The sequence below is a fragment of the Amycolatopsis sp. NPDC051372 genome, from assembly GCF_040682095.1.
In the GTDB taxonomy this organism is placed as follows: Bacteria; Actinomycetota; Actinomycetes; order Mycobacteriales; family Pseudonocardiaceae; genus Amycolatopsis.
Window position 1 is genome coordinate 57,672 of record NZ_JBFBAF010000007.1, and the last position, 46,965, is coordinate 104,636.

The window sequence follows — 46,965 nt, forward strand, 5'->3', positions numbered from 1 at the left end:
TCGGCCACCTCGAGGTCGACGGCCACGACGCGGAGAAGCGCGCCGCGGCGTCGGTGAAGGACAACGAGGGCCTGAGCTACCACCAGTGGGCCAAGCGGGTACACCGTTACTTGACCGTGCTGGAGAACCTGATCTGGCCGGATCTGTTCATCGTCGGCGGCGGCGTGAGCAAGAAGGCGGAGAAGTGGGTGCCGCTGCTGGACGTCCGGACCCCGGTGATCGTGGCTTCGTTGCAGAACAACGCGGGCATCGTCGGCGCCGCCGCGGCTGCGGTCGAGGGCATCGCGCACTGACCCGGACCCGCCCGTGAACGGCCGTGAAACCTACGCGCGGGTCACGGGAAGGTCACGTGCGGGTACCGTGCGGCAGGCCGGAGGGTGATCGCTTCGCGACGCACTGCCCGGCCGTCGTTACAATGGAAGGCGGCCCACGGCTGCGGGAGTGAAAACCGCAGGCCGAGGCGTGTTCCCCGAATGTGAGGCAGCCGAGGTGGCGATACCTCGGCTCGTCATGATCGACCGCTGCGAAAGGGCGTAAGTGGCAGCCGCAAGAACCGCAACCCGAAGCGGGACGAAGACAGCGACCGCAGCCGGCGAGCCGGCCGACGAGGCAGCCACCGGCGCGGCGAAACCCAAGACCGCCACCAGGTCTGCCGGCGCGAAGAAGGCTCCGGCCAAAAAGGCGCCGGCCAAGAAGGCCACCACCAAGGGGTCCAAGACCGAAGACGGCGACCCGGACGGCCCGGCCGACCTCGACGAGGCCGAACTCGACAGCCCGGACCTGTCCGACCTGGAAGAGGTCGAGGTCGACGTCGTCGACGAGACGGTCAACGACGAGGTCGCCGAAGACGACTCCGACGACTCGGAAGAAGAAGCCGAGGAGACGGAGACGCCCGCCGCGCGCCGCCGTAGCAACGCAGCCGCCGAGAAGGGGCCGAAGTCCGCCTCGGACAACCCCGACTTCGTCTGGGACGAGGAGGAGTCCGAGGCGCTGCGCCAGGCGCGCAAGGACGCCGAGCTCACCGCTTCGGCCGACTCGGTGCGCGCCTACCTCAAGCAGATCGGCAAGGTCGCGCTGCTCAACGCCGAGGAGGAGGTGGAGCTCGCCAAGCGCATCGAGGCGGGGCTCTACGCCGCCGAGCGCGTGCGCACCGCCGAGGAGGAGGGCGAGAAGCTCGTCACCCAGATGCGCCGCGATCTCAAGTGGATCGTGCGCGACGGCGAGCGCGCCAAGAACCACCTGCTCGAGGCGAACCTCCGGCTGGTGGTCTCCCTGGCCAAGCGCTACACGGGCCGCGGCATGGCGTTCCTGGACCTCATCCAGGAAGGCAACCTCGGCCTGATCCGCGCGGTGGAGAAGTTCGACTACACCAAGGGCTACAAGTTCTCGACGTACGCCACGTGGTGGATCCGCCAGGCGATCACCCGCGCGATGGCCGACCAGGCCCGCACCATCCGCATCCCGGTGCACATGGTCGAGGTCATCAACAAGCTCGGCCGTATACAGCGCGAACTCCTGCAGGACCTCGGCCGCGAGCCGACGCCCGAGGAGCTCGCCAAGGAGATGGACATCTCGCCGGAGAAGGTCCTGGAGATCCAGCAGTACGCGCGTGAGCCGATCTCGCTGGACCAGACCATCGGCGACGAGGGCGACTCGCAGCTCGGTGACTTCATCGAAGACTCCGAAGCGGTCGTCGCGGTCGACGCGGTGTCGTTCACGCTGCTGCAGGACCAGCTCCAGTCGGTGCTGCAGACGCTGTCCGAGCGCGAGGCGGGCGTGGTCCGGCTGCGCTTCGGCCTCACCGACGGCCAGCCCCGCACGCTCGACGAGATCGGTCAGGTCTACGGCGTCACGCGTGAGCGTATCCGCCAGATCGAGTCGAAGACGATGTCGAAGCTGCGGCACCCGTCGCGGTCCCAGGTCCTCCGGGACTACCTGGACTGATCGCTCGGTCTCGACGAGGAACCCCGTCACCGGAATCCGGTGACGGGGTTCTTTGCTGTGCGCGAAGATCCGCTGGGCACTGATCAACCGGGAACTGATCGATCGGGCATGCTCCGATCAAGCGCTGGCTCGACCGGCCACTGTGGACGAAGAAGGGCCGAAGCAGAGGACTGGACCTCTGTCGGCGGGTCGCCGGCAGGCACAGAGGTCCAAACCATGACCGGTATGTCCGTTTCCGGCGTTCCGCAGCCGTTCGCAGCATTTCCGTCCGCCCTCGGAAACATTTCCGGAACGTGATCCGCGGTATTCGCCCACACACCCACCGCGACGAGCCGCAGGTAGTGAATACCTCGCTGGCCCCGCCCACCGCAACAGCCGAAAGTCGGTCCTTCACGTGCCTGCGGCGGAAATCGTGATTATTTGGTTGCCTGGGAACGAAGATCGGAGGGCCTTCTCCGGATTATGCTGCGCCGACAACGAGCGTCAGCAGCATTCGGAAGGCAGCACCGGCTAGTGTTTTCGACGAAAACTCAATCGGGCGAGAGTCAGGCGTGGCCGTCGGTACGGAGTGGAACCTCCGTTCCCGGTGAATCGAGGAAATCGTGATCGGCTTCCTCCTCCGCCGCCTCGTCAACTACGTGGCATTGTGCCTGGTCGCCACCTTCGCAGCCTTTTCCTTGGCGTCGCTGGCTTTCAGCCCGCTCGACGCGCTGAAGCTGCGGAACCCACCGGCTCCGCAGTCCACTATCGACGCCAAGGCGGCCGAGCTCTACCTGAACCAGCCCATCCCCGAGCGCTTCTTCACCTGGCTCGGCGGAGTGCTGCAGGGGAACTTCGGTCGCACGGTCGCCGACCAGCCGATCACCGACGAGCTCTTCCGCCGTGCCGGCGTGAGCCTTCGGCTGTTCTTGCTGGGCATCACGATCGGCATCATCATCGGCGTGCTCGTCGGTGTGGTGAGCGCGATCCGGCAGTACAAGGTGAGCGACTACGTGGCCACCACGTTCTCGTTCGTCGTGCTGTCCACCCCGGTCTTCGTGATCGCCACGATCCTCAAGGCGGGCGCCCAGTCGGTGAACGACAACCTGCTCGGCGGGTACCAGTTCTTCATCGTGCAGGGCGAGACGAGCGGCATCGACGGCAGTTTCGGCGACGTGCTGCTAGACCGGTTGCAGCACATCATCGTGCCGACACTGGCGATCGTGCTGACGCAGGTCGCGTACTACAGCCGCTACCAGCGTTCGGCAATGCTCGACGTGCTCGGCTCCGACTTCCTGCGCACTGCACAGGCGAAGGGCCTCACCCGCCGGCGCGCGCTGTTCAAGCACGGCCTGCGCACGGCGCTGATCCCGATGGCGACGCTGTTCGCGTTCGGCTTCGGCCTGCTCATCACGGGCGGCATCTTCACCGAGCGGATCTTCGGCTGGTACGGCATGGGCGACTGGCTGGTGACCGGGATCCAGAAGCAGGACACCAACATCGTCGCGACCGTGACGCTGTTCATCGCGATCTGCGTGCTGCTGGCCGGGTGGCTGGCCGACGTGCTCTACGCCGCGCTCGACCCGAGGGTGAGGATCTGATGGCCGCTCCCGTGAACGAGGCCGACATCGCCGACTCCGCCGTGCTGGCGGTCGACCCGCGCAGCGATGCCGAAAGCAGGTCCTCCAGCCGCGGCAAGCTCGTGCTGCGCCGCTTCCTGCGCAACAAGCTCGCGGTCATCTCGCTGGCCGTGATCGTGCTGTTCTACGTGCTGGCCTTCACCTACACCTGGTACTCGCCGTGGTCGTACGACGAGCTCGACCCGCTGTCGAACCTGCTGCCGCCGGACGGGAACCACTGGTTCGGCACGAACCAGATCGGCGGCGACATGTTCGCGCAGACCATGCGCGGGCTGCAGAAGTCGCTCACGATCGGCCTGCTGGCCGCGCTGTTCTCCACCGGCGTCGCCTCGATCGTCGGCGCGGCCGCCGGTTACTTCGGCGGCTGGACCGACCGCATCGCCATGTGGGTCGTGGACCTGCTGCTGATCCTGCCGCCGTTCCTGATCATCTCGATCCTCTCGCCCGCCTTCCGCGGCAAGACGTGGCTGATCCTGGTCGGCCTGATCGCACTGTTCCAGTGGATGATCACCGCCCGCATCGTGCGCGGTATGACGCTGACGTTGCGCGAACGCGAGTTCGTGAAGGCCGCGAGGTTCATGGGCCAGCCGTCGTGGCGGATCATCGCCAAGCACATCGTGCCGAACATGGCCTCGCTGCTGATCATCGACGCGACGATCAACGTCGGCGTCGCGATCATCACCGAGACCTCGCTGTCGTTCTTCGGGTTCGGCGTGCAGTCGCCCGACGTCTCGCTCGGCACGCTCATCGCGAGCGGTACCGACGCGGTGCGCACCTTCCCCTGGCTGTTCTACATCCCGGCGGGCTTCCTCGTGGTCACCGTGCTCGCGGTGAACTACGCGGGTGACGGCCTGCGCGACGCGCTCGATCCTTCTTCGTCGCGGTCGCGGCGCAAGGAGCGCAAGCGCATCGCCGAAAAAACGAAGTCCCCCAGCACCACAGGAGCCACAGCATGACCGCCTCGCTCGCACTGGGCGCGGAGACCGAGAAGCCCACCGGCACGGTCCTGGAGGTCTCCGACCTCGACGTGTCGTTCCCGTCCGAATCCGGCCGCGTGCACGCGGTCCGCGGGCTCTCCTACCAGGTCGCGGCCGGCGAGGTGCTGGGCATCGTCGGCGAGTCCGGTTCCGGCAAGTCGGTGTCGTCACTCGCGGTCATGGGCCTGCTCCCGCCGCAGGCGCGCATCTCCGGCTCCATCCGGTTCCAGGGCAGCGAGCTCATCGGCAAGTCCGACACCGAGCTGTCCAAGCTGCGCGGCAAGAAGATCTCGATGGTCTTCCAGGACCCGCTCTCGGCGCTGACACCCGTGTACACCGTGGGCGCGCAGATCGCCGAAGCACTGCTGGTGCACGCCAAGGGCTCGATGTCCAAGCAGCAGGCCAACAACCGGGCAGTGGAGCTGCTCGACCTCGTCGGCATCCCGAACGCCGCCGCGCGCGCCAAGGCGTTCCCGCACGAGTTCTCCGGCGGCATGCGCCAGCGCGCGGTGATCGCGATCGCGATCGCCAACGACCCGGACCTGATCATCGCCGACGAGCCGACCACCGCGCTCGACGTCACCGTGCAGGCCCAGGTGCTGGAAGTGCTGAAGACCGCGCAGGAGGTGACCGGCGCCGGCATCGTGATCATCACCCACGACCTCGGCGTGGTCGCCGGGTTCGCCGACCGCCTGATGGTCATGTACGCCGGGCGCGCCGTGGAGCAGGGCCCGGTCGAGACCATCTACGCCCAGCCGCGGATGCCGTACACGCTGGGCCTGCTGGGCTCGATCCCCCGCGTCGACGCGCACGAGAAGCAGCCGCTGGTGCCGATCGAGGGCCAGCCACCCTCGCTGGTGAACCTGCCCTCGGGCTGCCCGTTCGCGCCGCGCTGCCCGCTGGCGATCGACGCGTGCCACCAGGCCGAGCCCGAACTGTTCACGATCACGCCGGGCAACCCGAACGCTCCGGTCGACACCACGCACCGAGCCGCCTGCATCCGCACCGAGGAGCTGGCCGGCCCCAAGGCCGACGCGGCCGAGGTCTACGGCGCCGAGGTGATCGAGGAGGCGGCGGTCGCGAAGCTGCCGCGCACGCAGCGCACCACCGTGCTCGACGTGCAGGACCTGCGGAAGCACTACCAGATCACCAAGGGCGCGGTGCTCAAGCGCAAGGCCGGTGTGGTCAAGGCGGTCGACGGCGTCAGCTTCGACATCGTCGAGGGCGAGACACTGGGCCTGGTCGGCGAGTCCGGCTGTGGCAAGTCGACCACGCTGATGGAGATCCTCGAGTTGGCCGCCCCCCAGAACGGGTCGGTGGCGGTGCTCGGCCGGGACGTCGCGAAGCTGAACGGCAAGGGGCGCAAGGAGATCCGGCGCGACCTGCAGGTGGTGTTCCAGGACCCGATGGCCGCGCTCGACCCGCGGCTGCCGATCGGCGACATCATCGCCGAGCCGATGGTGACCCACGGCTACGGCAAGGCGCACATCGCCAAACGCGTGCCTGAGCTGCTCGGGCTCGTGGGGCTGCGCGCGGAGCACGCCGACCGGTACCCGGCGGAGTTCTCCGGCGGGCAGCGCCAGCGCATCGGCATCGCCCGGGCGCTCGCGCTCGAGCCGAAGCTGATCGTGCTCGACGAACCGGTGTCCGCGCTGGACGTGTCGATCCAGGCCGGCGTGATCAACCTGCTCGACGAGCTGAAGGCGAAGCTCGGCCTGTCGTACTTGTTCGTGGCCCACGACCTCTCGGTGATCCGGCACATCGCCGACCGCGTGGCCGTGATGTACCTCGGCAAGATCGTCGAGATCGGCGACGTGGAGACGGTCTTCGACGCGCCGCAGCACCCGTACACGCAGGCGCTGCTGTCCGCGATCCCGATCCCGGACCCGATCAAGGAACGCGAGCGGACCCGGATCATCCTCACCGGCGACCTGCCCAGCCCGGCGAACCCGCCGTCGGGCTGCCGGTTCCGCACGCGCTGTTTCGTGTTCTCGCAACTGTCCGAACAGGACAAGCAGAAGTGCATCGACGTCGAGCCGCCGCGCGAGTCGCGCGCGGACGACCACGACGTCGCCTGCCACTACGCCAAGACCCGCGAAGTCGTGTAGCCACGCATCCGTTGGCACACAGGGAAAGAAAGGCAAATATGATGCGACGGAGAATGGCCGCACTCGTGGCTCCCGTTGCCGCTCTGGGGCTCCTGCTCGCCGCTTGCGGCGGCGGCTCCTCCAGCAGTGGTAACAGCGGACTGCAGGACGCCGGCACCCAGCAGGTCAAGTCCGCGGACATCAACGCGATGCCGCTCGACCAGCTCAAGGACGGCGGCGACTTCAAGTGGCCGGTCGACCAGCTGCCGGACAACTGGAACTACGACGAGGTCGACGGCACGGTCGCCGACGGCGCCTGGATGTTCGGCGCCATCATCCCTTACCCGTTCCCGCAGAACGCGGACGCGACGGTGGGCGTGGACCCGAGCTACCTCACCTCGGCCGAGGTCATCAGCACCGACCCGCAGGTGGTCGAGCTGAAGATCAACCCGAAGGCCAAGTGGAGCAACGGCCGGCAGTTCTCGTGGGAGGACTACGCCGCGCAGGCCAACGTGCTCAACGGCAAGAACCCCGCCTACCAGGTGTCGGGCACGACCGGCTACGAGGACATCGCCAAGGTCGAGAAGGGCACCGACGACCAGGACGTGAAGATCACCTTCGCGAAGAAGTTCGCGGAGTGGAAGTCGCTGTTCAGCCCGCTGTACCCGAAGGAGCTGAACGCCGACCCGGACACCTTCAACAAGTCCTGGGCCCAGAAGCCGGCGATCACCGCGGGCCCGTTCAAGGTCAAGAGCATCGACCAGACCGGCAAGACCGCGGTTTTCGAGCGTGACCCGAACTGGTGGGGCCCGAAGCCGAAGCTGGACACCGTGACCTACAAGGTCGTGGAGCGCGCCGCGCTGCCGGACGCCTTCGCCAACGGCCAGATCGACTTCTACAACCTGAACAACGACATCAACGCGTTCAAGCGTGCGCAGTCGGACCCGAACACGGTCATCCGCCAGTCCAACAACCCGGACTACACGCACGTGACGTTCAACGGCGCGCCGAGCTCGATCCTGGCCGACAAGGATCTGCGCGTGGCGATCATGAAGGGCATCGACACGGTCTCGATCAGCAAGGCGATCCTCGGCCAGATGCAGAAGGACACCACGCCGATCGGCAACCACCTGTACCTCAAGGGCTCCAAGACCTACGAGGACAACTCGGCGCCCTACAAGTTCGACGCGACCGCCGCGAAGGCCGAGCTCGACAAGCTGGGCTGGAAGCAGTCCGGTGACCTGCGCGCCAAGGACGGCAAGCAGCTCAAGCTGCGTCTGGTGATCCCCTCGGCAACGCCGATCAGCCAGCAGACCGGCCAGATCATGCAGTCGGAGCTGAAGGCGATCGGTGTCGGGCTGGACATCCAGGCCGTGCCGAGCACCGAGTTCTTCAAGAACTACGTCAACGTCGGCAACTTCGACCTGACGCTGTTCCGCTGGCTGTCGAACTCGTTCCCGATCGGCGGCAGCAAGGGCATTTACTACCTCGACCCGAAGAACATCAACCAGAACTACGGCCGCATCGGTGACGACAAACTGAACCAGCTGCTCGACACCGCGGCGCAGGAACTGGACGACACGAAGCGGGCCGCGGACATCAACGCCGCCGACAAGGAGATCTGGGCCCTGGGCCACCAGCTCCCGATCTTCCAGTCGCCGGGTGCGTTCGCCGTGCGCAAGACGCTGGCGAACTTCGGTTCGCCGGGCTACGCGAACAACCCGTACGACTACACCAAGATCGGCTTCGTGAAGTAACGCTGTACCCCCGGGAGAGCGGCGCGGGCCCCGGCCCGCGCCGCTCTTTCCTTTGTAGACACCTAAGGTGGCACTCATGCGGAGTTTCCTGCGGTTGCGCCCGGTGCGCCACGTCCTCGTGACGAGCGGCGTGGTGCTGCTCGTGTGCGCGGCCGTGTTCGTGTTGCAGCTGCTGGAGTTCTCCCACGCGCAGGCCGACGTCCGGGGCATCACGGCGCAGGCCACGGGCACGGTGGTGCGCGGCGGCGAAGGCTCGGCGACCGTGCGCTTCCCGGTGGCCGGCGGGTCTCTCACCACGGCCGATGTCGCGCTGGACAGCTCGGCGCCGAAAACCGGCACGAGCGTGCCCGTGCTGTACGACCCCGCGCAGCCGTCCCGCGCGCTGATCCGCGACGCGACCCCGATCGTGACCGCCGACCGCGCGACAACCTACGCCACCGTGACCGTGGTCGCGGCCGCGGCGGTGCTGGCGGTCGATCTTTTGCTGCTCTTCACACGCTTCATCCGGCCCGCGCGAGCCGCGGCGTCGACGGCACCGATCCCGGTGCGACGGGTGAAGGTGCAACGCGGTCTGCTCACGCGGTCCTGGCTCGAAACCGAGACGGCGTCACCGCGCTGGATCCCGGTGTACTTCTCCCCCACCCTGATCGGCCTGCCCGCGCCGACGAAGGTCGTGGTGCGCGGCGACGTGCGCCGCGACCGGCTTGTCGCCGTCGAGGTGGGCGACGAGCTGCTGTACTCGGCCGGCTCCGTGCGGGCCACCGAGCCGCGCGGCCGCCGCACCGACAACCCCGTCGAGCCCGACGAAGAACGCGCGCTCGCCGCGGCGCGCCCGGTGTCGCTGGCCCGCCAGTTCCGCGCCGACCTCCCGGTGCTGGCCGTCGCCCCCGTCGTCGGCGCGTTCTGGGCTTTCGTCGACGGCAGCGGCTTCAGCGGGTGGCTCGTGGTCACCGTGCTCGTCGCCGCGTTCGGGTTCTGGTGGGCCGCGCTGCGCGGCTCCGACCCGTCAGTCTGAGCCCAGCTCTGCGAGGACGGCGGCCAACTCGTCGTAGGAGTCCGCGAGCTTGTCCGCCTGGTCGAGGCGGTGGCGCTCCAGCCGCAGCGCGCCGAGGTGGCGGGCGCGGTAGTAGAGCATCCGCCGCCGGGCCTCGGGTGAGGTGTCGAGCGGGCCGTAGGCCTCCCAGAACGTGTCCCGCTCCGTGCCGGGTTTGGCCAGCGCCATGCGGATCGGCCAGTCGGCCGCCGGGTCGCCCCACCAGCTGCGGTCGTGGTCGTAGACGCCGGTGACGCGGAGGTCGTCGGCGAGCATCACGTTCACCGTCCACAGGTCACCGTGGAGCAGGCGCGGTTCGGTGACCTCGTCGAGCAGCGCCGAGTCGCGGGCGGCGAGCTTGCCGATCTCCCGCACGTCGGCGGCGTCGAGGCCGAGGTCCTCCAAGTCGAGCGCGTTGTCGGCGAAGAAGGCGACCAGCGCTTCGCTCCACGTGGCGAAGTGCGGCCCCGCGACCGGGCCGAAGCCGGGCCCGCGCACGTCGTGCACGAGGCGCGTCAGGCGGCCCAGCTCGCGGAAGAACGGCCCGCGCTCGGCGGGTGGGTGGCTCGGCAGGACGTCGGGCCCGGCGCGGCCGGCGAGCACGGCCTGCACCACGTAGTCGCGCGGGACCACCTCGTGGGTGAAGTCGGCCGCGATCGTGCGCGGCAGCAGGTGCGCGATGGGCGCGAAGTAGGGCGCGGCGATGTACTCGTTGCGCATGAACTGCCACTCGGTCCGCGCCTGGCGCGCAGGCTCGGGGGCCACGCGCAGGATCACCGGCCCGTCGGCGAGCTCCACGCGGTAGGTCGTGTTGTAGCCGCCCCAGCCCAGCTCGATCGCGGCGCGGACCACGGTGGCGGGCCCGAACACGCGCTCGCACACCGCTTCGATCTGCTCGGGGCCGAGCTGCTGCTGGAACGCCCCGATGGGGCGGTCGAGGGGGCGGAAGTCCATGGGCTCATCCTGGCAGCCCCGTCAGCGGCACCTGATCACGAGCCGCACCCCTTCCGCTCAGGGCACCGCCAGGCCCTCGCGCCTCAGCAACTCCTCGATGCGCAGCCGTTCGAGATCGCGGTCGATGCCCTCGGGCAGCGACTCGAGCCGGTGCTCGACGTCGACCGCGCGGCAGGCCGTCTGCAGCAGCTCGTCGTAGGCCTGGCGGGTGCCGATGCGGCGGGCCGCCGGAGTGCCGGGCGGGTACGACGCGAGCACGCGGTGCACCCGTCGCAGGTCCGCGGAGAGGCGCTCGACGGGCGGGCCAGCCGGCTGGAGCTGTTCGCGGCGGCGGTCATGCAGCCAGCGGTAGAGGGTGGGCACGCGCAGCGCGCACCAGAAGAGCGCCGAGGGGGCGATGCTGACCACGGCGAAGAGGACGAGAGGCCCGGCCACGCTGCCGGTCGCGTCGGCCACGCGTCCAGTGTAAGCCGCGTCACAGGTGATCGCGCCGGCGTTTGCGAGCCTGTCCGGCGAACAGGACGGCCGCTCCCACCGCGAGCAGCACTGCGCTGGCCGCGATGTGCAGCTGCGGGGGCAGCAGGTGCAGCTGCACGAACCAGCTCGGGTTCGTGGAGCCGGCGAGCCGGTTGATGAGCCCGCCGGCCCCCTGGATCACGAGCAGGAGACCGAGGAGCTCGATCACGAGGTCACCTTCTGCTTGCTCGCCTCGTCCTTCTTGCCGAACAGCTCGGTCCACAGCGGGCCGGCAAAGAGCCAGATGCCCACGAGACCGCCGAGGCGCGGCAGCCACTCCCACAGCGGCCCGACCTGGCCCGGGCGGCCGATCAGGAAGATCGCGGCGAGCAGCAGCACCGCGGCGATCACACAGGCCAGCACGCACTTGTACCACTCACGCCACTCGTGGCGGACCTTCGCCTTGCCCCGCAGCTTCGGCGCGAGCGGCGGGCCGCCGGCGAAACGGTGGGCGAAGCGCACGTCGGCCCAGCGGACCATGCTCGGGCCGAACACGATGCTGAAGCCCAGGTACACGGCGGCGAGGCCGTGCGAGAGGTTCGGGGTGGTGCCGCGCGCGAGGTCGACGACGGTGGCGACGAGCACCACCAGGTCGATCACGGGCACGGCGGCCAGCAGCACAGTGCTGACCTTCTTCAGCTTCAGCGGGTAGCGCGCCACCAGGCCGCCCACGAGGACGACCCAGAAGGCCACTTCACCACCGACGATGAACAAGGTCGCCGGGTTGTCGACGAGGTAGTTCCCGATACCGTGCATGCCCCTAATGTCTCGCGATCTTGCCTGGGAAGAATCGGTGAAGAGCACGATCGGGGGGTCATCACTTAGTAGGACGACCGCCAGTGGCCCTTGTGCTTCCATGGGGTCGTGCCGCTGCGAGGAACCCGCGCGCCGGCCCTGTTCAAGCCCCGGGAGCTGCCCCCGTGGCAGCAGGACGGCCTCATCGGCCTGTTCGTCTTCGTCGTGGGCCTCGCGCTGTACCTCACCGACGTCTACCGCCTGATCCCCGGCCCCGACCACTTCGGGCTGTGGGTGCGGCTGGTGGAGCTCGCGGCGCTTTGCGGCCTGTCGTTCCTGCGCCGCTGGGTGCCGGGCGGCCTGCTGCTGGCCACGGGTGTGCTCGCGGTCGACCTGGTGCTGGGCCCGTCCCTGCCGGTCGTGGCCGTGTACACCGACTTCCTGTACGCGGCAACGCTCTACGGGTCGCGCCGCATGAGCCGGGTGATGATCGGCGTGGCGGCCACGGCCGCGCTGGCCGTGCTGGTCGCCGCGCTGGCCGTGTCCGCGCAGTGGCGCGTGGCCGTGATCGGCGCGCTCGGGATCCTGCCGTTCCTGCTGGTGCCGGTGTGGTGGGCGGCGAACGTGCGCCAGCAGCGCGACATCGCCACCACCGAACGCGCCAACGCCGAGCAGCTGGCGAAGATCGCCGAGCTCGACCGGCGCGCCGCCGTGGCCGCCGAGCGGGCCCGGATGGCGCGCGATCTGCACGACGTGATCGCGGGCCACCTCTCGGCCATCGCGATCCAGTCCGAGGCCGCGCTGTCGATGGCCGAAGACCCGAAGATGTCCGGCGCGGTGCTCGAGGCCGTGCGCGAGAACAGCGTGAGCGCGCTCGATGAGATGCGCACGATGATCGGCCTGCTGCGCGCCGCGTCGGAAACGGGCGACGACGAGTACGAGACCACCGCCCCCGCGCGGCTCGCCGAGCTGTCGCGGCTCGTGGAATCCGCGCGCGCCACGGGATTGGAGGTCGTCGTCGAATCCACAGTGGACTCCTCCGCCGGCTTGCCCGCCGCGGTCGACCTCACCGCGTACCGGATCGCGCAGGAAGCGCTCACCAACGCGGTGAAGCACGCGCCGGGTGGGCGGGTGGTGGTGGACCTGCACTGCGACGGCGGCATACTCACCGTCGAGATCGGCAACGAGCTGCGCTCGGCGGCCGCGCGCACCGGTGGCACGGGCCACGGGCTGCTGAGCATGCGCGAACGCGCGAGTGCCGTGGGAGGGAAGCTGAGCGCGGGCCCGTCGGGCTCGGACTGGGTGGTCCGCGCCGAACTGCCGCTGGTGGAGGGACACGCGTGACGGTCAAGGTGGTGGTGGCCGACGACCACGGGGCGATCCGGGCGGGCCTCGGGCTGATCCTCGGCAACGCCGAGGGCATCGAGGTGGTCGGCGAAGCCGCCGACGGGGCCACCGCGGTCCGGCAGGCGCGAGCGCTGCGGCCCGACGTCGTACTGATGGACGTGCGCATGCCCGGCACCGACGGCATCACCGCCACGCGCGAATTCGTCGCCGAAGGGCTGGCGCAGGTCCTCGTGCTCACGACGTTCGACCTCGACGAGTACGTGGACGCCGCCCTGCGCGCCGGTGCCGCGGGTTTCCTGCTCAAGTCTGTCGAAGCGCCGCGGCTGATCGAGGCCGTGAAGCTCGTCGCCGCGGGCGAGGGGGTGCTGGCCCCACAGGTGACGCGCAAGCTCATCACGGCGTTCGCGCAGTCGGCCGGAAAACTTGTCACCACGCCCTCGGGTCTGGACGACCTCACCGACCGCGAACGCGAGGTGCTCGGCTGCCTCGGCGCCGGCCTGTCCAACGCCGAGATCGGCACCCGCCTGCACATCGGCGAGACCACGGTGAAGACGCATGTGTCGCGCGTACTCACGAAACTCGACCTGCGCTCACGCCGCGATCCTCGCGCAGGAAGCCGGGCTCGCACTGGACTGAAGTCCGCGCCGAGCAGCCGATCTGCGGGCCGGCCCGTGAGCTTCTAACGTTCTTCCATGGGTGTGCGGAGAACGTTGGACGTGGACGAGGTCCTGAAGCGCCAGGACTCGGGCGAGCTGAAGCGGCGGCTCAGGGGACGCGACCTGGTGGGGTTCGGCGTCGGCATCATCATCGGGACCGGGATCTTCACGCTCGCCGGCGTCGAGGCCAAGACCCACGCCGGCCCGGCGGTCACGCTGTCGTTCGTGATCGGCGCGATCGTGGCCGGGCTCGCGGCGCTCTGCTACGCCGAACTGGCGTCGAGCGTGCCGACGGCCGGCAGTGCCTACACCTACGCGTTCGCCACGCTCGGCGAGGTGTTCGCGTGGATCATCGGCTGGGACCTGCTGCTGGAGTTCGCGCTCGGCGCCGCCGTGGTGTCGCGCGGGTGGTCCGGGTACCTGGCGAACCTGCTCGGGTTGTCGCCCACGTGGTTCGGCGAGGACGCGAAGGTCAACATCGGCGCGGTGATCATCATCGCCGTGCTGACGGTGGTGGCCGTGTTGGGGATCAAGGAATCCGCGTGGCTCACCAACCTGCTGGTGTGCGTGAAGGTCGCGGTGTGCGTGCTGATCGTCGTGGTGGGCGTGTTCTTCGTCAAGGGCGCCAACCTCACGCCGTTCATCCCGCCGGCGCAGCCGCCCTCGGGGGGCTCGGGCGTACTGGAACAGCCGGTGGTGCAGGCCGCGCTCGGCCTCGAGCAATCCGTGTACGGCATCGCGGGTGTCGTGACCGCGGCGGCTGTGGTGTTCTTCGCTTACACCGGTTTCGAGGCGCTGGCCAACCTCGGCGAAGAGACCATCAACCCGCGCAAGGACCTGCGCGTGGGCATCCTCGGCGCGCTGGCCGTGTGCGCCGTGCTCTACATCGCCGTCTCGATCGTGCTCACGGGCATGATCCCGTTCACCGACATCGACACCGGCGCCCCGCTCGCGGCCGCGTTCGACAGCGTCGGCCAGCACTGGGTCGGCGCGCTGATCTCGCTCGGCGCGGTGACCGGCCTGACGTCGGTGATGATGGTCGAGCTGGTGACCATCGGCCGCATCGGCTTCGCGATGGGCCGCGACGGCCTGCTGCCCAAGGCCATCGGCACCACCCACCCGCGCTGGGGCACCCCGCACCGCATGACCATCCTGGGCGCCATCCTCATCGCGGCGCTCGCCGCGTTCGTGCCGATCTCCGCGCTGTCGGACATGGTCAGCATCGGCGCCCTCTCGGCGATGATCATCGTCGCGCTGGCCGTGCCGGTGCTGCGCAAGCGCCGCCCGGACCTGAAGCGCCCGTTCAGCGTGCCGTTCTCCCCCGTGGTGCCGATCATCGCCGCCGTGGCGTGCTTCTACCTCATGCTGAACCTCGACGTGCTCACCTGGATCCGCTTCGCCGCGTGGCTCGTGCTGGGCCTGCTGATCTACTTCTTCTACGGCCGCAAGCACTCCCGCCTCGCGCCGGGCAACCGGGCCGGGTCGACCACTTAGGCGAAGCCGGGCCGCAGGCCCGCGCCGGCGACCGCTTCGGCGAGCTCGCCGGCGTGGGCCGCGTCCGCGACGAGCAGCAGCACTCCCGAGGCGGCCAGCGCCGCCGTGACCCATTCCGCCGGCTGGTCGTGGATCCCGTTGTCCCCCAGCACGGCGTAGGTGTCCACAACGGACAGCAGCGTGCCTTCGGCGCCGATCCGCACGCCGGCCACCAGTACGTGGTGGTGGCCCGGCGGGCGCCACCGGTTCGTCCACAAGGGAGGTACGCCGGTGTGGAGGTAGTCGAGCAACGCGCGTTCCGGGGTGTCGGGCGAGCCCAGTTCGGCCGGGTCCAGCCGCGCGAGCACCGCCACTCGCGGCAGGTCCCACAGCGCCACGAGCAGGTCGACCAAGGCTTGCGGGGACCACTCCCCTGTCGCCGGGACGACCCGCAACCGCTTGCCCGACAACGCTTCCACGGCGGCGGCCAGCGCTTGCGGCTCAGTACCCGCTGTGGCGGCGTCGCACGGGACGGGAAGCCGGAAGACGTCCCGGTTCTTCGCCCCGGCCGGCGGTTCGCCCGGCGCGCGCACGGTGCCGGCCGCCACCGCGACCTCGTCCTGGTCGGTCACGGCGCAGCCGGCCGCCCGCAGCACGGCCAGCGCCGCGAAGGCCGCCGAGAGCCCGTCCTTCTGAGGCAGCTCGGCGCGCGCTTCGGCGATGAGGCGCGCGGCTCCGGGCAGCCAGTGCACGGCGGAGAGCTCCGCGTCGGCCACGCGGTCAGTACCGCCAAGCGTGGGCCGCGACGATCTCCTCCGGCGTGCGGTCCGCGGCCCACGCCGCGTCCGATGCGCGGACCGCGCGGAACGCGCCCAGCAGCTCGTCGCCGAGAACGCCGGCCACGCGGGGGGACGCGAGGAGCGCCGCGTCCTGTTCGGCAGGGTTCGCGGGCAGCGGCAGCACGCCGCGGGTCTCGCGCTCGCCCGCCGTCCAGCCGCCCGGGTCTTCGGCGATCGGCTCGGGCAGCGGGGCGCCGTCCTCGATGCCGGCCATCCCGGCGGCCAGCACGACCGCCAGCGCGAGGTACGGGTTGGCCGACGCGTCGGAAGCCTTGAGCTCGACGTTCGCGTGGTCCGGGCCGAGCAGGGCCGAGCCCGGCACGTACCGCAAGGGCGCTTCGCGGTTCTCCACGCCCCAGAACGCGTACGCGCCGGCGAAGTAGCCCGGGCGCAGCCGCAGCGTGGAGGGCACGCTCGGGGCCGTGACGGCCGTCAGGGCGGGCAGGTCGCGCAGCAGGCCGCCGAGGTAGGCGGCGCCTTCGCCGGCGAGATCGCCGGGGCGGCCCTCACCCGCGAGCAGGTTGCGGCCGCGGCGCCGCACGGAGGTGTGCAGGTGCCAGCCGTTGCCGGCCGCCGCGAGGCTGACCAGCGGCGCGAAGCTCACGGCGAGGCCGTGGGCGAGCGCGGCGGCGTGGATGGTCTGGCGGGCAAGGAGCTGGTCGTCCGCGGCCGACACGGGGTCGGTGGCCGCCAGCGACAGCTCCAGCTGCGCCACGCCGTACTCGGCGTGCAGCTGACCGATCTCCAGGCCGTTGGCGGCGAAGTCGTGCAGCAGCGCGGCGACGAACGCGTCGAGGCGGACGAGCGCGTGCGGGCTGTAGGCGGGGCCGGGGTGCCCGGGAGCCGTGACGACGTCGGTGCTGCCGGCGGGCGTCACGGCGAACTCGAGCTCGTAGCCCGCGCGGAACTCCAGCCCGCGCCGGCCGGCCTCGGCGACCTGGCGTTCCAGCACCGAGCGCTGGCAGTAGGGCCACGGCGAGCCGTCGGCGGCGACCTGCCGTGCGGGCGCCCAGGCGAGCGCGGGCTGGCCGGCGAGGCGGCGCAGGCGTTCGAGCACCGGCACGAGCCGGATGTCGCCGGACGGCGTCGCCAGGCCCGCGTGGCCGTAGGTGATGGCGTCGTGGCTGTCGAACACGGCGAACAGCGAGGTCGCGCCCACGCCGCGGGCGGCGGCGCCCGCGAGGCCGTGGATGGGCACGATGCGCGAGCGCGGGATGCCGTTGTTGTCGGCCCAGGACAGGTGCACCCCGCCCACCCCGGACAAGGCCAGGTCCTTCGCGACCGCCGACGCCGCCTTGGTCATCGCCACCTCCGGGGTTCGGGTCAGTATCGCGGCTCCGGCGAGACATCGTCGAACGCGGGCTCGTCCCTGCGGCGCAGCGCGACCCCGGCGACCACCGCGAGGGTGCCCAGCGCCTCCGGCAGGCTCGGCACCTGCGCGAGCAGCGCGTACCCCGTTACGCCGACCGTGACCGGGAGCAGCGCCAGCAGCACCGCGAAGCCGGCCCGGCCCACGCGCCGCAGCACGAACTGGTCGAGCACGTAGGGCACCACCGTCGACAGCACGCCCACGCCGATGCCGAACAGCAGCATACGTGGCGAAGACCACACCTCACGGGTGCCGAGCGCCAGGGGCGAGAGCACGACCGTGGCCACGGCGAATCCCACCGCGAGGCTGTCCACGCCGTCGCCGGCCACCGCGACGCGCTTGCCGAGCCCGATGTACCCGGCCCACGCGGCCGCCGCGACCAGAGCGAACACGACGCCCGACGCGCTGCCCTCCAGCCGCACGTCGGCGATCGCGACGACGCCGACGGCCACCAGCGCCAGCGCGCCGAGGTCGCGGCGCGTGCGCGACCCCACGGCCGCCACGACCACGGGCCCGGCGAACTCCAGCGCCACGACCGTGCCGAGCGGAAGGCGGGCGATGGCCTCGTAGAAGGCCACGTTCATGACGGCGGTGACCACGCCGAACGCGGCGGCGAGCAGGAACCGCCGGCCCCGCCACGCAGCGCGGGCAGGCCGGCGCCACGCGAGCAGCACCACGGCGGCGCCCAGGCAGCGCAGCCAGGCCACCCCCGAGGGGGAGGCGTGCCCGAAAAGCCCGACCGCGATGGCCGCCCCGGCATACATCGAAATTCCGCTGAGAACGAACAAGACCGGGGCCGGAATGGCCGTCGCACGTTTTCCGGATAGCACAGAACCCACTCGCGCATGGTGCCTGACCTCGGAAAACGACTACGCAGAGGCACCCTTGTCCTAAGGGGCGGGATGGGACTACGGCAACTGGGGTAATTCGGCGTGACACAGGTCCCACCGGTGCGGGAACACTTGCGGGCCGCGAAACGTCTGGAACAGTGGAAGCACGAACACCGCGGAGCCGGAGGCGATCCCGCCGAGGGCATCACTTCCGAAGTGGGCGTAGCTGGATCGAGGTACTGGGTAACCAGTACCGGGACGGAGGGAGACCCCCATGACATCACCCACGCTCACCCGCCCCGAATTGACCGCCGCCGACCGATGCGACCGGTGCGGGGCTGCGGCTCAGGTACGCGCCGTCCTCAGCTCCGGAGGTGAGCTGCTCTTCTGCGGGCACCACGCCCGTGAGCACGAGGCCAAGCTCAAGGAACTGGCCGCGGAGATCCAGAAGTAGGGGTCTCGAAAGACCACGCCGAGACGAACGACTCGGCCCGAAGGCGGCGGGTGCCCGATGCACCTGCCGCCTTCGGCGTATCGAGACCCATTCGCGGTGAAACCGAGACCCCGGCGACTTCGCCACTTGCAACTTCACGTTTTGCACCGGGTGCTGAATTGACAATTCCTGTCCGGTCCGAAACCGCACCGAAACCGAATACCAGGCACTTCAGTGGCAAACGCCACACCCGGCAATTCCCAGTGGGCGATCGCCGGGAAGTCCGTGAAGGGCACCTTGCGGGACTCGGAGTCCGGCAAGGTGCCCTTCACGAAACTGCCTAGACCGTGTCGAGGACGACCTCGAACGCAACCTCGGCGGCGCCCAGCAGCTTCACGTCCGCGCCCAGCGCCGAGCTCACGATCCGCGTCCCGCCGACGGCCCGGCTCACCAGGCTGCGCCGGCGGACCTCGGCGGCCACGGCGCGGATGACCGAGTCCGGCAGCACCGTGAGCAGGTCGCCCAGCACGACGAGCTGCGGGCCCAGCAGGTTGACCACGTTGACGAGCCCGAGCGTGAGCCACTCGGCGAACTCCTCGAGCCGGGAGAGCGCCGCCTCGGGGTCACGGGCCAGCTCCCGCAGCTCGAACAGGATCGCGCCCCGCGCGGTGTCCTCCGGCAGTCCCAGGGCCCGGCACAGGGCCGCCTCGCCGATCTCGGTCTCCCAGCAGCCACTGCTGCCGCAGTAGCAGGCGCGTCCGCCCGGGCGGACGACCATGTGGCCGATCTCCCCGACGTAGCCCGCGCCGCCCCGCAGCGACGAGCCCTGGGCGATGACGCCGCCGCCGACACCGACGTCGGCGGACACGAACACGGCGTCGGACGATCCACGGGCCGCGCCGCGCAGGTGCTCGGCGACGGCGCCGAGTTCGGCGTCGTTGCCGACCAGCACGGGGATGCGCAGCACGCTGGACAGGCGCTCGCCGAGGGCGACGTCGGTCCAGCGCAGGTTCGGCGCCTCGTGCACGTGGCCGTCGGCGCGCCGCACGACCCCGGGCACCGACACCCCGACGGCCACGGGCGTTACCCCGAGGTCGCCGGCCAGCACGGCGGCCGACTCGATCACGTGTGTAATCACTTCGTCGGCCTCGCGCATCCGGCCGCGCAGGTTCCAGCTGTTGCGGCCGAGGATCTGGCCGCCCAGCCCCACGAGCGCGATCGCCACGTGCTCGACCTGAAGGTCGACCGCGAGCACGACCGCCGCGTGCGGCTGGGGCAGGACCAGGAGCGAGGGGCGGCCCGCCCCTCGTCCCGGCCTCGGCACCTTCTCCTCGACGACGCCCGCTTCCGCGAGCCCGTCGACGAGGGTCTTGATCGTGCTCCGGTTGAGCCCCAGCTCCGCGGCCAGGGTCGCCCGGGTGCTCGGCCCGCCGACGTGCAGCAGGCGGAGCAGGGTCGTGCGGTTGTGCCGGCGCACCTCGTCGGGTCGTGCGACGGACGAACTCGTCACCGGCTTGAACGTGACATCGGGCGTCAGCGTGCCGACGCAGCCGCTCGGCGCCGCGACAGCGCGTCGACGGTCGCCGCGAGCAGCAGGACGAGACCGGTGACGATGTTCACCACGGCGGCGGTCTGCTGGAGCAGGCCCAGGCCGTTGTTCACGATCGCCAGCACGGCACCACCGATCACCGCGTCGATGATCCGGCCCTTGCCGCCGAACAGCGACGTGCCACCGATGACCGCCGCGCCCACCGCGAACAGCAGCGTGTTGAGGCCACCGGACTGCGGGTTGACCGAGCCGATCTTCGACGAGTACACGATCGCGCCGATCGCCGCGAACGTCGAGCTGATCACGAACACGCTGGTACGCAGCTTCGGCACGTTGATACCGGCGCGGCGGGCCGCTTCCTGGTTGCCACCGACGGCGTAGAGGTGCCGGCCGTAGCGCGTGCGGTTGAGCACGTAGGTGCCCGCGACGAGCAGCGCCAGCACGATCGGGACGACGAAGGGCACGCCCTCGATCACCACGAGGTTGTTGGACGAGCGGTTGACGGTGAGCAGGTACGTCGCGACTCCCGCGATCACCGCGACCAGGCCGACCTTGAACAGCACGATCGGCGTGGGCTGCACCACGAGGCCACGCTTGAGCCGCGAGAAGTGCTGCCCCAGAGCCACGAGCGCGTAACCACCGGCCGCGACGATGAAGAGGATCCAGCTGCCCAGCACCGACAGGTTTCCGTTGGCCACCGCGTTCAGCGTCTGGCTCGTGCTGATCGGCAGCGTGCCGCCCTCACCGATGAACTGCAGGATCACGCCCTGCCACACGATGAACAGCGCCAGGGTCACGACGAACGACGGCATGCCGATCTTCGAGACGAGGAAACCGGTGATGCAGCCGATGGCCGTGCCGGTGCAGATCGCGATCAGCATCTCGAGCCACGCGTTCACCGGGACACCGATGAGGATCACCACGATGCCGATCCCCGCCACCACCGCCCCGGCCCAGATCCGCTGCAGCACGGCCAGGATCACGGCGAGCGCGAGCACGGCGATGAACGTGATGAACACGCCGCTGCCCATGGTGCCCAGCAGGTTCCCGTTGTGCACGTAGTGCAGCGCCATCAGCGAGGCGCACACACCGGAGGCCGTACCGGCCGACAGGTCGATCTCGCCGAGCAGCAGCACGAACACGATGCCCATCGCGATGATGGTCTGGCCCGCGCCCTGGGCGAGCAGGTTCGCGATGTTGCGAAGCGTGAAGAAGTCACTCGAGAGGGCGCTGAACAGGATCGCCAGGACGATCACGCCGAGCACGGCCGGGACCGAGCCGAGCTGGCCGTCCTTCATCCGCGCGAAGTAGTCCTTGATCGCCTCGCCCGTCGACATCGACGTGGTGTCGATACCGAAGTCGGCGATCGCGTTCGCCTGGTCCGGCTGCGGGGCCTTGGCTGGAGTCTCAGTCATCTGCGATTCTTTCTCGTTGCTCACAGCACGACGGCTTCGGGGCGGGCCAAGCCGAGATCGCCCGACCGGCCGGCGGTGATGAGTTCGACCACCTGGTTCGTGGTCACATCCTTGGTCTGGACCTCGGCGACGAGCCGGCCCAGGTACAGCACGTCGATACGGTCGGCGACCTCGAAGACGTCGGCCATGTTGTGGCTGATCAGCACCACGCCGAGGCCCTGCTCCGCGAGCCGGCGGACCAGGTCCAGCACCTGCCGGGTCTGCGCGACACCGAGGGCGGCGGTCGGCTCGTCGAGGATCACGACCTTGCTGTTCCACAGCACCGACTTGGCGATCGCGACCGTCTGGCGCTGACCACCGGAGAGCGCGGAGACGGGCGTGCGCACGGACTTCACCGTGCGCACCGACAGGGAGGCCAGCGTTTCACGCGCGGCCTTCTCCATGCTGGCCTCGTCGAGCAGCCACTGGCTGCCGCGCTCGCGGCCGAGGAACATGTTCTGGACGATGTCGAGGTTGTCGGCCAGCGCGAGGTCCTGGTACACGACCTCGATGCCGAGATCGGCCGCGTCCTTCGGGCTGTGGATGTGGACGTCCTGGCCGTTGAACCGCACGGTTCCCGTGTCGTACGGGTGGATGCCGGCGATGCACTTGACCATCGTCGACTTGCCGGCGCCGTTGTCGCCGACGAGCGCGGTCACTTCACCCGCCCGCACGGCGAAGTCCACGTCGTGGAGGACGTGGACCGGGCCGAAGCTCTTGTTCAGACCTTTGATGTCGAGAATGGGCTCGCTCATGGGGTTCGCATATCTCTCGCGTGGGTACCGGGCCGGGATGCGTTGTCGGGGAACGCATCCCGGCCCGGCTGTTTTGGGGGTGTGCTACTCAGTCAGCTCAGGAGATGCCGTACTGGGTGCACTTGGCGGCGAGGTCGCCGGTGCAGATGTCCGACGCCTTGACGTAGCCCTGCTGGACCACGGTCTTGATGTCGTTGACGGTGATCAGCTGCGGCGTGAGCAGAACCGACTTCAGGTCGCGGTTGTTCTGCGGGTCGTGCAGCGTGCCGGTCGCGATCGCGTCCGCGGCGGCCTTGTCACCCTTGGCCAGCGCGGCGGCCAGCTTCGCGGTGTTCTCGGCCTCTTGCTTGATCGGCTTGAAGATCGTCAGCGTCTGGTCGCCGCGCAGGATGGCCTGCAGGCCGGCCGCGGTCGAGTCCTGGCCGGTGACGGGGACCTTGCCGTTGAGGCCGTTCTTCTGCAGCACGGTGATGACCGCGCCGGCGAGCTCGTCGTTCGCCGCCACGACGCCGTCGACCTTGCCGCCGGCCGAGGTGAAGATCTGCTCGAAGGTCGTGCCGCCGAGCTGCGGGTCCCAGTCGTTGATGGCCTGCTTGCGGACGAGCTTCAGCGCGCCCGAGGCGTACAGCGGCTTGAGGACCTTGTCGTGGCCGTCGCCGAACAGCGTGGCGTTGTTGTCCGTCGGAGCGCCCTCGATCTGGACGACCGAGGCACCCGGCTTGTTCTTCAGCGCGTCGACCATGCCCTGGGCCTGGATCTCGCCGACCTTCTCGTTGTCGAACGAGACGTAGTAGTCGGCCGAACCGCCGAGGCTCGGGCGGTCGTAGTCGATGACCGGGATGCCCGCGGTCTTCGCCTTGGCCTCGATCGCGGCACCGACGGCCGGGTCGGACGGGGCGATGACCAAGACCTTCACGCCCTGGCTGATGAAGCCGTCGGCCAGGGTCGAGAACTTCTGGTTGTCACCCTGGGCGTTCTGGATGTCGGCGGTGAAGCCCTGGGCCTGGAGAGCGGCCTGGAGCATCGGCTTGTCGAACGCCTCCCACCGGGCGGAGGTGGCGGTCTCGGGCAGGATCACGCCGACCTTGCCGTTCGCGCCGCCGCCGGCGGGGGCGGAGGCCGAGCCGGAGGCGGAGCTGTCCCCCGTGCCCCCGGAGTTCGAGTTGGCACCGCACGCGGTCAGCACCAGGCCGGCGCTCACCGTGGCGGCAAGGAGGGTAAGGGTTCTGCTGCGCATCCTCGTTCCTTCCGGATCATGCTCGCGGGGCGGTGATCCGGAAGGCCCGGCGCACCGACGCGCATATGTTGTGGCCGACAACATATGCCGCTGAGCAGCTTCGCGGAAGATAGCTGGATCGATTAAATGACACCAATTGGACACGGTTTCGCAACACGGCCCGACCACAGCCCGGAAAGGGTAAATCCACTGACGGAGTGATCGCCAGTGCGCACCGAGCGTGACGAGATCGACTTCGCTGACTCTTCGTGAGCCTGACGCCTCAACGGGGTCGCCCACACACGTTCAGTAATCAACCCCGCCACACCCTCCGCATCGCCCCACTGTGGCGTTGGTTGCGTTCAACGCACCCGATGGGGTGTTTGGGCGGATCGGAGGCGAGGAAGCAGGGGTCACCAGGAACGCAGCGTGACGATCCGCTCTTCGAGCTGCTCCACGGTCGCCATGGCGGTCGGCGGGCCGCCGCACACCCTGCGTAGCTCGTTGTGGATCGCGCCGTGTGCCTTCTTCGTGCGGTGGTGGTAGACGCCGACCAGCGCGTTGAGCTCCTTGCGCAGCGAGCCGAGGCGCTCGCTCACCGACTGGGGCCGCGCGGCTGCCGGAGCGGCCTTCTCGGCCTCGGGCTTGCGGCGCTTCTCGTCGGAGAGCTGCTCCTCCTGCCGCTTGCGCAGCAGGGCGCGGACCTGGTCCGGTTCGAGCAGCCCGGGCAGGCCGAGGTACTCCTGCTCCTCGTCCGAGCCGGAGAAGACAGCGGTCCCGAACGAGTTACCGTCGTAAATCACCTGATCGAGCTCGGCCGACGCGCCGAGCGAGGTGAACGCCTTCTCCTCTTCGCCCGGTTCGTCCTCCGTGCGGTTGGCCTGGGCGAGCAGCTCGTCGTCCCAGCCGTCCTTCTCGCGGTGGGGCTTGCCGAGCACGTGGTCGCGCTGCGCCTCCAGCTCGCTGGCGAGCTCCAGCAGCACGGGCACGCTGGGCAGGAAGACGCTCGCCGTCTCGCCCTTCTTGCGGGCCCGCACGTAGCGGCCGATGGCCTGGGCAAAGAACAGCGGGGTCGAGGCGCTCGTGGCGTACACGCCGACCGCCAGCCGCGGCACGTCGACGCCTTCGGAGACCATGCGGACCGCGACGATCCAGCGGTCGGTGGAGTCGGAGAACTCCTTGATGCGACCCGAAGCCTTCGGGTCGTCCGACAGCACGAGCGTGGGCGTCTGGCCGGAAAGGCGTTCGAGGATCTTCGCGTACGCGCGCGCCGACTCCTGGTCGGTGGCGATGACCAGGCCGCCCGCGTCCGGCACGCCCTGGCGCACCTGCGACAGGCGCGTGTCGGCGGCCTGCAGCACCGAGGGGATCCACTCGCCCGACGGATCGAGCGCCGTGCGCCAGGCCCGCGCGTTCTGCTCCGCGGTCAGCGGCTCGCCCAGGCGCGCCGTGAACTCCTCCCCCGCGCTCGTGCGCCAGGAGGCCTCGCCGGAGTAGGCGAGGAAGACCACGGGCCGGACCACGCCGTCGGCGAGCGCGTCGGCGTAGCCGTAGCTGTGGTCGGACTTGCTGCGCTGGAAGCCGCCCTCGTCGGGCTCGTAGGTGACGAACGGGATGGCCGAGTCGTCGCTGCGGAACGGGGTGCCGGTGAGCGCCAGGCGCCGCACGGCGGGCATGAACGCCTCACGCGTCGCGTCGCCCCACGACTTCGCGTCGCCGGCGTGGTGCACCTCGTCGAGGATCACCAGGGTCTTGCGGTTCTCCGTGCGCACGCGGTGCAGCGTCGGGTGCGCGGCCACCTGCGCGTAGGTCACGGCGACGCCGCGGTAGTCCGACGACGTGACACCGGTGGTGTTGCGGAAGTTCGAGTCGATGTCGATGCCCGCCGCCGCGGCCGCGCCCGCCCACTGGTGCTTGAGGTGCTCGGTCGGCGTGACGATCGTGACCGCCTCGATGGTGCGGTCCGACAGCAGTTCGGCGGCGATGCGGAGACCGAACACGGTCTTGCCGGCGCCGGGCGTCGCGACCGCGAGGAAGTCCTTCGGCTTGCTCGAGAGGTACTTCGTGAGCGCCCGGCGCTGCCATGCGCGCAGCGGACGCGCGGTGGTGTCCTGCTCGGCGGGTGGTGCCCCGAGGACCCCCTGCGTCGTCGTCTCGGACAACCTCGCTCACCCCCTCCCCAGGGCCGCGAATCGCGGCCGTGACGTGCGAAAACCCCCACTGTGGTACCGGCTTCGACGCCGGCGACTGCGGTGAGGGCACTTCGGGCAGCTTACCTTCCGGGCACCGCGGCGCCCGGCACCGCCACGGGTGATGTCCCCCGACACGCCCGGAGAGGGGACCCGCGACGAGCCAAATTCCCGCGAATGGACCATGCTGGGACCCACCATGGGTGAGGTGAGACCGGACGCCGAGGCGGCGACGGCGACGAAGACGGCGCGCAAAGGGCCGTGGCGCCTCATCACGCGCACCTTCGCCAAGGCCTGGGACGGCAACATCTTCTCCGAGGCGGCCGAAGCCGCGTTCTGGCAGACGCTCTCGCTCCCGCCCCTGCTGCTCGGGCTGCTGGGCAGCCTCGGCTTCGTCGGCGAGTGGTTCGGCCAGGGGGTCGTCACGGCCGTGCACGACCGCATCATCACGTTCTCCCGCACCATCTTCAGCACCAATGCGGTGCAGGAGATCATCGAGCCGACGGTGAACAGCATCCTCACGGTCGGCAAGGGCGAGATCGTGTCGGTGGGCTTCGTCATCTCGCTGTGGGCGGGCTCGTCGGCGATGTCGTCGTTCGTCGACGCCATCACCGTGGCCCACGACCAGTACGGCGTGCGCAACGAGGTGTGGCAACGGATCTTCGCGCTGCTGCTGTACCTGTGCGGGCTCGTGATCCTCGTCGTCGGGCTGCCGCTGCTGGCGATCGGGCCGGACCTGCTGCCGGAGTTCTTCCCGGTCGCCTGGCGCAGCACGGTGTCGGCGTGGGTCGGCACGCTCTACTACCCCGTGCTGAGCGTGATGATCGTGCTGGCGCTGACCACTCTGTACAAGCTGGCGCTGCCGCGGCGGCTGCCCTGGCACCGCGGGCTGCCGGGCGCGGTGCTCGCGATGCTCGTGTTCCTGGTCTCCAGCATCGGGTTGCGCATCTACCTCAACGCGATCACCAAGACCGGCTACACCTACGGCGCGCTCGCCGCGCCGATCGCGTTCCTGCTGCTGATGTTCTTCATCGGCCTGGCCGTGGTCGGCGGCGCGTACTTCAACAGCGCGATCCAGGAACTGTGGCCCGCCAAGGCGACCCGGCGCCAGCGCCGCAAGTGGCGCCGGCTCGAGATGGAGCGGGCCAACGAGCGGATGCGGGCCGAGGAGGGGCGCAAGCTCTGGGACCGCACCACGATCCCGTTGCGGCGCCCCAAACGCCCTGACACCGCGGACGGGGCCGAGCCCGAAGTGGCGCAGGAGGAAGCGGTTCCGGACGAGGACGCGGCGGACGAGCTGCCCGACCGGTCCGGTCACGACGCCGCGCGCAAGCTGCCGTGAAGGGCACCTCTCGGCAGAGATGCCCTTCACCGGCCTGGGTCAGCCTTGCCGGAAGCGCCAGGTCTTGCTGTCCACGGCGATGCAGACGCTCGGCGACATCACGATCACGCGCAGGGTGCTGTCGCGCTCGTCGAAGTCGATGCCCTCGACCTCGAAGTTCCCGCTGCACCCGCTCTGCAGCGGCAGCTGGCCCCGCGACGTCACGTGGCCGGTCACGTCGGAGCCGGACAGGGGCGCGTCGAGGTCGACCTGCAGCAGCGGTTTGGTGGTGCCGAAGAGGCTGCCGTCGGGGTCGTCGGAGGCGCACATCAGCCGCGTGGCCGTGACGAAGTCACAGCCCTGCACATCGCGGACCTGGTGGTCGAGGCGGATCGCGGAGGCGTAGGTCAGGTTCTGCGCCGGGTCGGTGAAGGCGACGCCGGGCATCGGGTGCACGAGGAGGCGGTCCATCGTGCCCCACTCGCCTGCCACCAGCCAGCGCGCGTCGGGCGAGACGGCGGCGAAGGAGTTGTTGCTCGCCTCCCATGGCTCCAGCGCGTGCCGGTAGTCGGTCTGCGTGCCGTCGGGCGCCTGCACGCGGAAGAGCTTCGCGCCGCGGTCGTCGCGCTGGTAGGGCTCCACGTACCAGCCCTGCGCCGAGCCAGGGTCGCCGACGTGGTTCCAGCCCTGCACGGCCAGCCCGACGTCGACCGTGGCGACGCCGGTGTAGCGGATGGTGGTGCCCGACGGGCGGACGATCGTGGCGAGGCCCTGGCTCTCGTCGAGCGGGCGGGCGCGGTCGGACCCGACGGCGGTCCACCCGGTGACGGCCTGGGCGAGGCCCGGCACGGCGGCCGCGAGCACCACGACGAGGGCGAGGACGATCCCGGTTCTGCGCATGTGGAAGTCTCCTGCGGGAAGGAACTGGCGGGATCGCAGATCTACCAGTTCTTCCCCGGCTCCACAGCCACCGGGTGAATGATTTTCACGTTTGTTCGCCCGGGCGTGCCTGAGCGGCCACGCCCGGGGCGGGTCGTCGGGACCTGCTCGTCGTGCCTACTTGTCCCCGCCGGGGCGAAGGCCGTCGTAGATCTCCTTGCAGGCCGGGCAGACCGGGGAACCCGGCTTGGGCGACTTCGTGACCGGGAAGACCTCGCCGCAGAGCGCCACCACGTGCGTGCCCATGACCGCGCTCTCGGCGATCTTGTTCTTGCGCACGTAGTGGAACATCTTCGGGGAGTCGTCGTCAGTCGACTCGGTGCTGTCGGTCTCCGGCTTCGTCAGCGTCTCGGTGCTCACGAGTCCATCATGCCTCAGTCACGCGGGTGCCGGAATCACCGGCCGTGCGACTATCGTCAGTGCACTCACGGGCGCCGGAGGGCGGGAGCCGCGTCATGGACGGACCGATCGCGACCAGGCCGCACATGCCGGGCTACGGCATCGCACCCGCTTCGGCCGGGCTGCTGCCGTGGCACTGGGCCGACGAGCGGCTGCGCACCTCCCACGACTACTGGCTCGCCACCGTCACACCCGCGGGCCTGCCCCACCTCATGCCCGTGTGGGCCGTGTGGACCGGCGCGGTGCTGTGGTTCTCCTCGTCGCTGCGCTCGGTGAAGGCGCGCAACGTCGCGGCCGGCTCGGCCGTGTCCGTCGCGACGGAGGACCCCGAGGAGCCGGTGGTGGTCAGTGGCCCGGCCGAGCTCGCATCCGACGCGAAGGAGATCCGCGAATTCCTCGACGCGATGAACGCCAAGTACGACACGGGGTACGGGATCGACTTCCTCGACCCGGCCGTGAACGCGTCCGTGCGGGTGCGGCCCGAGACGGTGTTCGCCTTGCGGGAGAAGGACTTCACGACTTCCCCGACGCGCTGGGAGTTCACTTCGTGACGGCCTGGGGCGCCGCGGTCGCGCACGTGGGCGGCGACGAGGACGTGGCCCGCGAGGCCTGGCGCGAGCTCGAAGCACGCTACGGCGAACCACACCGCCACTACCACGACCTCGCCCACGCCTCGGCCGTCGCGCGCGACGGTGCGCAGCTGGCCGCCGAAGCCGGCGTCGGCCCCGACGAGTGCGCCGCCGTCGCACTGGCCGCGTGGGCGCACGACGTGGTCTACGACGCCGTGCCGGGCGAGGACGAACGCGCGAGCGCGGCCTGGCTGCGCCGCTGGCTCACCCGGGCGGGCGCCGGCGCGCACCACGTCGGGCGCGCCGAGGCCCTCGTGCTCGCCACCGCGGCCCACGAAGCGCCGGAAGACGACGAAGCGGCCACCGCCCTGCTCGACGCCGACCTCGCCATCCTCGGCGCCACCCCCGCGGTCTACGCCGGGTACGCCGCCGCCGTCCGCCGCGAGTACGCGAAGTACGACGACCCGGTCTGGGCCGCCGGGCGCGCCGCGGTGCTGGCGAACCTGCTGGCCCGGCCCCTGCTGTACCGCAGCGAATCCGCGCGGGCCCGCTGGGAGACGGCTGCGCGGCGCAACCTGGCGGCCGAGCTGACCCGCTGGCGGGAGTACGCCGGCGATCACCGATGATGTCCGTCCGTGACCACACAACTCTTCCTCCACGAGGAGGTCGCCTCGGCGTTGCGTGACGGCCACCCCGTCGTCGCCCTCGAGAGCACCATCCTGTCGCACGGGCTGCCCCACCCCCGCAACCTCGACGTCGCCCACCGCCTCGAGCAGGTCGTGCGCGACGGCGGCGCCGTGCCGGCCACGATCGCCGTGCTCGACGGGCGTCCGGTGATCGGCCTGTCGCCCGCCGAGCTGGAGCGCGTGTGCGCGCCCGGCGCCGGGCTGGACAAGCTCTCGCTGCGCGACCTCGGCCCGGCCGTCGGCCTCGGCCGCTCGGGCGCGACCACCGTGGCCGGCACGTCGGCGCTGGCCGCGGCGGCCGGGATCGGCGTCTTCGCCACCGGCGGCCTCGGCGGGGTGCACCTCGGCGCGGCGCAGAGCTGGGACGTGTCGGCGGACCTCGGTGTGCTCGCGAAGGTGCCGACGGTCGTGGTGTGCTCCGGCGTGAAGTCGGTGCTCGACATCGCGGCGACGCTGGAAGTGCTGGAGACCAACTCCGTGCCGGTGCTCGGCTACCGCACCGACGAGTTCCCCGCGTTCTACCTGCGCTCGTCGGGCCACCCGGTCGGCTGGCGCGTGGACGACGCGGAGGAAGCCGCCGCCGTGATCGCCGCGCACCGCGCGTACGCGGATTCCGGTGTGCTGCTGACGAACCCGATCCCAGAAGAGTCCGAAATGGACCGCGAGGTGCACGACCGGCTGCTGGCCGACGGGCTCGCGAAGCTGCGCGAAGGCGGCGTGCACGGCTCCGATGTGACGCCCGTGCTGCTGGAGCACTTCCACACCGCGAGCGGCGGCGTGAGCATCGACGCCAACGAAGCCCTGGTGCTCAACAACGCCAAGCTCGCCACCGAGGTCGCCGTCGCAGCGGCGGTGCGCGCGTGACCGGCATCGTGGTGGTCGGCGACGCCGGCCTCGACGTGGTCGCCCGCCACGACGAACCGCTCCCCCACGGCGGCGACGCCCGGGCACAGATCCGGTTCACCGGCGGCGGCGCGGGCGCGAACACCGCGCTGTGGCTGCGTTTCCTGGGCGCCGACACCACGCTCGTGGCCCGCATCGGCGACGACTCGGGCGGCCGGCTGATCAAGGCCGAGCTGGAGGCGACGGGCGTGCGCTGCGCGTTCGCGGTCGACCCCGAGGCCGCCACCTGCTGCGTCGTCGTGATGGTGGACGCCGAAGGACAGCGCAGCATGCTCGCCGACCGCGGCGCGAACAAGCGGTTCCGGCCCGAGGACGTGACGCCCGAGGCGCTGGCCGGCGCGAGTCACCTGCACCTGTCGGGCTACGTGCTGCTCGACCCGTCGTCGCGGCCCGCGGGCCTCGCGGCACTGGCGGCGGCGAAGGAGGCCGGGCTCACCACGTCGGTCGACCCGCAGGCGGCGGCGCACATCCACGACCCGGCGGCGTTCCTCGACGACGTGCGCGGCACCGACCTGCTCATGCCCAACACCGAGGAACTGGTGGCGCTCACGGGTTCGGCCGATCCGCTGTCGGCCAAGGAACTGCTCGGCACCGTCGGCGCGGTCGTCGTGACGGCCGGCCTCGGCGGCGCCGCGTGGGTCGACGCCCACGGCGTGACCACCGTGCCGGCGGTCGAGGCCGAGTGCGTGGACTCCACGGGCGCGGGCGACGCGTTCGACGCGGGTGTGCTCACCACGTGGCTCGCCGGGCAGTCCACTGTGGATGTCCTGCGCGAGGGGACGCGGCTGGGCGCGCTGGCCGTGAGCTGCCTCGGCCCCCAGCCCTGAGCCTGAAAACCCGTGGGTGCTGCCGGCGAGAACCGGCGGCAGCACCCACGAGCGGGCTTCAGCCGTCGATCACCCGGTGTTCGCGGTTCTCGATCTGCTTCGCCTCCCGCTCGTAGCGGTTGACGTTCTGCGTCTTGCGCGGCGGCCGGTCGTTGGCGATCAACACCGCGATCCACGGCAGCGGCACGGAGATCACGAGGAACGTGACCGCGAGCCACCACGTGTGGTAGGTCAGCCCGGCCAGGATCAGGCACGGAATGCGGCACACCATCATGATGATGTACTTCTTCTTGCGTGCGGCCAGCTGATCGTCGTAGGACGGCTCCGCCTCGGTGATCAGCACCGGGGCCGGGCGGGGATCGGAACCTCGGGCGGGCTCGTTCACAGCACCACCTCCACGTCTTCCATGCTCCCACTCCGGGCCGTCATCCGACACCCGGGTGGGACATCCGTGACAACGCGGCGACGACGAGCGTCTCCACGCCCGCGCGGAGCGTCGGGTGCAGGATCGGCGCGAAGCGCGGCGAGTGGTTCGACGGGATGTCGCTCTCGAACCGCCCCTCGGTCATCGCCGTGATCACCTCCTGCGGTTCGAGGCCCCCGACCAGCCAGAACACCGACGGCACCCCGGCCGCCGCACCGAACTCGCCGAAGTCCTCACTGCCGGTCACGAGCGGCGCCGGCAGCACGGTGCCCTCGTCGAAGTGCCCGCGAAACATCTCGGTGAGCTCGTCGGAAGCGGTCTCGTCGTTCGAGGTGGCCGGATAGGAATTGAGCAGCTCGATCGTCGGCGGCTTCGGCGCGTTCGCGCCCACGGCCTCGGCGTTCACGATGCGTTCGATGGCCGCGCGCAGCCGCAGCAGCACCGCGTCGTCGAAGGCGCGGGTGTTGACTTCGAGCACGGCGTCGTCGGCGATGACGTTGCCGACCGAGCCGACGTGAAGCGAGCCGACGGTGACCACCGCCGGTTCGGTGGCCGCGACCTCGCGGGAGACCACCGTCTGCAGCTTCAGCACCACCGACGCCGCCATCACGGCCGGGTCGACGGTGGTCTCGGGCCGCGAGCCGTGGCCGCCGCGCCCGTGCAGCGTGATGCGCAGCGTGTCGGAGGCCGCCATGAGCACACCCGGCCTGGTGAGGACCCAGCCGGCCGGACCGGGCACGAGGTGCTGGCCGAAGACCACGTCGGGGCGCCCGGCGAGGTCGAACAGCCCGTCGGCGATCATCTCGGAGGCACCGCCGTTCCCCTCTTCCGCGGGCTGGAACACGGCCAGCAACGTCCCCGCCCAGTCCTCGCGCGCGGCGGCGAGCAGGCTCGCGGCGCCCGACAGCCAGGTCGCGTGCATGTCGTGCCCGCAGGCGTGCATCACGGGCACGTCCTTGCCCGACTCGTCGACGCCGCGCGCGGTGCTCGCGTAGTCGAGGCCGGTCTTCTCCTCGACCGGCAGCGCGTCGATGTCGGCGCGCAGCATCACCGTGGGGCCTTCGCCGTTGCGCAGCACGCCGACCACGCCGGTGCGGCCGACGCCGGGGTGGACCTCGAACCCGTCGGCCTCGAGCCGGCGCGCCAGCTCGGCCGCGGTGCGGGTCTCGGCGAACGCCAGCTCGGGGTGGCGGTGGAAGTCGACGTAGAGCGCCTCCAGGCCGGGCAGGGCCGCGGCGAGCGGAGCGAGGACACGTTCGACGGCATGGGAGGTCACGGAACCCATCGTGGCAGGCTTACCCACCGTGAGCACGAACACGCCTCTGCCCGACCTGTCCGACGACGTCTGCGCGCGGTTGCGCGAGGCCTTCCGGCGCGCCGACTACGACGCCGACGGGGTGGTCGACGCCCTCGGCAGCGCCGCCCACGCGGCGCTCGGCCGCGGCGAGCCCGAGCCCGCCCGGCGCGCGAGCCTCGACGCGGGCGACCTCGGCACGCTCGTGCGGCTGTTCCTGCTCGGCCTCACCGAGTCCGAAAAGTCCGTTGAGTCCGCTTTTTCGCCGCTGACACCGGAAGCCGCCGTCGCAGCGGGGATCCTCGCGACCGCTGAGACTTCTCATGACGGCGACGGGTACAAAGCCGCCCTCGACATCCGCCCGCACGGCGACGAGGAGGGCTCCTGGTGGGTCGTGGCCGACCTCGACGCCGACCTGCTCGGCCACGTCGTGCCCGAGGACCACGTGCTCGGCGTCGGCCACGCGTCGCTCAGCCTCATCCGCGCCACCAGCCGGCGCCCGGTCGGCACACTGCTCGACGTCGGCACCGGCAACGGCGTGCAGGCCCTGCACGCCACGCGCCACGCCCGGCGCGTGACGGCCACGGACGTCTCCGCGCGGGCGCTCGCGCTGGCCGCCGGCACGTTCCGGCTCAACGAGCTCGACGTGGAACTGGTGCGCGGCGAGTGGTTCGCGCCGGTCGCGCGCCGCCGGTTCGACCAGATCGTGTGCAACCCGCCGTTCGTGGTCGGACCGCCGCGCGTGGACTACACCTATCGCGACTCGGGCCTGGCCGGCGACGACGCCAGCGCACTCGTCGTGCGCCAGCTTCCGGGGTTCCTCAACGACGGCGGCACCGGGCAGCTACTGGCTTCCTGGCTCCACACGGGTGGCGAAGACTGGGCCGATCGGGTGGCGCGCTGGCTGCCGGCGGAAACCGACGCGTGGTTCGTGCAGCGCGATGTCGCCGACCCCGCGCTGTACGTGGGCACCTGGCTGCGCGACGAGGGCATCGACCCGCGCTCGCCCGAAGGCCGGGTGAAGGCCGCCGCGTGGCTCGACTGGTTCACCGAGAACCGCGTGCAGGGCATCGGCTTCGGCTTCGTCACGCTGCGCCGCGCGGCCGGGAAGACGCCGACCGTGGTGTGCGAAGACCTGCGCCAGGCTTACGACGACCCACTGGGCCCGGAGGCGGCGAACTGGCTCGACCGCGTCGACTGGCTGCGCACGCACGGCGACGAGCTCATGGGCACCGCCTTCCGCGTGCCCGACAGCGTGCTGCTGGAACGCGTCGACTCCCCCGGCGACGAGGGCTGGGAGACCACCGTGCGGCGCCTACACCGCACCGACGGGCCCGGGTGGCAGCACGAGGTCGACGAGCTCGCCACGCGGCTGCTGGCGGGCTGCCGGGGCGTGCTGGCACTGGAGGACCTCGTGGAACTGCTGGCGGCCGCGCAGGGCCTCGACCCGGCCGAGCTGGCCGCTGCCGCGCTGCCCGTGGTGCGCGAGCTCGTGCGGCACGGGATGCTCGTGCCGGCTTCGGTTCTGACGTCACGGTGAAGGCCGTCGCGGCGCGCGTCACCCGGGCGAGTGTGACGGTCGACGGAGAGGTGACGGGCGCGTTCGAAGAACCGGGACTGTTGGTGCTGCTGGGAATTCACGCCGACGACGATCGGGTGAAAGCGGCGACGATGGCGCGCAAGCTCCACGAACTGCGGATCCTGCGCGACGAGCAGTCCTGCGCGACCGCGGGCGCGCCGTTGCTGGTGGTGTCCCAGTTGACGCTCTACGGCGACACGCGCAAGGGCCGCCGGCCGTCCTTTGTCGCCGCCGCGCGCCCGGAAGTGGCCGAGCCCCTGGTGGACGCCGTGGTGCAGGAGTTGCGTGACCGTGGGGCTTCCGTGGCCACCGGGCGCTTCGGCGCCATGATGGCGGTGGAGAGCGTGAACGACGGTCCGTTCACCGTTCTCGTCGAGGTCTAGACCACTGTCTCCTCGGTGCCCGGGAACGTAACCGGGCACGAAGAGGTTCACCCCGTGCGCGGATTCTCATGGAATTCTCATGATTATTCCCGCTGTGGCACGCTTCTCAGCAAAAGCTCAGTTTTGGTGGAGCAACCAGGCGACGGGTGTGGCCGTCCTTTCTTCAGAAGCCGGGAACGTTTTGGAAACCCGGCGCGTTACCACAAGTGTCCAGCTAAGCCGGCTGGGCCGGAGGCCAGGGTTTCCACAGGGCCCGACACCAAGGCACAGCACCGGCGAGACACGTTCAGCCCGTGACCGGGGAGGCAGAGAATGTCAGTCCAGACTCTCGAACGCGAAGCGCGCGGGATTCGCGAGCGTGGGATTCCAGCACAGCAGAACGAGGAGCCCGTGAGTGTGGGGACGCTCACGGACGCCGACCTCGACGCCCAGAGCCCGGCCGCCGATCTGGTGCGTGTGTACCTGAACGGCATCGGCAAGACCGCGCTGCTCACCGCGGCCGACGAGGTCGAGCTGGCCAAGCGCATCGAGGCGGGCGTGTTCGCGAAGCACATGCTCGACACCGCCGAAGACCTCACGACCAAACGCCGCACCGAGCTCACCGCGCTGGTGCGCGACGGGCACGTGGCGAAGAACCACCTGCTGGAGGCCAACCTCCGCCTCGTGGTCTCGCTCGCGAAGCGCTACACCGGCCGGGGGATGCCGCTGCTCGACCTGATCCAGGAGGGGAACCTGGGTCTGATCCGCGCCGTGGAGAAGTTCGACTACTCCAAGGGGTTCAAGTTCTCGACCTACGCCACCTGGTGGATCCGCCAGGCCATCACCAGGGGGATGGCCGACCAGGGTCGCACCATCCGGCTGCCGGTCCACCTCGTGGAGCAGGTCAACAAGCTCGCCCGCATCCGCCGCGACCTGCACCAGCAGCTCGGCCGTGACGCGACGCACGACGAGCTGGCCTCCGAATCGGGCATCCCGGTCCACAAGATCGCGAACCTGCTCGACCAGTCGCGCGACCCGGTGAGCCTCGACATGCCCGTGGGCGCCGAGGAAGACGCCCCGCTGGGCGATTTCATCGAGGACTCGGAAGCGACCGACGCCGAGAGCGCCGTCATCTCCGGCCTCCTGCAGGACGACCTGCGCCGCGTCCTCGCGACGCTCGACGACCGCGAGCAGCACGTCATCCGCCTGCGCTACGGCCTGGACGACGGCCAGCCCCGCACGCTGGACCAGATCGGCAAGCACTTCGGTCTCTCGCGCGAGCGCGTGCGTCAGATCGAGCGTGAGGTCATGGCGAAGCTTCGCCAGGGCGAGCGGGCCGACCGCCTGCGCGCGTACGCGTCGTAAGCATCAGTAGTCCGAAGACCCCGTGGCCCCCGGTCCACGGGGTCTTCGGCGTTTCAGGGAGTTCGCAAGATCGCGGGCGTGAGCGGCGAGCGATCACCGGCGTTTGAGGCTGTTGGTGACTGGGTAGCAAGGTGTGGGCAACACCCGTTCGGCCGCGTTGACTTATGACCTACGTCACGAGACTGTCGTGCCAGGCGAACGGAACGCCAGGTGAGCCACGCGGAACGGGTGTACGCATCCGTCCGCTTTCCCCGGGAGGTCGGGTCCGTCGGGGTGGACCCGGCCTCCCGAACCAAACTCCGGGGGCCGCGCGGACGGCCGTCGGGCAGCCGCGAACGACCCGGGCCGAGTGCCCTGCAACACAGTCGTCGCGCGGGTGTGCGGGGAGCCGGGGGTCGCTGAGTACCGTGGTCGGATCCCGATCAGGGCAAAGGAGCCTGGCTGTGCCGTCCACCACGTTTCAGCACACCGAAGTCCTGCCGCTCGGCAAGGACACCACCACCGAGTACCGGCTCGTCACGGCCGACGGCGTCGAAACCGTCGAAGCGGCCGGCCGGAAGTTCCTCAAGGTCGACCCCGGGGCGCTGACCACGCTCGCCCGCACGGCCATCACGGACATCCAGCACCTGTTGCGTACGTCACACCTGCAGCAGCTGCGGGCGATCGTCGACGACCCCGAGGCGAGCGGCAACGACCGGTTCGTCGCGATGGACCTGCTGCGCAACGCGGCCATCTCGGCCGGCGGCGTGCTGCCGATGTGCCAGGACACCGGCACGGCCATCGTCATCGGCAAGCGGTCCGAGGGCGTCCTCACCGGCGGCGACGACGAGCGGGCCCTGTCGGAGGGCATCTTCGACGCCTACCAGCAACTGAACCTGCGCTACTCGCAGATGGCGCCGACCAACTTCTGGGACGAGCGCAACACGGGAACGAACCTGCCCGCGCAGGTCGAGCTCTACCACAAGGACAACACAGCCGGGGAATCGTCAGATCCTTCCTACGAGTTCCTGTTCATGGCCAAGGGCGGCGGGAGCGCGAACAAGACGTTCCTGTACCAGGAGACCAAGGCCGTGCTGAACCCCAAGCGGCTCGCCCGGTTCCTGGACGAGAAGCTGCGCAGCCTCGGCACCGCGGCGTGCCCGCCGTACCACCTGGCGATCGTCGTCGGCGGCATGTCGGCCGAGTTCAACCTGAAGGTCGCGAAGCTTGCCTCGGCGCGCTACCTCGACACGCTGCCGACCGAGGGTTCCGAGCTGGGCCACGCGTTCCGCGACCCGAACCTCGAGCAGCAGGTGCTGGAGATGACGCGCCAGTTCGGCATCGGCGCGCAGTTCGGCGGCAAGTACTTCTGCCACGACGTGCGCGTGATTCGCCTCCCCCGCCACGGAGCTTCGTGTCCGGTCGGCATCGCGGTCTCGTGTTCGGCCGACCGTCAGGCCAAGGCGAAGATCACCGCCGACGGCGTGTTCATCGAGCAGCTCGAGCGCGACCCGGCGCGGTTCCTGCCGGACGTGACCGAGGACGACCTGTCCGACGAGGTCGTGAGCGTGGACCTCAACCGCCCCATGGACGAGATCCGCGCGCAGCTCTCGCAGCTGCCGGTGAAGACGCGGCTGTCGCTGTCGGGGCCGCTGGTCGTCGCGCGCGACATCGCGCACGCGAAGATCGCCGAGCGGCTCGACGCCGGCGAGGAGATGCCGCAGTACCTCAAGGACCACCCGGTGTACTACGCCGGCCCGGCGAAGACGCCCGACGGCTACGCGTCCGGTTCGTTCGGCCCCACCACGGCCGGGCGCATGGACTCCTATGTCGAGCAGTTCCAGGCCGCGGGCGGCTCGATGGTGATGCTCGCGAAGGGCAACCGCTCCAAGCAGGTCACGGCCGCCTGCCAGAACCACGGCGGCTTCTACCTCGGCTCGATCGGCGGCCCGGCCGCGCGGCTGGCCAAGGACTGCATCAAGAAGGTCGACGTGCTCGAGTACCCCGAGCTCGGCATGGAAGCCGTGTGGAAGATCGAGGTCGAGGACTTCCCCGCCTTCATCGTCATCGACGACAAGGGCAACGACTTCTTCGCCGCCACCAGCGAACCGGTGCTGCAGATCAGCTTCCGCTAGCCGAACAGAACCGGCGCCCCCGCCCACCGAGCCCGGTGAGCGGGGGCGCCGTCTTCGGTCAGTCGTCGGTGATCTGCGCGGTGAGGCGGTCCAGCTCGGCCAGTTCCGCCGACGACAGCGCGAGCATCGACTTCGGCGGCTCCCCCAGGATGCGCTCGGCCCGTTCCGCGGCCACGGCGCCGGGGGCCGTGACGGTGACGACCCGGCTGCGCCGGTCCTCCGGGTGCGGTTCCCGCAGCACTAGGCCGCGGCGGACGAGCTCGTCGACCACGTGCGTGGTGTAGGGCCGGTCGGTGTTGAGCTGCTCGGTGAGCTCGCTCATCGTCAGCGGCCTGGCCGCGACCCGGCGCAGCGCCTTGATCTTGATGAAGCTCATGCCGAGCGCCTCGCACACCTCGCGTTTGCGCTCGTGCCGGTCGAGGACGAGGGCCCGCAGCCGAGCCCACACGCGGGTCGCGATCTCGTGGTCGTCGGCGCTCATGTCAGGCCTTCACCAGTCCCGTGTCGGCTTCCTCTTCGACGCCCACACGCCGCGCCGTGGCGTATGCCCAGCGCGTGGTGGTCACCAGCCCCAGCACGAGCACCAGCAGCCCGCAGCCACCGATGATCCACCAGCCGGCGTGGCTGGCGGCCGCGAGGCCCTCGGCGAACGGGCCGTGGACGCGGGCGGTGACGACCGCACCGATCACCGCGACACCGAGTGACGTGCCGACCTGCCGGCTCGTCGACGCGATCGCCGCGGCCACGCCGGCCTGCGCCCGCGGCATCCCGGACACCGCCGCGTAGGTGATGGGGGCGTTGACCAGCCCGAACCCGATGCCGAACACGACGTAGGCGATGATCAGCCGCCACAGCGGCGTGGTCGAAGACAGGTCGAGCATCAGCAGCGCGCCGATCACGGTGCCGATGCCCGCGCCCACCAGCGGCAGCCGCGCGCCGCGGGTGCCCACGAGCCGGCCGGAGATGGGCGCGCAGATCGCGCACATGATGGCCATCGGCAGTGTCAACAGGCCCGCGTGCAGCGCGCTGAAGCCGCGGGTGTCCTGCAGGTAGAGCGAGTTGAGGAAGAGGAACCCGGCCATCGCCGCGATGCCGGACACGGCGGTGAGCGTGGCGCCCGAGAATGGCGCGCTGCGGAAGAACCGGGGCTCCAGCAACGGGTCCCGCCGCCTTCGTTCGTACGGCACGAACACGGCCAGCGAGACCAGCGCGAGCACGAACGCGACGAGGATCCGCGGCGAGCCGTACCCGAGATCGCGGCCTTCGATGATGCCGTAGGTGAGCCCGGCGAGGAACACGATCACCAGCAGCTGGCCCACCGGGTCGATCCGGCGCGGCCGCGGCGCGCGCGACTCCGGCACGAACACCGCGGTGAGCACGACGGCCGCGATGACCACCGGCACGTTGATCCAGAAGATCGACCGCCAGCCGGCCGCGCCCACGAGGACACCGCCCAGCACCGGGCCCACGGCCATGGACAGCCCCATCGTGGCGCCCCACATGCCGATCGCGCGCCCGCGCTCCTTCGGGTCGGTGAAGGTGTTGGTGACGATCGACATCGCCACCGGGTTGAGCATCGAGCCGCCGACGGCCTGCAACGCGCGGAACGCGATGAGCAGCCCCACACTGGGGGCGACACCGCAGAGCAGCGAGCCGACGCCGAACAGCACCAGGCCCGTCTGGAACGTGCGCCGCCGCCCGAGCCGGTCGGCCGTCGACCCCGACAGCATCAGCAGGCTCGCGAGCACGAGCGTGTAGGCGTCGATCGTCCACTGCAGGCTCGACACCGACGCGCCCAGGTCGTGCTGGATGGAGGGCAGCGCCAGGTTCACGATCGTGTTGTCGAGCCCGACGATGAACAGGCTCATGCAGCAGACCGCCAGCACGATCTGCCGCCGACGACGGCTGAGCTCCGGCACGGCACCCCTCAAGGTCATCACGGAAGTTAGTTGTAGAACCCTAACATTTAGCACACTACAACTAACTGTCCGCGCCTACCGCCGAACGCGGTACAGCTCACGCCGCATTGCGGTCAGCCAGGGAACATCTTCGTAAGCCGGGCGAGGGTCTTCTCGATGCCGTCGGCGTTGCGCTTGGGGTAGCCCATCAGCTTCAGCGCCAGCGGTGAACGGGCGGTGGAGTAGTCGAACGTCTCCGTCACGGTGGTCCGGCCGTCGCCCGCGGGCTCCAGCAGCCAGCGCCAGCGGTGGCCCCCGAAATGGCGCCACGCGATGAGCCGGTTCTCCTCGAACTCCACCACGGTGTTGCTGATTCGGTACGGCGCGCCCATTTTCATGTCCATCCCGAACGTCGCGCCGAGCGAAAGCCGCGAGGGAGCGCCGTCACGGCCGGCGCGAACGGTGCCGGACCCGTCGATCAATGGGTGGTTGGCCGGATCGGCGAGCAGGTCGAAGAGCTGCTCCGGCGAGGCGGCGACGACGGCGGTGCGCGAGATCTGGCGGGTACCCATGCCCGGTGAGCCTAGGGCTCCGTCGGCGCACTCACGATTCGGACTGCGGGCGCCGCGGGGAAGATCACCCAGGTGCCAAGGTGGGAGGTGGCACCCGGGTGACCGTCCGGCCGGTGCCGGGCGGCTCGGGCCAAAGCCCCCCGAACGAGCCGCGCAGCGCCGGCATTTGCGAAGCCGTCACCGAGGCGGTGACTGCTTCAGGACCACCGTCCGCTCGCCGAGCGGCGCGGCGAGCGCGACGGAGATGTAGGGATAACGCAGGTCCATCGTGCACATCTGGCCGGTCTGCGCCTTGGTCTCGCTCAGATCCAGCACCACGTGCTGAGCGGTCTGCTCGATCGCCTCGCCGAGGGCGTGGCCGCAGCCGCCCTCTTCGGCACGGACGTTGATGATCGTGCCGCCGTTGGCCGTGTAGACCTCGTGCGGGAAGCCCGGCGGCAGTGCCTTCGCGTCGACCTTGTCCGCAGGAACCGGCGTGCTGCCGGCCGGCACCTCGAGGCGCGGTTTGCCCGGCGGGTTGGGCAGGGGCTTCGGCACCGGCGACGGCGAGGTCGAGATGCTGCCGCTCGGCGCGGCGGGGTCGCCTCCGGACGCCGGGTTCGTGGCCATGGTCCCCTGGGCGCCGCAGGCTGTCACCGTGGCGAGGATCAAGCCTGTGCCGACGAGCTTCGTCAAGTACCTCATGAGCCAAGGACGGAACGGGGGGAGCATCCGGTTGCATCCGCTCACGGGCCGGGGCGCAGCACCAGCTGCCGGCCACCGAGCGGCTCGGCCAGCGGCACGGGCAGCGACACCTCGCGCACGTGCATGGGGCACATCTGGCCGTGGGGCGCCTTGGTGACCGTGACGACCACGACGGCCTGCTGCGCGTTCTCCTCGCCGGCGGCGGCCATGATGTGGTCGCAGCCGGCCTCGTCGGCGTGGATCACGACGACCTTGCCGCCCTGCGCGAGCGTCACGTCGTGGGGATAGCCGGCGGGCAGCGCCGACGCGTCGATCTGGCCGGCCGCCGGTGCCGTGTCGCCGGGCGGCGGGCCCTGCGTCGGATGGGTCTGCGGCGGGCCGGACGGGGACGGCAGCGGCATCGGCGGGGGCAGCTTGGTGGAAGGCGGCACTGACGGCACCGACGGCACCGACGAAGAAGGCGACGAGCTCGCAGGGCCCGGTCCGGCCGGCGCGGCCCCTCCGCCGCCGCACGCCGCGGCCGAAAGCAGCAGAACGCTCACACCCAGGACTTTCACCATTGTCCGCATACCATGCGGACGGAATCCGGGCCGGGGTGGTTGCACGGGCCGGCCGGAAACTTCAGTCGAGCACGTCCGGCAGGTCGCGCACGGAGTCCAGCACGTGCGTCGCCCCGGCTCCGGTGAGTTCGGCGCGCGTGCCGGCGCCGGTCAGCACCCCGGCCACCACACGCGCGCCCGCGGACAAGCCGGTGCGCACGTCCGACTGCGTGTCCCCGGCGACGGCGACGCAACGCACGTCGGTGACGCCCAGGCGCAGCACGGCCGTGAGCACGAGGTCGGGGTACGGGCGGCCGCGCAGGCCCTCGCCCGGGGCGAGCGCGAGGTCGGCGAGGTCGCGCCAGCCCAGCGCCTCGAGGATCGTCTGCTGCGTGACGGCCGCGAAACCGGTGGTCAGCGCCACCTTCACGCCGCCGTGGCGCAGCCCGCGGATCACGTCCTCCGCGCCGGGCACGGGCTCGCACTCCCCCGCCGCGACGAGGTTGGCGTAGGCGCGTTCGAACTCGGCGTTGGCGCGCTGCGCGAGGTCCTCGGTCGGCAACAGAGCGCGGAAGACGGTGATCTTCGACTGGCCCATGGTGGCGTGCACGTGGGCGAGCATCGCCGGGAAGCGCTCGTCGGTTTCGGACACTCCGGCGCTCGCGATCGCGGCGGTGAAGGCGCGCACCACGAGACCGTCGTCGACGACGGTGGTGCCGGCGAGGTCCAGCACCACGAGCTCGGTCGTCACAGGCCCAGCTCCCGCGCGGTGTCCGCGGCGATCGCCGGCGAGCACGTCATGCCGCGACCGCCGGGCCCGGTGACGAGGAAAGCGTTGTCCGCCAAGCGTTCCCGGTGCACGATCGCGGCCGGGTCGAGTGCCTGGGCGTACACGCCGGCCCAGCGGCGGCGGATGCGCGGCAGCGGCCGGCCGAGCAGCGCGCCGGCGACTTCGGCGAGGTGCTCGTACGGGTCTTCGGTCACGTCGAAGCCGAAGGGCTGGTCGTACTCGTGCGTGTCGCCGATGGTGAGCGAGCCGTCGAGGCGCTGGACCATCAGCAGCTGCATCTTGTGGGCGGCGGCGACGTCGCCCTGGGGCTGGGTGCGGCCGAGCTCGGCGAGCGCGTCGCCGCGGAAGGCCGGGTAGTAGCGGAAGCTGTCGGCGTCGGCGACGCTCGTGGTCAGCGTCTCGCCGAGGGGCTCGGTCTGTGCCATCTGCAGCCGCACGCGGCGGACGGGGACCTCACCGGCGAGCTCGCGGACGAGGCCGGTGAGCCACGCTCCCGTGCAGAAGATCGTGACGTCGCCTTCGTGGTGGTCGCCGTGGTCGCCGTGGTCGTCGGTGACGCCGGTTTTGGTCAGCGTGCGGACTTCGCGGCTGGGCAGCCACGTGTAGCGGCCGGTCTTTCGCAGCGACGCGCGCAGGGCGGGCTGGGCGGTGCGGGGTTCGACGGCCGCATCGCGCTCGCACCACAGCGCGGCCATGAAGTCACCGCGCAGCGCCGGGTTCAGCCGGCGGGTCTCGGCCGGGGTGAGGAGTTTGAAGCCGCGCTCGGCCGCGTCGGCGTTCGTGGTCGCGGCTTCGGCGACGGCGCGCTCGGCTTCGGTGCGCAGGACCGTGAGCGAGCCGTTGGCGCGAAACCCCAGCGCCGGCGTCTGCTCGGCGATCGCCTGCCAGAGCTCGCGGGCGCGCAGCGCCGTGGTGAGCTCCGGACCGGCCGCGCGGCCGCTGACCCAGACGAGGCCGAAGTTGCGCACGGAGGCGCCGCGGGCTTCGGGCTCACGTTCGAGGTGGACGACGTCGTGGCCGCGGTGGATCGCCTGCCACGCGTGCATCGTGCCGAGGACGCCGCCACCGACGATGAGGATTCGCACGAGCGCCACGGTCGTTCAGCGGTGGGAATGGGGAGTTTCGCGGTGGGGAACGGAGAGTGAAGACGTGCGGTGCAGTGACTCGGGGTTGTATCCGTCAGAGGCGGCCGGTGGCGACGAACACCGCGAGGGCGAGGATCAGGGCGTTGACCGTGACGTTGCGCCACTCCGCGGCCTTGTGCCGGACGACCGCGAGGCGCGCGTGCATGGCCATGGCGCCGATCATCACCACGACCAGGCCGACGGCGGCCCAGCCCGTGAGGCTCGGTGCGACGCCGGTGAGCTGGGGCAGGATGAGGCCGACCACGGCGATGAGCTCGCAGATCGCGGTGAACCGGACCACGGGCAGCGGGTAGGCGGCGGCGCCGGTCTGGCCGGTTTCGAGCAGGCGCTCCCGTGACATCGTGGACTTGAGCGAGCCGGACAGGGCGAAGAGCAGGGCCAGGACGATCTGCCCGGTCCAGAGTGCGGCGTTCACAGGGTCTCCCTTCGAAGGACGGTCGCGAAGGGAACGAGGGAGCGCCGCGAGGTGTGACAGAGCTGATCTGCCGACCCGTCCGGCCGTCCGCTGTGGTTGGCTGTCGCTGCCCGTCACCGGTGAGAGGAACCCACGATGCCGCTCGCACGCCGGTTGGGGCTGGCCGATGCCGTGTTCCTCGGACTCGGGTCGATGGTCGGCGCGGGCGTGTTCGCGGCGTTCGCGCCCGCGGCCGGCGCCGCGGGGGCCGGGCTGCTGCCCGCGCTGGGGATCGCGGCGGTGGTGGCGTTCTGCAACGCGACGTCGTCGGCACGGCTGGCGGCGCGGCACCCGGAATCGGGCGGCACCTACGTGTACGGACGGGCGCGGCTCGGCGAGTTCTGGGGGTACCTCGCGGGCTGGGGGTTCGTCACCGGCAAGACCGCGAGCTGCGCGGCGATGACGCTGACCGTCGTGGCATACGCGGCCCCCGGGCTGGGGCAGCCGTGGCGCGCGGTGATCGCCGTCGGTGTCGTGGCGGCCGTGACGGGAGTCAACCTCCTCGGGGTGCACCGGTCGGCCCTGGCGACGCGGGTGATCGTGGTGGTCACGCTGGTGGTGCTGGCGGTGGCCGTCGCGAGTGCGGCCTCAGGTGGGTTCGTGGCCGAGCCGTTCGCGCCGTTCGACGGGAGCGGGGTGCTGACGGCGGCGGGGTTGCTGTTCTTCGCCTTCGCCGGTTACGCGCGGCTGGCGACGCTCGGGGAGGAAGTGCGAGACCCCGCGCGGACCATTCCGCGGGCGATCCCGCTCGCCCTCGGGCTGACGCTGGTGGTCTACACCGTGGTCGCCGTCGCCCTGCTGCTCACGCTCGGGCCGCAGCGGCTGGCGGCGAGCGCGGACCCGATCGCGGAGGCAGCGGCGCCGTGGCTCTCGCCGGTCGTGCGGGCCGGCGCGACGCTGGCGTCGCTGGGTTCGTTGCTGGCGCTGGTTCTCGGCGTCTCGCGCACGACGTTGGCAATGGCCCGTGACGGACACCTGCCGCGCGGGCTCGCGGTGGTGCACCCGCGGTTCGGGGTGCCGCAGCGGGCGGAGCTGGCGGTGGGCGTGGTGGTGGCGGTGCTCGCCACGACGGTGGATCTCCGCGGGGCGATCGGGTTTTCGTCGTTCGCGGTGCTGGCGTACTACGCGATCGCCAACGCGGCGGCGTTGCGGCTGCGGGCGGACGAGAACCCGGCGCCGCGGTTCGTCGCCGTGCTGGGGCTTTTCGGATGCGGGGTGCTGGCGTTCAGCCTGCCGTGGCCGTCGGTGGCGGCAGGGTGCGCGGCGCTGGCGCTCGGGGCGCTGGCCTACGCAGTGCGGCGGCCGACCGGCCGGCACTGAACCGGTTCCATGGCACGAGGGGACCGCTCGCCCGAAAGATCCGAAGAAAGTTGGTTGTCCGGTTGTCCGGGGTCTGGTGTAGTCGAGTCATCACTCCCCGTATCCCCGTTCCTATGTGGACACCGGAAGGACGGATCCCCCATGACCTTCAAGAGACGGTTCACCCTGCTCGGAAAAGCTCTCGTCGGCGTCACGGCGCTGGCCGCCGCGGTCGGGCTCGCGACCCCCGCCGTGGCCGGCCCGCCGCCGTCGACGAACGGCACCCAGGTGGTGGGCGGCAGCCGGGCAGCGCAAGGTGAGTTTCCTTGGATGGTAAGGCTTTCCATGGGCTGCGGCGGCGCGCTGTACACGCCGCAGATCGTGCTCACCGCCGCCCACTGCGTCTCGCGCACCGGCTCGAACTCGTCGATCACGGCGACGCTCGGCGTGGTCGATCTGCAGAGCTCCAGCGCGAAAAAGGTGCGCTCCAGCTACGTCTACCGGTCCACCACGTACGACACGACCGGCGGTGACTGGGCGCTGATCAAGCTCGCGAGCCCCGTCAGCGGCGTCCCGACGCTTCCGCTCGCATCCAGCGCTTCCCTGAACACCGGCACGTTCACTGCCGCGGGCTGGGGCGCCGCGACCGAGGGCGGCGCACAGCAGCGTTACCTGTTGAAGGCGCAGGTGCCGTTCGTCAACGACTCGACGTGCAAGGCGCAGGGCGGCGACTACTCCGGCCTCATCGCGAACGCGGAAATCTGCGCGGGCAACGTCTCCGCCGGCGGCGTCGACACGTGCCAGGGCGACTCCGGCGGCCCGATGTTCCGCCGCGACACGGCCGGCGAGTGGGTACAGGTCGGCATCACGAGCTGGGGCACCGGCTGCGCCCGCGCCCACGCGCCCGGCGTGTACACCGAGGTGACGAGCTTCGCGAGCGCGATCGCTTCGGCGGCTTCGAAGATCTGACCTCCTGCGGACCGGAAGCGGGGGGGGGCGGGGGGGGGCGGCGCGGGCGGAACGTGTGAGGCGGAGTAGACCCCATGGGGGGGATCGGGGGAGCCCCAGGG

Annotated in this window: 45 protein-coding genes and 1 pseudogene (1 of these 46 cut by a window edge); 22 read left to right on the forward strand and 24 right to left on the reverse strand. The window is 70.6% G+C overall.

Annotated elements, in window-relative coordinates; genetic code table 11:
• The 7 genes from ppgK to AB0M56_RS12685 form a co-directional block, all read left to right on the forward strand.
• Positions 1 to 293 carry the end of a polyphosphate--glucose phosphotransferase gene (gene ppgK, locus AB0M56_RS12655; protein ID WP_364174354.1) on the forward strand. The gene continues 469 nt to the left of window position 1, outside the view, so only the last 293 of its 762 coding nucleotides appear in the window; its start codon lies off the left edge, out of view; its stop codon occupies positions 291 to 293.
• A 244-nt stretch (positions 294 to 537) separates the two neighbouring features.
• Positions 538 to 1,944, forward strand: a complete 1,407-nt coding sequence (locus tag AB0M56_RS12660) for an RNA polymerase sigma factor (protein ID WP_364174357.1) — start codon at positions 538 to 540, stop codon at positions 1,942 to 1,944.
• Between the two features lie 602 nt (positions 1,945 to 2,546).
• Positions 2,547 to 3,524, forward strand: a complete 978-nt coding sequence (locus AB0M56_RS12665; protein ID WP_220238333.1) for an ABC transporter permease — start codon at positions 2,547 to 2,549, stop codon at positions 3,522 to 3,524.
• Entirely contained in the window at positions 3,524 to 4,519 is a 996-nt protein-coding gene (locus AB0M56_RS12670; protein WP_364174360.1) for an ABC transporter permease, read from the forward strand. Before AB0M56_RS12665 ends, AB0M56_RS12670 begins: the two co-directional genes overlap by 1 nt.
• Positions 4,516 to 6,648: an ABC transporter ATP-binding protein gene (locus tag AB0M56_RS12675; RefSeq protein WP_364174363.1), complete on the forward strand. Its 2,133-nt coding sequence runs from the start codon at positions 4,516 to 4,518 to the stop codon at positions 6,646 to 6,648. The genes AB0M56_RS12670 and AB0M56_RS12675 overlap by 4 nt, the downstream gene beginning before the upstream one ends.
• Before the next feature lie 53 nt (positions 6,649 to 6,701).
• The gene (locus tag AB0M56_RS12680; protein WP_364174366.1) at positions 6,702 to 8,384 is read left to right on the forward strand and encodes an ABC transporter family substrate-binding protein; all 1,683 of its coding nucleotides are present in this window, start codon (positions 6,702 to 6,704) and stop codon (positions 8,382 to 8,384) included.
• 76 nt (positions 8,385 to 8,460) lie between these two features.
• A complete protein-coding gene (locus tag AB0M56_RS12685; protein WP_364174369.1) occupies positions 8,461 to 9,399 on the forward strand; it encodes a DUF3592 domain-containing protein in 939 nt (312 codons plus the stop codon).
• Here the strand turns inward: AB0M56_RS12685 and AB0M56_RS12690 are convergent.
• The 4 genes from AB0M56_RS12690 to AB0M56_RS12705 are packed head-to-tail and all read right to left on the reverse strand — an operon-like array spanning position 9,391 to position 11,643.
• Complete coding sequence (locus tag AB0M56_RS12690; protein ID WP_364174372.1) at positions 9,391 to 10,371, reverse strand: aminoglycoside phosphotransferase family protein; 981 nt, start codon at positions 10,369 to 10,371, stop codon at positions 9,391 to 9,393. The two genes, AB0M56_RS12685 and AB0M56_RS12690, sit on opposite strands and share 9 nt — an antisense overlap.
• A 57-nt stretch (positions 10,372 to 10,428) precedes the next feature.
• On the reverse strand, positions 10,429 to 10,827 hold the full coding sequence (locus tag AB0M56_RS12695; RefSeq protein WP_364174375.1) for a hypothetical protein: 399 nt from the start codon (positions 10,825 to 10,827) through the stop codon (positions 10,429 to 10,431).
• Between the two features lie 19 nt (positions 10,828 to 10,846).
• Positions 10,847 to 11,056 carry a hypothetical protein gene (locus tag AB0M56_RS12700; RefSeq protein ID WP_364174377.1) on the reverse strand — a complete coding sequence of 70 codons (210 nt, stop codon included), beginning with the start codon at positions 11,054 to 11,056 and terminating at the stop codon, positions 10,847 to 10,849.
• On the reverse strand, positions 11,053 to 11,643 hold the full coding sequence (locus AB0M56_RS12705; protein WP_364174380.1) for a hypothetical protein: 591 nt from the start codon (positions 11,641 to 11,643) through the stop codon (positions 11,053 to 11,055). Before AB0M56_RS12705 ends, AB0M56_RS12700 begins: the two co-directional genes overlap by 4 nt.
• A 108-nt stretch (positions 11,644 to 11,751) precedes the next feature.
• On the opposite strand from AB0M56_RS12705, the gene AB0M56_RS12710 reads away from it, so the two are divergent.
• From AB0M56_RS12710 to AB0M56_RS12720, 3 genes and pseudogenes are all read left to right on the forward strand, one after another.
• Positions 11,752 to 12,966 (forward strand): histidine kinase, encoded by a 1,215-nt coding sequence (locus AB0M56_RS12710; protein ID WP_364174383.1) that lies wholly within the window; start codon positions 11,752 to 11,754, stop codon positions 12,964 to 12,966.
• Positions 12,963 to 13,605, forward strand: a pseudogene (locus AB0M56_RS12715) (response regulator transcription factor). Before AB0M56_RS12710 ends, AB0M56_RS12715 begins: the two are co-directional and overlap by 4 nt.
• A gap of 56 nt (positions 13,606 to 13,661) precedes the next feature.
• The gene (locus tag AB0M56_RS12720) at positions 13,662 to 15,119 is read left to right on the forward strand and encodes an amino acid permease (protein WP_364174386.1); all 1,458 of its coding nucleotides are present in this window, start codon (positions 13,662 to 13,664) and stop codon (positions 15,117 to 15,119) included.
• Here the strand turns inward: AB0M56_RS12720 and AB0M56_RS12725 are convergent.
• From AB0M56_RS12725 to AB0M56_RS12735, 3 genes are read right to left on the reverse strand one after another with little or no spacing between them, the layout of a single operon-like run.
• The gene (locus tag AB0M56_RS12725; RefSeq protein ID WP_364174389.1) at positions 15,116 to 15,874 is read right to left on the reverse strand and encodes a hypothetical protein; all 759 of its coding nucleotides are present in this window, start codon (positions 15,872 to 15,874) and stop codon (positions 15,116 to 15,118) included. The genes AB0M56_RS12720 and AB0M56_RS12725 overlap by 4 nt on opposite strands.
• A gap of 4 nt (positions 15,875 to 15,878) precedes the next feature.
• A complete protein-coding gene (locus AB0M56_RS12730) occupies positions 15,879 to 17,240 on the reverse strand; it encodes a glutamine synthetase family protein (RefSeq protein WP_364174392.1) in 1,362 nt (453 codons plus the stop codon).
• Positions 17,241 to 17,260: 20 nt separating this feature from the next.
• On the reverse strand, positions 17,261 to 18,070 hold the full coding sequence (locus AB0M56_RS12735; RefSeq protein ID WP_364174395.1) for an EamA family transporter: 810 nt from the start codon (positions 18,068 to 18,070) through the stop codon (positions 17,261 to 17,263).
• A 340-nt stretch (positions 18,071 to 18,410) separates the two neighbouring features.
• Between AB0M56_RS12735 and AB0M56_RS12740 the strand changes: the two genes are divergently transcribed.
• Positions 18,411 to 18,590 carry a hypothetical protein gene (locus tag AB0M56_RS12740; protein WP_204090267.1) on the forward strand — a complete coding sequence of 60 codons (180 nt, stop codon included), beginning with the start codon at positions 18,411 to 18,413 and terminating at the stop codon, positions 18,588 to 18,590.
• A gap of 319 nt (positions 18,591 to 18,909) precedes the next feature.
• On the opposite strand, the gene AB0M56_RS12745 is transcribed toward AB0M56_RS12740, so the two are convergent.
• From AB0M56_RS12745 to AB0M56_RS12765, 5 genes are all read right to left on the reverse strand, one after another.
• Positions 18,910 to 20,079, reverse strand: a complete 1,170-nt coding sequence (locus AB0M56_RS12745; protein WP_364174398.1) for an ROK family transcriptional regulator — start codon at positions 20,077 to 20,079, stop codon at positions 18,910 to 18,912.
• Between the two features lie 23 nt (positions 20,080 to 20,102).
• Positions 20,103 to 21,533 (reverse strand): ABC transporter permease, encoded by a 1,431-nt coding sequence (locus tag AB0M56_RS12750; protein ID WP_364174401.1) that lies wholly within the window; start codon positions 21,531 to 21,533, stop codon positions 20,103 to 20,105.
• 20 nt (positions 21,534 to 21,553) lie between these two features.
• Positions 21,554 to 22,327 carry an ATP-binding cassette domain-containing protein gene (locus tag AB0M56_RS12755; protein WP_354873475.1) on the reverse strand — a complete coding sequence of 258 codons (774 nt, stop codon included), beginning with the start codon at positions 22,325 to 22,327 and terminating at the stop codon, positions 21,554 to 21,556.
• A gap of 97 nt (positions 22,328 to 22,424) precedes the next feature.
• Complete coding sequence (locus AB0M56_RS12760; protein ID WP_364174405.1) at positions 22,425 to 23,564, reverse strand: substrate-binding domain-containing protein; 1,140 nt, start codon at positions 23,562 to 23,564, stop codon at positions 22,425 to 22,427.
• Between the two features lie 392 nt (positions 23,565 to 23,956).
• Positions 23,957 to 25,705: a DEAD/DEAH box helicase gene (locus AB0M56_RS12765; RefSeq protein ID WP_364174408.1), complete on the reverse strand. Its 1,749-nt coding sequence runs from the start codon at positions 25,703 to 25,705 to the stop codon at positions 23,957 to 23,959.
• A 226-nt stretch (positions 25,706 to 25,931) separates the two neighbouring features.
• Between AB0M56_RS12765 and AB0M56_RS12770 the strand changes: the two genes are divergently transcribed.
• Positions 25,932 to 27,074, forward strand: coding sequence for a YihY/virulence factor BrkB family protein (locus tag AB0M56_RS12770; protein ID WP_364174411.1), 1,143 nt, complete (start codon positions 25,932 to 25,934; stop codon positions 27,072 to 27,074).
• Between the two features lie 39 nt (positions 27,075 to 27,113).
• Here AB0M56_RS12770 and AB0M56_RS12775 read toward each other — a convergent pair whose 3' ends face one another.
• Both AB0M56_RS12775 and AB0M56_RS12780 read right to left on the reverse strand, forming a co-directional pair.
• Entirely contained in the window at positions 27,114 to 27,953 is an 840-nt protein-coding gene (locus AB0M56_RS12775; protein WP_364174414.1) for a hypothetical protein, read from the reverse strand.
• 156 nt (positions 27,954 to 28,109) lie between these two features.
• Positions 28,110 to 28,352, reverse strand: a complete 243-nt coding sequence (locus AB0M56_RS12780) for a DUF3039 domain-containing protein (protein ID WP_364174416.1) — start codon at positions 28,350 to 28,352, stop codon at positions 28,110 to 28,112.
• A gap of 95 nt (positions 28,353 to 28,447) precedes the next feature.
• Between AB0M56_RS12780 and AB0M56_RS12785 the strand changes: the two genes are divergently transcribed.
• The 4 genes from AB0M56_RS12785 to AB0M56_RS12800 are packed head-to-tail and all read left to right on the forward strand — an operon-like array spanning position 28,448 to position 31,376.
• The gene (locus tag AB0M56_RS12785; protein ID WP_364174419.1) at positions 28,448 to 28,942 is read left to right on the forward strand and encodes a pyridoxamine 5'-phosphate oxidase family protein; all 495 of its coding nucleotides are present in this window, start codon (positions 28,448 to 28,450) and stop codon (positions 28,940 to 28,942) included.
• A complete protein-coding gene (locus AB0M56_RS12790) occupies positions 28,939 to 29,586 on the forward strand; it encodes a hypothetical protein (RefSeq protein ID WP_364174422.1) in 648 nt (215 codons plus the stop codon). The genes AB0M56_RS12785 and AB0M56_RS12790 overlap by 4 nt, the downstream gene beginning before the upstream one ends.
• A 9-nt stretch (positions 29,587 to 29,595) precedes the next feature.
• Positions 29,596 to 30,510 (forward strand): pseudouridine-5'-phosphate glycosidase, encoded by a 915-nt coding sequence (locus tag AB0M56_RS12795; RefSeq protein ID WP_364174425.1) that lies wholly within the window; start codon positions 29,596 to 29,598, stop codon positions 30,508 to 30,510.
• Positions 30,507 to 31,376, forward strand: a complete 870-nt coding sequence (locus tag AB0M56_RS12800; protein WP_364174428.1) for a carbohydrate kinase family protein — start codon at positions 30,507 to 30,509, stop codon at positions 31,374 to 31,376. Before AB0M56_RS12795 ends, AB0M56_RS12800 begins: the two co-directional genes overlap by 4 nt.
• Positions 31,377 to 31,434: 58 nt before the next feature.
• Here the strand turns inward: AB0M56_RS12800 and AB0M56_RS12805 are convergent, their stop codons facing one another.
• Both AB0M56_RS12805 and AB0M56_RS12810 read right to left on the reverse strand, forming a co-directional pair.
• Positions 31,435 to 31,761, reverse strand: a complete 327-nt coding sequence (locus AB0M56_RS12805) for a DUF3099 domain-containing protein (protein WP_364174431.1) — start codon at positions 31,759 to 31,761, stop codon at positions 31,435 to 31,437.
• 40 nt (positions 31,762 to 31,801) lie between these two features.
• The gene (locus AB0M56_RS12810) at positions 31,802 to 33,085 is read right to left on the reverse strand and encodes an amidohydrolase (protein WP_364174433.1); all 1,284 of its coding nucleotides are present in this window, start codon (positions 33,083 to 33,085) and stop codon (positions 31,802 to 31,804) included.
• A 19-nt stretch (positions 33,086 to 33,104) separates the two neighbouring features.
• Here AB0M56_RS12810 and AB0M56_RS12815 point away from each other — a divergent pair, with 19 nt between their 5' ends.
• From AB0M56_RS12815 to AB0M56_RS12830, 4 genes are all read left to right on the forward strand, one after another.
• A complete protein-coding gene (locus tag AB0M56_RS12815) occupies positions 33,105 to 34,634 on the forward strand; it encodes a methyltransferase (RefSeq protein ID WP_364174436.1) in 1,530 nt (509 codons plus the stop codon).
• A complete protein-coding gene (gene dtd / locus AB0M56_RS12820; RefSeq protein ID WP_364174438.1) occupies positions 34,631 to 35,056 on the forward strand; it encodes a D-aminoacyl-tRNA deacylase in 426 nt (141 codons plus the stop codon). The genes AB0M56_RS12815 and dtd overlap by 4 nt, the downstream gene beginning before the upstream one ends.
• A 312-nt stretch (positions 35,057 to 35,368) precedes the next feature.
• The gene (locus tag AB0M56_RS12825; protein WP_364174441.1) at positions 35,369 to 36,400 is read left to right on the forward strand and encodes a sigma-70 family RNA polymerase sigma factor; all 1,032 of its coding nucleotides are present in this window, start codon (positions 35,369 to 35,371) and stop codon (positions 36,398 to 36,400) included.
• Positions 36,401 to 36,843: 443 nt separating this feature from the next.
• Complete coding sequence (locus tag AB0M56_RS12830) at positions 36,844 to 38,514, forward strand: fumarate hydratase (protein ID WP_364174444.1); 1,671 nt, start codon at positions 36,844 to 36,846, stop codon at positions 38,512 to 38,514.
• A 58-nt stretch (positions 38,515 to 38,572) separates the two neighbouring features.
• On the opposite strand, the gene AB0M56_RS12835 is transcribed toward AB0M56_RS12830, so the two are convergent.
• From AB0M56_RS12835 to AB0M56_RS12870, 8 genes are all read right to left on the reverse strand, one after another.
• The gene (locus tag AB0M56_RS12835; protein WP_220238307.1) at positions 38,573 to 38,995 is read right to left on the reverse strand and encodes a MarR family transcriptional regulator; all 423 of its coding nucleotides are present in this window, start codon (positions 38,993 to 38,995) and stop codon (positions 38,573 to 38,575) included.
• Between the two features lies 1 nt (position 38,996).
• Positions 38,997 to 40,451 (reverse strand): MFS transporter, encoded by a 1,455-nt coding sequence (locus tag AB0M56_RS12840; protein ID WP_364174447.1) that lies wholly within the window; start codon positions 40,449 to 40,451, stop codon positions 38,997 to 38,999.
• A gap of 95 nt (positions 40,452 to 40,546) precedes the next feature.
• On the reverse strand, positions 40,547 to 40,984 hold the full coding sequence (locus tag AB0M56_RS12845) for an SRPBCC family protein (protein ID WP_364174450.1): 438 nt from the start codon (positions 40,982 to 40,984) through the stop codon (positions 40,547 to 40,549).
• Positions 40,985 to 41,161: 177 nt separating this feature from the next.
• Positions 41,162 to 41,668, reverse strand: a complete 507-nt coding sequence (locus AB0M56_RS12850) for a hypothetical protein (RefSeq protein WP_364174452.1) — start codon at positions 41,666 to 41,668, stop codon at positions 41,162 to 41,164.
• Positions 41,669 to 41,709: 41 nt separating this feature from the next.
• Complete coding sequence (locus AB0M56_RS12855) at positions 41,710 to 42,210, reverse strand: hypothetical protein (protein ID WP_364174455.1); 501 nt, start codon at positions 42,208 to 42,210, stop codon at positions 41,710 to 41,712.
• Between the two features lie 79 nt (positions 42,211 to 42,289).
• Positions 42,290 to 42,958 carry a phosphonatase-like hydrolase gene (locus AB0M56_RS12860; RefSeq protein WP_364174458.1) on the reverse strand — a complete coding sequence of 223 codons (669 nt, stop codon included), beginning with the start codon at positions 42,956 to 42,958 and terminating at the stop codon, positions 42,290 to 42,292.
• Positions 42,955 to 44,082 carry a TIGR03364 family FAD-dependent oxidoreductase gene (locus AB0M56_RS12865; protein ID WP_364174461.1) on the reverse strand — a complete coding sequence of 376 codons (1,128 nt, stop codon included), beginning with the start codon at positions 44,080 to 44,082 and terminating at the stop codon, positions 42,955 to 42,957. The genes AB0M56_RS12860 and AB0M56_RS12865 overlap by 4 nt, the downstream gene beginning before the upstream one ends.
• Positions 44,083 to 44,176: 94 nt before the next feature.
• Positions 44,177 to 44,557 carry a DoxX family protein gene (locus AB0M56_RS12870; protein WP_364174464.1) on the reverse strand — a complete coding sequence of 127 codons (381 nt, stop codon included), beginning with the start codon at positions 44,555 to 44,557 and terminating at the stop codon, positions 44,177 to 44,179.
• 135 nt (positions 44,558 to 44,692) lie between these two features.
• Here AB0M56_RS12870 and AB0M56_RS12875 point away from each other — a divergent pair, with 135 nt between their 5' ends.
• Both AB0M56_RS12875 and AB0M56_RS12880 read left to right on the forward strand, forming a co-directional pair.
• Complete coding sequence (locus AB0M56_RS12875) at positions 44,693 to 45,916, forward strand: amino acid permease (RefSeq protein ID WP_364174467.1); 1,224 nt, start codon at positions 44,693 to 44,695, stop codon at positions 45,914 to 45,916.
• 141 nt (positions 45,917 to 46,057) lie between these two features.
• Positions 46,058 to 46,864, forward strand: a complete 807-nt coding sequence (locus AB0M56_RS12880; protein WP_364174469.1) for a serine protease — start codon at positions 46,058 to 46,060, stop codon at positions 46,862 to 46,864.
• The last annotated feature ends 101 nt before the right edge of the window (positions 46,865 to 46,965 follow it).

Coding starts and splice junctions, on each gene's coding strand:
- AB0M56_RS12670 (WP_364174360.1), top strand. CDS start 3,524: ATGGCCGCTCCCGTGAACGAGGCCGACATCGCCGACTCCGCCGTGCTG.
- AB0M56_RS12675 (WP_364174363.1), top strand. CDS start 4,516: ATGACCGCCTCGCTCGCACTGGGCGCGGAGACCGAGAAGCCCACCGGC.
- AB0M56_RS12680 (WP_364174366.1), top strand. CDS start 6,702: ATGGCCGCACTCGTGGCTCCCGTTGCCGCTCTGGGGCTCCTGCTCGCC.
- AB0M56_RS12685 (WP_364174369.1), top strand. CDS start 8,461: ATGCGGAGTTTCCTGCGGTTGCGCCCGGTGCGCCACGTCCTCGTGACG.
- AB0M56_RS12690 (WP_364174372.1), bottom strand. CDS start 10,371: ATGGACTTCCGCCCCCTCGACCGCCCCATCGGGGCGTTCCAGCAGCAG.
- AB0M56_RS12705 (WP_364174380.1), bottom strand. CDS start 11,643: ATGCACGGTATCGGGAACTACCTCGTCGACAACCCGGCGACCTTGTTC.
- AB0M56_RS12720 (WP_364174386.1), top strand. CDS start 13,662: ATGGGTGTGCGGAGAACGTTGGACGTGGACGAGGTCCTGAAGCGCCAG.
- AB0M56_RS12730 (WP_364174392.1), bottom strand. CDS start 17,240: ATGACCAAGGCGGCGTCGGCGGTCGCGAAGGACCTGGCCTTGTCCGGG.
- AB0M56_RS12735 (WP_364174395.1), bottom strand. CDS start 18,070: ATGTATGCCGGGGCGGCCATCGCGGTCGGGCTTTTCGGGCACGCCTCC.
- AB0M56_RS12740 (WP_204090267.1), top strand. CDS start 18,411: ATGACATCACCCACGCTCACCCGCCCCGAATTGACCGCCGCCGACCGA.
- AB0M56_RS12750 (WP_364174401.1), bottom strand. CDS start 21,533: ATGACTGAGACTCCAGCCAAGGCCCCGCAGCCGGACCAGGCGAACGCG.
- AB0M56_RS12755 (WP_354873475.1), bottom strand. CDS start 22,327: ATGAGCGAGCCCATTCTCGACATCAAAGGTCTGAACAAGAGCTTCGGC.
- AB0M56_RS12760 (WP_364174405.1), bottom strand. CDS start 23,564: ATGCGCAGCAGAACCCTTACCCTCCTTGCCGCCACGGTGAGCGCCGGC.
- AB0M56_RS12770 (WP_364174411.1), top strand. CDS start 25,932: ATGGGTGAGGTGAGACCGGACGCCGAGGCGGCGACGGCGACGAAGACG.
- AB0M56_RS12775 (WP_364174414.1), bottom strand. CDS start 27,953: ATGCGCAGAACCGGGATCGTCCTCGCCCTCGTCGTGGTGCTCGCGGCC.
- AB0M56_RS12785 (WP_364174419.1), top strand. CDS start 28,448: ATGGACGGACCGATCGCGACCAGGCCGCACATGCCGGGCTACGGCATC.
- AB0M56_RS12810 (WP_364174433.1), bottom strand. CDS start 33,085: ATGGGTTCCGTGACCTCCCATGCCGTCGAACGTGTCCTCGCTCCGCTC.
- AB0M56_RS12825 (WP_364174441.1), top strand. CDS start 35,369: ATGTCAGTCCAGACTCTCGAACGCGAAGCGCGCGGGATTCGCGAGCGT.
- AB0M56_RS12835 (WP_220238307.1), bottom strand. CDS start 38,995: ATGAGCGCCGACGACCACGAGATCGCGACCCGCGTGTGGGCTCGGCTG.
- AB0M56_RS12840 (WP_364174447.1), bottom strand. CDS start 40,451: ATGACCTTGAGGGGTGCCGTGCCGGAGCTCAGCCGTCGTCGGCGGCAG.
- AB0M56_RS12845 (WP_364174450.1), bottom strand. CDS start 40,984: ATGGGTACCCGCCAGATCTCGCGCACCGCCGTCGTCGCCGCCTCGCCG.
- AB0M56_RS12850 (WP_364174452.1), bottom strand. CDS start 41,668: ATGAGGTACTTGACGAAGCTCGTCGGCACAGGCTTGATCCTCGCCACG.
- AB0M56_RS12875 (WP_364174467.1), top strand. CDS start 44,693: ATGCCGCTCGCACGCCGGTTGGGGCTGGCCGATGCCGTGTTCCTCGGA.
- AB0M56_RS12880 (WP_364174469.1), top strand. CDS start 46,058: ATGACCTTCAAGAGACGGTTCACCCTGCTCGGAAAAGCTCTCGTCGGC.